The 57,671-nt window shown below is 37.0% G+C and carries 55 protein-coding genes, 2 pseudogenes and 3 riboswitches (1 of these 60 cut by a window edge); of the genes and pseudogenes, 27 read left to right on the top strand and 30 right to left on the bottom strand.

What is annotated here, in order from left to right:
* The 4 genes from MKY60_RS01445 to MKY60_RS01430 all read right to left on the bottom strand — a co-directional run.
* A protein-coding gene (locus MKY60_RS01445; RefSeq protein WP_340928314.1) for a quaternary amine ABC transporter ATP-binding protein crosses the window boundary here: on the bottom strand, positions 1–651 show its 5' portion. The gene continues 561 nt to the left of window position 1, outside the view; the window shows 651 of its 1,212 coding nt (coding positions 1–651); the start codon lies at positions 649–651; its stop codon lies off the left edge, out of view.
* Positions 648–1,508: an ABC transporter permease gene (locus MKY60_RS01440; protein WP_241597854.1), complete on the bottom strand. Its 861-nt coding sequence runs from the start codon at positions 1,506–1,508 to the stop codon at positions 648–650. The genes MKY60_RS01445 and MKY60_RS01440 overlap by 4 nt, the downstream gene beginning before the upstream one ends.
* Positions 1,509–1,584: 76 nt before the next feature.
* Positions 1,585–2,580: an ABC transporter substrate-binding protein gene (locus tag MKY60_RS01435; protein ID WP_241597857.1), complete on the bottom strand. Its 996-nt coding sequence runs from the start codon at positions 2,578–2,580 to the stop codon at positions 1,585–1,587.
* 449 nt (positions 2,581–3,029) lie between these two features.
* A complete protein-coding gene (locus MKY60_RS01430) occupies positions 3,030–3,989 on the bottom strand; it encodes a 2-hydroxyacid dehydrogenase (RefSeq protein ID WP_340928310.1) in 960 nt (319 codons plus the stop codon).
* Between the two features lie 309 nt (positions 3,990–4,298).
* Positions 4,299–4,406: riboswitch (TPP riboswitch) on the top strand.
* 79 nt (positions 4,407–4,485) lie between these two features.
* Between MKY60_RS01430 and MKY60_RS01425 the strand changes: the two genes are divergently transcribed.
* From MKY60_RS01425 to MKY60_RS01400, 6 genes are all read left to right on the top strand, one after another.
* Positions 4,486–5,067: a Ykof family thiamine-binding protein gene (locus tag MKY60_RS01425; protein ID WP_241597863.1), complete on the top strand. Its 582-nt coding sequence runs from the start codon at positions 4,486–4,488 to the stop codon at positions 5,065–5,067.
* 1 nt (position 5,068) lies between these two features.
* Complete coding sequence (locus tag MKY60_RS01420) at positions 5,069–5,650, top strand: ECF transporter S component (RefSeq protein ID WP_090569861.1); 582 nt, start codon at positions 5,069–5,071, stop codon at positions 5,648–5,650.
* Positions 5,643–7,013, top strand: coding sequence for an ABC transporter ATP-binding protein (locus tag MKY60_RS01415; protein ID WP_340928306.1), 1,371 nt, complete (start codon positions 5,643–5,645; stop codon positions 7,011–7,013). Before MKY60_RS01420 ends, MKY60_RS01415 begins: the two co-directional genes overlap by 8 nt.
* On the top strand, positions 6,994–7,752 hold the full coding sequence (locus MKY60_RS01410; protein ID WP_340928302.1) for an energy-coupling factor transporter transmembrane component T family protein: 759 nt from the start codon (positions 6,994–6,996) through the stop codon (positions 7,750–7,752). The genes MKY60_RS01415 and MKY60_RS01410 overlap by 20 nt, the downstream gene beginning before the upstream one ends.
* A gap of 61 nt (positions 7,753–7,813) precedes the next feature.
* Positions 7,814–8,314 (top strand): DUF1697 domain-containing protein, encoded by a 501-nt coding sequence (locus MKY60_RS01405; RefSeq protein WP_269915764.1) that lies wholly within the window; start codon positions 7,814–7,816, stop codon positions 8,312–8,314.
* A 142-nt stretch (positions 8,315–8,456) separates the two neighbouring features.
* Entirely contained in the window at positions 8,457–8,825 is a 369-nt protein-coding gene (locus MKY60_RS01400) for a VOC family protein (RefSeq protein ID WP_093495300.1), read from the top strand.
* Between the two features lie 38 nt (positions 8,826–8,863).
* Here MKY60_RS01400 and MKY60_RS01395 read toward each other — a convergent pair whose 3' ends face one another.
* Positions 8,864–10,066, bottom strand: a complete 1,203-nt coding sequence (locus tag MKY60_RS01395; RefSeq protein ID WP_340931057.1) for a DUF418 domain-containing protein — start codon at positions 10,064–10,066, stop codon at positions 8,864–8,866.
* 115 nt (positions 10,067–10,181) lie between these two features.
* Here MKY60_RS01395 and MKY60_RS01390 point away from each other — a divergent pair, with 115 nt between their 5' ends.
* Together MKY60_RS01390 and MKY60_RS01385 are read left to right on the top strand one after the other, a co-directional pair.
* Positions 10,182–10,886, top strand: a complete 705-nt coding sequence (locus MKY60_RS01390; RefSeq protein WP_420877789.1) for a response regulator transcription factor — start codon at positions 10,182–10,184, stop codon at positions 10,884–10,886.
* 1 nt (position 10,887) lies between these two features.
* Positions 10,888–12,558 (top strand): sensor histidine kinase, encoded by a 1,671-nt coding sequence (locus MKY60_RS01385; protein ID WP_340928299.1) that lies wholly within the window; start codon positions 10,888–10,890, stop codon positions 12,556–12,558.
* A 58-nt stretch (positions 12,559–12,616) separates the two neighbouring features.
* On the opposite strand, the gene MKY60_RS01380 is transcribed toward MKY60_RS01385, so the two are convergent.
* From MKY60_RS01380 to MKY60_RS01350, 7 genes are all read right to left on the bottom strand, one after another.
* Positions 12,617–13,648 carry a ribonucleotide-diphosphate reductase subunit beta gene (locus MKY60_RS01380; RefSeq protein WP_090569883.1) on the bottom strand — a complete coding sequence of 344 codons (1,032 nt, stop codon included), beginning with the start codon at positions 13,646–13,648 and terminating at the stop codon, positions 12,617–12,619.
* Positions 13,620–14,063, bottom strand: coding sequence for a flavodoxin (locus MKY60_RS01375; protein WP_269922816.1), 444 nt, complete (start codon positions 14,061–14,063; stop codon positions 13,620–13,622). Before MKY60_RS01375 ends, MKY60_RS01380 begins: the two co-directional genes overlap by 29 nt.
* Entirely contained in the window at positions 14,063–16,288 is a 2,226-nt protein-coding gene (locus MKY60_RS01370) for a ribonucleoside-diphosphate reductase subunit alpha (RefSeq protein WP_340928297.1), read from the bottom strand. The genes MKY60_RS01375 and MKY60_RS01370 overlap by 1 nt, the downstream gene beginning before the upstream one ends.
* Before the next feature lie 192 nt (positions 16,289–16,480).
* Positions 16,481–16,659, bottom strand: a riboswitch (cobalamin riboswitch).
* Positions 16,660–16,989: 330 nt separating this feature from the next.
* Positions 16,990–18,323, bottom strand: a protein-coding gene (locus MKY60_RS01365) for an IS3 family transposase (RefSeq protein WP_340928296.1) whose coding sequence is annotated in 2 segments (ribosomal slippage) — positions 16,990–17,936 and positions 17,936–18,323 — 1,335 coding nt in all. Because the reading frame shifts where the segments join, the coding sequence is not laid out codon by codon here.
* Between the two features lie 314 nt (positions 18,324–18,637).
* Complete coding sequence (locus tag MKY60_RS01360) at positions 18,638–19,465, bottom strand: undecaprenyl-diphosphate phosphatase (RefSeq protein ID WP_090569912.1); 828 nt, start codon at positions 19,463–19,465, stop codon at positions 18,638–18,640.
* A 9-nt stretch (positions 19,466–19,474) separates the two neighbouring features.
* A complete protein-coding gene (locus tag MKY60_RS01355) occupies positions 19,475–20,077 on the bottom strand; it encodes a DedA family protein (RefSeq protein ID WP_090569914.1) in 603 nt (200 codons plus the stop codon).
* Complete coding sequence (locus MKY60_RS01350) at positions 20,077–21,165, bottom strand: metallophosphoesterase (RefSeq protein WP_093495317.1); 1,089 nt, start codon at positions 21,163–21,165, stop codon at positions 20,077–20,079. The genes MKY60_RS01355 and MKY60_RS01350 overlap by 1 nt, the downstream gene beginning before the upstream one ends.
* A 204-nt stretch (positions 21,166–21,369) precedes the next feature.
* Between MKY60_RS01350 and MKY60_RS01345 the strand changes: the two genes are divergently transcribed.
* The 6 genes from MKY60_RS01345 to MKY60_RS01320 all read left to right on the top strand — a co-directional run bounded on the left by MKY60_RS01345 (position 21,370) and on the right by MKY60_RS01320 (position 25,587).
* A complete protein-coding gene (locus MKY60_RS01345) occupies positions 21,370–21,723 on the top strand; it encodes a lmo0954 family membrane protein (RefSeq protein ID WP_093495318.1) in 354 nt (117 codons plus the stop codon).
* A 13-nt stretch (positions 21,724–21,736) separates the two neighbouring features.
* Entirely contained in the window at positions 21,737–22,375 is a 639-nt protein-coding gene (locus MKY60_RS01340; RefSeq protein ID WP_241600533.1) for a PspA/IM30 family protein, read from the top strand.
* A gap of 339 nt (positions 22,376–22,714) precedes the next feature.
* Positions 22,715–23,416 (top strand): cell wall-active antibiotics response protein LiaF, encoded by a 702-nt coding sequence (gene liaF / locus MKY60_RS01335; RefSeq protein ID WP_093495320.1) that lies wholly within the window; start codon positions 22,715–22,717, stop codon positions 23,414–23,416.
* The gene (locus tag MKY60_RS01330) at positions 23,413–24,501 is read left to right on the top strand and encodes a sensor histidine kinase (protein ID WP_093495321.1); all 1,089 of its coding nucleotides are present in this window, start codon (positions 23,413–23,415) and stop codon (positions 24,499–24,501) included. The genes liaF and MKY60_RS01330 overlap by 4 nt, the downstream gene beginning before the upstream one ends.
* Entirely contained in the window at positions 24,476–25,117 is a 642-nt protein-coding gene (locus tag MKY60_RS01325) for a response regulator transcription factor (RefSeq protein WP_090569931.1), read from the top strand. The genes MKY60_RS01330 and MKY60_RS01325 overlap by 26 nt, the downstream gene beginning before the upstream one ends.
* A gap of 188 nt (positions 25,118–25,305) precedes the next feature.
* On the top strand, positions 25,306–25,587 hold the full coding sequence (locus MKY60_RS01320; protein ID WP_090569933.1) for a hypothetical protein: 282 nt from the start codon (positions 25,306–25,308) through the stop codon (positions 25,585–25,587).
* A 21-nt stretch (positions 25,588–25,608) separates the two neighbouring features.
* On the opposite strand, the gene MKY60_RS01315 is transcribed toward MKY60_RS01320, so the two are convergent.
* The 3 genes from MKY60_RS01315 to helD all read right to left on the bottom strand — a co-directional run bounded on the left by MKY60_RS01315 (position 25,609) and on the right by helD (position 29,222).
* Complete coding sequence (locus MKY60_RS01315) at positions 25,609–26,130, bottom strand: AAA family ATPase (RefSeq protein ID WP_093495322.1); 522 nt, start codon at positions 26,128–26,130, stop codon at positions 25,609–25,611.
* A gap of 2 nt (positions 26,131–26,132) precedes the next feature.
* Positions 26,133–26,594, bottom strand: coding sequence for a DinB family protein (locus MKY60_RS01310; RefSeq protein WP_093495323.1), 462 nt, complete (start codon positions 26,592–26,594; stop codon positions 26,133–26,135).
* Positions 26,595–26,885: 291 nt separating this feature from the next.
* Entirely contained in the window at positions 26,886–29,222 is a 2,337-nt protein-coding gene (gene helD / locus MKY60_RS01305) for an RNA polymerase recycling motor HelD (RefSeq protein WP_340928294.1), read from the bottom strand.
* Between the two features lie 502 nt (positions 29,223–29,724).
* Between helD and MKY60_RS21155 the strand changes: the two are divergent.
* Positions 29,725–30,086: pseudogene (locus MKY60_RS21155) on the top strand (transposase); the annotation flags it as partial.
* Positions 30,087–30,267: 181 nt separating this feature from the next.
* Here the strand turns inward: MKY60_RS21155 and MKY60_RS01290 are convergent.
* Positions 30,268–32,379 (bottom strand): sensor histidine kinase, encoded by a 2,112-nt coding sequence (locus MKY60_RS01290; RefSeq protein WP_340928290.1) that lies wholly within the window; start codon positions 32,377–32,379, stop codon positions 30,268–30,270.
* Between the two features lie 141 nt (positions 32,380–32,520).
* Positions 32,521–33,213 (bottom strand): response regulator transcription factor, encoded by a 693-nt coding sequence (locus tag MKY60_RS01285; RefSeq protein WP_093495326.1) that lies wholly within the window; start codon positions 33,211–33,213, stop codon positions 32,521–32,523.
* A 215-nt stretch (positions 33,214–33,428) separates the two neighbouring features.
* Here MKY60_RS01285 and MKY60_RS01280 point away from each other — a divergent pair, with 215 nt between their 5' ends.
* From MKY60_RS01280 to MKY60_RS01270, 3 genes are all read left to right on the top strand, one after another.
* Complete coding sequence (locus MKY60_RS01280) at positions 33,429–34,295, top strand: BsuPI-related putative proteinase inhibitor (RefSeq protein ID WP_241600529.1); 867 nt, start codon at positions 33,429–33,431, stop codon at positions 34,293–34,295.
* 84 nt (positions 34,296–34,379) lie between these two features.
* The gene (locus MKY60_RS01275) at positions 34,380–34,727 is read left to right on the top strand and encodes an ASCH domain-containing protein (protein ID WP_090569951.1); all 348 of its coding nucleotides are present in this window, start codon (positions 34,380–34,382) and stop codon (positions 34,725–34,727) included.
* 342 nt (positions 34,728–35,069) lie between these two features.
* On the top strand, positions 35,070–35,753 hold the full coding sequence (locus tag MKY60_RS01270) for a BsuPI-related putative proteinase inhibitor (RefSeq protein ID WP_340928288.1): 684 nt from the start codon (positions 35,070–35,072) through the stop codon (positions 35,751–35,753).
* Positions 35,754–35,937: 184 nt separating this feature from the next.
* Here MKY60_RS01270 and MKY60_RS01265 read toward each other — a convergent pair whose 3' ends face one another.
* From MKY60_RS01265 to aceA, 5 genes are all read right to left on the bottom strand, one after another.
* Positions 35,938–36,231: an RNA polymerase alpha subunit C-terminal domain-containing protein gene (locus tag MKY60_RS01265; RefSeq protein ID WP_093495329.1), complete on the bottom strand. Its 294-nt coding sequence runs from the start codon at positions 36,229–36,231 to the stop codon at positions 35,938–35,940.
* Positions 36,232–36,350: 119 nt separating this feature from the next.
* Entirely contained in the window at positions 36,351–38,096 is a 1,746-nt protein-coding gene (locus MKY60_RS01260) for a methyl-accepting chemotaxis protein (protein WP_340928287.1), read from the bottom strand.
* A gap of 399 nt (positions 38,097–38,495) precedes the next feature.
* On the bottom strand, positions 38,496–38,618 hold the full coding sequence (gene yhfH / locus MKY60_RS01255; RefSeq protein ID WP_139219695.1) for a protein YhfH: 123 nt from the start codon (positions 38,616–38,618) through the stop codon (positions 38,496–38,498).
* A gap of 30 nt (positions 38,619–38,648) precedes the next feature.
* Entirely contained in the window at positions 38,649–40,247 is a 1,599-nt protein-coding gene (gene aceB, locus MKY60_RS01250; protein ID WP_340928285.1) for a malate synthase A, read from the bottom strand.
* Between the two features lie 31 nt (positions 40,248–40,278).
* Positions 40,279–41,562, bottom strand: a complete 1,284-nt coding sequence (gene aceA / locus MKY60_RS01245; protein ID WP_340928284.1) for an isocitrate lyase — start codon at positions 41,560–41,562, stop codon at positions 40,279–40,281.
* A gap of 205 nt (positions 41,563–41,767) precedes the next feature.
* Between aceA and MKY60_RS01240 the strand changes: the two genes are divergently transcribed.
* Together MKY60_RS01240 and MKY60_RS01235 are read left to right on the top strand one after the other, a co-directional pair.
* Positions 41,768–42,424 (top strand): LytR/AlgR family response regulator transcription factor, encoded by a 657-nt coding sequence (locus tag MKY60_RS01240; protein WP_340928283.1) that lies wholly within the window; start codon positions 41,768–41,770, stop codon positions 42,422–42,424.
* Positions 42,425–42,538: 114 nt separating this feature from the next.
* A complete protein-coding gene (locus tag MKY60_RS01235; RefSeq protein WP_241600522.1) occupies positions 42,539–42,706 on the top strand; it encodes a hypothetical protein in 168 nt (55 codons plus the stop codon).
* Positions 42,707–43,385: 679 nt separating this feature from the next.
* Here MKY60_RS01235 and MKY60_RS01230 read toward each other — a convergent pair.
* Positions 43,386–44,246, bottom strand: a complete 861-nt coding sequence (locus MKY60_RS01230; RefSeq protein ID WP_340928281.1) for a DMT family transporter — start codon at positions 44,244–44,246, stop codon at positions 43,386–43,388.
* A 98-nt stretch (positions 44,247–44,344) separates the two neighbouring features.
* On the opposite strand from MKY60_RS01230, the gene MKY60_RS01225 reads away from it, so the two are divergent.
* Positions 44,345–44,575 (top strand): excisionase family DNA-binding protein, encoded by a 231-nt coding sequence (locus tag MKY60_RS01225; RefSeq protein WP_090569977.1) that lies wholly within the window; start codon positions 44,345–44,347, stop codon positions 44,573–44,575.
* A gap of 395 nt (positions 44,576–44,970) precedes the next feature.
* Here the strand turns inward: MKY60_RS01225 and MKY60_RS01220 are convergent, their stop codons facing one another.
* Both MKY60_RS01220 and MKY60_RS01215 read right to left on the bottom strand, forming a co-directional pair.
* Positions 44,971–45,957: a homoserine dehydrogenase gene (locus tag MKY60_RS01220; protein ID WP_340928280.1), complete on the bottom strand. Its 987-nt coding sequence runs from the start codon at positions 45,955–45,957 to the stop codon at positions 44,971–44,973.
* Between the two features lie 130 nt (positions 45,958–46,087).
* The gene (locus MKY60_RS01215; protein ID WP_340928279.1) at positions 46,088–47,380 is read right to left on the bottom strand and encodes an O-acetylhomoserine aminocarboxypropyltransferase/cysteine synthase family protein; all 1,293 of its coding nucleotides are present in this window, start codon (positions 47,378–47,380) and stop codon (positions 46,088–46,090) included.
* Between the two features lie 113 nt (positions 47,381–47,493).
* A riboswitch (SAM riboswitch) is annotated at positions 47,494–47,608 on the bottom strand.
* 273 nt (positions 47,609–47,881) lie between these two features.
* Between MKY60_RS01215 and MKY60_RS01210 the strand changes: the two genes are divergently transcribed.
* Complete coding sequence (locus tag MKY60_RS01210; RefSeq protein ID WP_093495339.1) at positions 47,882–49,525, top strand: pyridoxal phosphate-dependent decarboxylase family protein; 1,644 nt, start codon at positions 47,882–47,884, stop codon at positions 49,523–49,525.
* Positions 49,509–51,206, top strand: a complete 1,698-nt coding sequence (locus tag MKY60_RS01205; protein ID WP_340928277.1) for a methyl-accepting chemotaxis protein — start codon at positions 49,509–49,511, stop codon at positions 51,204–51,206. Before MKY60_RS01210 ends, MKY60_RS01205 begins: the two co-directional genes overlap by 17 nt.
* Positions 51,207–51,285: 79 nt before the next feature.
* On the opposite strand, the gene MKY60_RS01200 is transcribed toward MKY60_RS01205, so the two are convergent.
* Complete coding sequence (locus tag MKY60_RS01200; RefSeq protein WP_340928275.1) at positions 51,286–51,861, bottom strand: GNAT family N-acetyltransferase; 576 nt, start codon at positions 51,859–51,861, stop codon at positions 51,286–51,288.
* A 250-nt stretch (positions 51,862–52,111) separates the two neighbouring features.
* On the opposite strand from MKY60_RS01200, the gene MKY60_RS01195 reads away from it, so the two are divergent.
* Positions 52,112–52,753 (top strand): glycerol-3-phosphate acyltransferase, encoded by a 642-nt coding sequence (locus MKY60_RS01195; protein WP_093495342.1) that lies wholly within the window; start codon positions 52,112–52,114, stop codon positions 52,751–52,753.
* Between the two features lie 13 nt (positions 52,754–52,766).
* Positions 52,767–53,354 (top strand): YdcF family protein, encoded by a 588-nt coding sequence (locus MKY60_RS01190; RefSeq protein WP_340928273.1) that lies wholly within the window; start codon positions 52,767–52,769, stop codon positions 53,352–53,354.
* Positions 53,355–53,465: 111 nt separating this feature from the next.
* Here the strand turns inward: MKY60_RS01190 and MKY60_RS01185 are convergent, their stop codons facing one another.
* Genes MKY60_RS01185 through MKY60_RS01175 form a run of 3 tightly spaced genes read right to left on the bottom strand, consistent with a single transcriptional unit; the run spans position 53,466 to position 54,916 of the window.
* Positions 53,466–53,762 (bottom strand): DUF6176 family protein, encoded by a 297-nt coding sequence (locus tag MKY60_RS01185; RefSeq protein WP_340928271.1) that lies wholly within the window; start codon positions 53,760–53,762, stop codon positions 53,466–53,468.
* A 29-nt stretch (positions 53,763–53,791) separates the two neighbouring features.
* Positions 53,792–54,139, bottom strand: a complete 348-nt coding sequence (locus tag MKY60_RS01180) for a GIY-YIG nuclease family protein (protein ID WP_241600506.1) — start codon at positions 54,137–54,139, stop codon at positions 53,792–53,794.
* A 21-nt stretch (positions 54,140–54,160) separates the two neighbouring features.
* Positions 54,161–54,916, bottom strand: coding sequence for a DUF2087 domain-containing protein (locus MKY60_RS01175; protein ID WP_340928269.1), 756 nt, complete (start codon positions 54,914–54,916; stop codon positions 54,161–54,163).
* 159 nt (positions 54,917–55,075) lie between these two features.
* On the opposite strand from MKY60_RS01175, the gene MKY60_RS01170 reads away from it, so the two are divergent.
* On the top strand, positions 55,076–56,773 hold the full coding sequence (locus MKY60_RS01170; protein ID WP_093495346.1) for a M3 family oligoendopeptidase: 1,698 nt from the start codon (positions 55,076–55,078) through the stop codon (positions 56,771–56,773).
* 22 nt (positions 56,774–56,795) lie between these two features.
* Positions 56,796–57,200 (top strand): RDD family protein, encoded by a 405-nt coding sequence (locus MKY60_RS01165; RefSeq protein ID WP_340928267.1) that lies wholly within the window; start codon positions 56,796–56,798, stop codon positions 57,198–57,200.
* A gap of 128 nt (positions 57,201–57,328) precedes the next feature.
* Here MKY60_RS01165 and MKY60_RS01160 read toward each other — a convergent pair.
* A pseudogene (locus MKY60_RS01160) lies at positions 57,329–57,559 on the bottom strand (methyl-accepting chemotaxis protein); the annotation flags it as partial.
* Between the last annotated feature and the right edge of the window lie 112 nt (positions 57,560–57,671).

Here is a 57,671-nt window from a genome sequence, read left to right as displayed (position 1 = left end):
TGTCTTTTGTAATTTATTTTGAATATCAAGCAGCTCTAATTGCATTTCGCGTCGAATTAAAGGATCCAACGCACTAAATGGCTCATCCATCAGTAAAATATCCGGATCATTAGCGAGTGCTCTGGCAATTCCTACTCGCTGGCGCATTCCACCAGATAATTCATCAGGATACTGATTTTCATATCCTTTTAGGCCAACCGTCTCTAAATGCTTTTGGGCAATTTCTCGACGTTCTGTTTTTGACATTCCTCGTATTTCCAAGCCATATTCAATATTTTCCAATACAGTTCTATGGCTAAATAATCCAAAGTGTTGAAATACCATGGCAATTTTTTTCTGACGAAAATATTTTAATTGGTTTTTATTATATCCGACTATATTTTCTCCATCGACATAAATAGCTCCATAGGTTGGTTTGTTCAACAAATTTAGGCAACGAATTAACGTTGACTTTCCGCTTCCCGAAAGTCCCATGATGACAAAGGTCTCACCCTCCATAATTTCCATGGAGGCATTATAGACACCTACAGTGTGCCCCGTTTTTGCTAGAATTTCATCCTTTGGAACACCCTTTTCAATCATAGTGATGACTTTTTTAGTTCTTGGTCCAAAGATTTTAGATACATTTTCAACCTTAAGTTTTACTGTCATGCTCCATCCCTCCTATGTTTCTGAAGGCGGTTTGCAATTCCTCCTGTAATTCGGTCAATAATAATTGCTAGGAATACAATACTAATCCCTGCTTCAAACCCTAGCGAAATATCAATTCGATTTATGGCGTATAGTACACGTTCACCAAGACCTTGGGCACCAACCATGGATCCGACAACTGCCATCGATAGTGCCATCATTGTCGTTTGGTTTACACCAGCCATAATAGTAGGCAAAGCTTGGGGCAATTGTACTTTCATTAACATTTGGGACGTAGAAGAACCAAAGGATTGTGCAGATTCTACTACTTCTTTATCTACATTACGAATTCCTAGCTCAGTCAATCGAATAACTGGTGGAAGTGCATAAATAATAGTAGCAATAACCGCTGGAACATTTCCTAGAGGGAAAAAGAATATTACTGGTATTAAATAGACAAAGCTAGGCATTGTTTGCATTGCATCCAAAACAGGTCTCATTATTGTCGACATTGTTTTACTAAATGCAGTCCCAACTCCTAATGGAATCCCAATTACAAGAGAAAGTATAACTGAGATTAATACAATGGATATAGTGGTCATTGTTTCGGGCCACAAATCGAATGTACCTATTAGGAATATAAAGAGGCCAAAAAGAAGTCCTCCATATAAATTTGTAAAGTACCACCCTAAAAGAAAGATAATTATGATAAAAATCCACCATGGGATTGCTAGAAGACCTGCTTCTAGCCCCTTAATCATGGAAGAAGATATAACAAAGACAAAATCAAAGAATGCTTCAAAATTCATCGCTAAAAAGTCAATGAAATTTTCTACTACATCTCCAATTGGAATTCTTACTTCAGGAAATTCTGTCATACATTTTGGACTGTATCAAAAAGAACAGTCGCATACACCTCACTTTTTATGGTTAAATTACTATGATCATGAACCATTACTTCAAAGCTGCTTTCACTTTTTCTGCAACTTCTTCAGACACCCAAGTAGTCCAAATATCTTCATGCTCATTCATCCACCACTGTGCGGCTTCATCTGCTTCTACTTCGTTTTCATTCATATATTTTAATGCTTCTTCTGTTAGAGCATTACTAGTTTCATATTTGCTTAAGAAATCAGTTACGTCTTTTGCTTGCGTTGGAAAATCTTTGTGTACTGCGATTACAACATCATTCGGAGGAAATTCAGTTCCTTTAGATTCTTCCCAAGTCGCTGCATCATAAGGAGTATCCTCAAGTAATGTTAAGTCATAACTAGCTGTTACCCATGTTGGCGACCAGTAATACCCTACCCATGGTTCACCCTTTTTATATGCTCCCGCTAAATCTGCTACTATTGCAGAGTCAGATCCAGGTGCTAAGTAATTGTAGTTCGCGTCAAGGCCATATGTTTCAAGTTTCGTCTCCAAGTGTTCACTTACAGCCCAGCTAGAAGGCGCACCAATTATTCTACCTTTGGTGTTGTCTTCAGGGTCTTGGAAAATATCTGGATATTTCTCTAGGTCTTGGACAGTTTTCAAATCAGGTGCAACTGCTTCAATCCCTCTTTCTTTATCCCCTTTTATCACGTAAGTTGGAACATATAGTCCTTGCGTATTATCATTGAAATTAGTTGCTAACTTCACAATGTTTCCACTATCAATTGCTTTTTCATAAATCTCCTTTGTATTATCTGTCCATATCTCCATATAAACATTGATGTCCCCTTGTTCAAGTGATTGCAACGTAGCTGCGGTAGTTCCACTTGTAACCTCGGTTTCATAGCCATAACCTTCTTCGACGATTAATTGGGCTATACTATTGTGAACACGTATACTATCCCAACCGGCATCTGCAAATTTAATCACTTCAATACTGTCTGTGCTAGATTCACTACTACATGCACCAAGTACTAAAAATGCACACAAAGAAATAAACAACATAATTTTCCTCATTATTTTTCCCCTTTTCTCTATTTATTAAAATAGACACATAGTCCTACCCTCCAATACATACCCTTTTTTCTCAAGTTTAATCATTTGAATTTTGAATATTATTATAGAACTATGCTCCCAAATTTCCAAAATTCTGGTACGTCTATTTTATGAGTTCCCATGTTACTAGAGTTTATGAAGTGAAGCAAATAAGATATGGTTAAAAACGGTATATTATTCAATAATTTCGAATAATAAGAATCGGATTTACAGACTATTAGTTATAGAGTTATGGTATTTATTGTGTAATTTAAGATATTTTTTGTAGGTATTATGAATCAATCTGGGGTTTATTGAATTTTCTACTTTTAGGAAGGGATATTAAATGTAATTTCTATAAATGAGAGATAATTGGTTTGATAAATTAATAAAAAAAGTGGTCACTAAATTATAGGACCACCGCTTAAGTATTATACAATTCTATTCTGAGGCTCTCTGTTTTCTAACACTGCTTCTATATCTTTTGCGTTCAATTCCATCATTGCTTGACGAGTTCGAATACTAGCACTGCCAATATGAGGCAATACAGTTACGTTAGGTAATGTCAACAAAGGATGATCTAACGGCACAGGTTCTTGTTCAAATACATCAAGCCCAGCAGCCCATATTTTTTTAGAAGTTAATGCGTTAAATAGAGCTTGTTCATCTACAATGCCACCTCGTGCGACATTAATAATTGTTGCAGTATTCTTCATCAGATTGAGTTCACGTTCACTTATAAGTCCTTTTGTTTCTGGAGTTAGTGGAGTTAGCAATATAACAAAATCAGATTGCTTTAGTAAGTCGTCTAATTCAGCATAAGTAAAACCATACGTTTCTTCCGCTTCTAGTTTTCTAGAACGATTATGATATAACACATTCATGTCAAAGCCTTTTGCACGCCTTGCAACTGCTTCTCCTATGCGACCCATCCCAACAATACCAAGCGTTGCACCGAAAATATCCATGCCTGTATATTGCATTGGCGACCAGGACGTCCAATTACCTGAACGAATTTCTTGTTCTACTTCTGTTATTCTTCGAGCCGTCGCTAACAATAAAGCAAATGTTAAGTCTGCTGTTGTCTCTGTTAATACACCCGGCGTATTAGTTACGATAATACCGTGTTCTTTTGCAGCTTCCACATCTATATTGTTATAGCCAACAGCAAAATTACTGATTACTTTTAAATTTGACAGACTTTCAATTAGTGCACGATCGATATTATCAGATAGCATCGTCCATAAAGCATGTGCACCTTTAGCATTTATTTTTATTTCTTCATATGTCATCGCAATACTTTCGCTATGCCACATATGTACATCAAATTTCGCCCTTAAAGGCTCGACGATTTCTTCAGGTAGTTTACGTGTAATGTATATATTGTCCATAACTTCTTCCCCCTTTGTTGTATTAACCAAATCATGGACGAAAGTACGAAATTTTGCAAACATATTTACATCTTTTAATAGCTACGTTATACTTTGGGCACATAAGAAAAGTGCGAGCACCTATGTTAGCTTCAACAATGTTCTTTTGCGATAAGCTTTGCGCAGAAGCAGGCTCTGGATAGAAATTCACGTAAAGACGTCCTTATGGCTTGGTGAAATTCTGAAGTGTCTCAAGCGATTTAGGTGCTGAACTAGATAGATATGCGTAACAGCACATATTTTCTAGTCTTTTAAAAAACTACATACCGTTTTCTGCACTAGGGGTGCCCACTTTGGCTGTGATGAGAGCTTTTTAGCTCCGATCCCTTATTACTCGATCAGGATAATACCTGCGTGAGGAAGTGCGGTGACTTTCCTAATATTTTTGTATTGGATTAGTGACTGCATCTTCACGGATGTGGCCTTTTTTTATGAAAAAATTTAGGAGGTTTTACAAATGGAATGTGGATTAAGCCCAATCATCGGATTTCGTTTTTCGTTACATCCGATGAACAATGATTTTATTAAGGTAATTAAAGAAGCTTTGAAGGAGACGGATACGTCGAATGTGTGGATGCATACGGATGATGTGTCGACAGTCATTCGCGGGAAACAAGTGCACGTGTTTAATGTAGCAAAAGCTCTAACTTTACATGCAGCTAAAACAGGTGTACATGTTGCTTTATCTGGCACTTTCTCTGCTGGTTGCCCAGGTGACTCTTCTGGAGATGCCTATCTAGATAAGGGTGATATAATCGCCAACACAGATATTACAAAACAATATGTTTCCTCTCAATTTGCGCTATATCCGATGAATAATCCCAATTACATGGACGTTATTTATCGTGAAGTAGATCGTGCTAAAGAACAAGGTGTATTCAATGAATCGATGCACTATGCAAGTGGTATTCATGGTGATATACACGATGTGTTTGCATTTTATGAAGAAGCATTCACGAATGCACGCTCAGAAAAACATAAGCATTTGGTCATGACAGTTTCTATGAGTCTTAATAGCCCTTCTCACGGAGGTCGCTGATATGCTGAAATCATGGAAGTTAAAAGAGATTGTACTAATGTCCTTGTTCGCGGTTGTCTTTGGTATTGTTTATCTATTGTTCTTGCATGTCGGCAATATTTGGGCTGGGTTCATCGGTCCAATTGCGTATGAATGGATTTTCGGAATTTGGTTTATAGTATCAATTATTTGTATGTATATTATCCGCAAACCTGGTGCAGCAGTCGTTTCCGAGACGATTGCTGCTGCGATTGAAGTATTATTAGGTAATGCTGTAGGACCCCGCTTAATACTTTCAGGAGTTATCCAAGGCCTAGGTGCTGAAGCAGTTTTCGCTGCTACACGATATAAACGCTTTGATTTATGGGTTCTAATGCTTGCTGGTGTTGGATCGTCAATCTTTAGTTTTGCTTATGGATACTTTCTAGGTGGATTTACAGTGTTCAGCACGGGTTATGTTGCATTAATGCTTGGAATTCGTATAGTAAGTGGTGCTTTGCTTGCCGGTGTCGGTGGAAAAGCAGTAGCAGATGGTCTACTAGCAACTGGTTCTCTTCGTGGATATGCCATTTCTCGATCGAAAAAAGGTGAAGTTCGTGCATGAAGTTATCGAATTTGAAAAAGTAAGTTTTCGTTATCCTGACGAGGAAAAATGGATACTGGAGGGTCTTTCGTTTACTGTTTTGCGAGGGGAACGTATAGTCATCACTGGTCCAAGTGGATGTGGGAAAACGACTTTACTGTATTTATGCAATCGATTGTATCCGGATAATTGCGATGGTATTTTGTCTGGTTCAATAAAACTTTTTGGGAAAGATAGCCTTTCCTTTATTCCCGGGGAAATAAACCATCGCATAGCGACAGTCTTTCAAGACCCTGATGCACAATTTTGCATGCAAACAGTTGAAGAAGAACTTGCTTTTACACTTGAAAATTTGCATACTAAACGCGATGAAATGGAGAAAAGAATTTCTGACGTACTGACTCTAACCGATTTAACTGAGTTTCGCCATGCAATCATACAAAAACTTTCTGGTGGTCAAAAGCAACGTATTGCCACTGCATGTGCACTTATAATGGAGCCAGAAATTCTGTTACTAGATGAACCACTCTCCCATTTAGACCCTTTCACAGCCAAAAAGTATGTGGAGTGGTTAGATAATTTACAACAAAAAAGAACGATGACAATTATAGCTATTGAGCATCGATTGGATTTATGGGGGGACTTTTTCGAAAGAAATATTCCCTTGCATAATGGCAAAGTAACTTCTAAATTAGAAAAACGAGTAAGCAGTACACAAGAAAATAATTCGCTAGTCGTTAGTAAAGTACAGGCAATGCCTTTTTTGAAAGAAACTACTTTCACATTAAATCATGGAGAAGTAACTGTACTTGCCGGACCAAATGGTAGCGGAAAATCTACTTTGTTGAAAGCATTATGTCAGCTAATTCCTTCTACAGGGACTGTAGTACCTTTAAATTTAGGATATGTCCCTCAATCTCCTGAGTTTTTATTTCTCACACAAAATGTGTTAGATGAAGTTAGTTTTGGTGGTGGAAATAGTTCAATGGAAATGATGACTAGATTGCAGCTGTTACCTATTGCGGATTCCCATCCATTTTCAGTAAGTCATGGACAAAAGCGACGAGTGGCTATTGCAGCAATGCTTTGTGATGGCAGAGAAATTATTCTAATGGATGAACCAACTTCTGGCCAGGACTCAGCAGCTTTGTTCGAATTATTCCATTTAATCGATGAGCGTGCGCGTGAAGGTACCACATTTTTAATCGTTACGCATGATATGGAGTTTGCTCATTATTTAGCAGACTCGGTTTTATTGATGAAAGATGGCCAATTGACTGGAAAGTTTAACGCTGAAGCTGTATGGGAAGACAGGAAATTGTTAATGGATCATCACCTACTCCGCCCGAAAGGAGTGATAGGTCATGAAGAATGCTTTGCATAAGATGAATCCTTCGATTAAATTTTTGGCAATTACAATTTGTATGTTTACGATGGCATTCTTCTTCGATCCTTGGACGCCACTTGTTTTTTGGATCGGCGTACTAATGCTACAATTGTTGTTCACCCAGATCAACTGGAAAAAATGGTTGTTGTTTATGCTTCCTTTTTTTGTTACTGCTTTCGGTTATTTTTGGACTACACTTGTGTTCGCAGAAGATCAATCCGGTCCTGTTGTATGGTCCATTTGGAATTTGCACGTTACCCAAACACAATTGAATCATGCTCTATCTTTAAGTTTTCGGGTGATGGCATTTTCCAGCTTGTCCTTATTATTCGCTTTAACGACGAATCCAGTGACATTCATTTTAAGTCTTATGCAACAATTAAAGCTCTCACCCAAAATTGCTTACGGAGTGATGGTTGGATACCAATTTTTGCCCGTCTTGAAAGATGAATTTGTGCAAATTAGGCAGGCCCATCGAATAAGAGGTGCTACCAAGGAAAAAAATGCGTTGCAAAGATTATTTGGCATACGACGTATTTTGATTCCTATGCTTGCAGGAGCTGTACGAAAAGCAGAGCGTGCAGCGTTTGCAATGGAAGCGAGAGGTTTCACTGGTGATCGAAGAAGTAGTTATTTTCATGTGATTACCATCGGGAAAGTAGACTTTGCATTAGTTAGCTTATTTTTAGTTGTGTTAGTTTTAAGCTGTTCGAATATGTTGTGGCTCCGTTTATAGATTTTGTTTCTCTTACTCTTACGATAATATAAAAGTATGTGAAATTTGGGGAGTGAGGATATTGTCATTTGTTGCTTTACTGCGTGGTATTAATCTCGGTGCTAAAAATAAAGTGGACATGAAGTCATTGAAGCTACTTTTTGAAGAGATGGGTTATGAAAATGTACGGACTTATATACAAACTGGGAATGTTATATTTGATAATAAAACTTATGACGTGCTTCAGTTGCAGAATACTCTTCGAGAAACATATGGCTTTGACATACCAGTTGTTGTCCGTTCGAAGGACGCGTTTGAAGAGATTCAGCAGCATCCCATTTTCTTAAAAGAACAGGTATATGTAATGTTCTTAGAAAAAGATGTGTCGGATGAACAGCTTGCTGTCCTCGAAAACCTTGTGGATGATGAATTTATCGTATGGAATCGCCGCAATATCATTATTAATCTATCGAAAACCTATCATCAAACTAAATTTACAAATACTTTCTTTGAGAGAAAACTTGGTATAACATCCACGGCACGCAATCAGAATACAGTGAATAAAATATTGAAGAAAATGTGAATGAGTTCCCACCTTGTTAAGAGGTGGGAGCTTTTTTACAGTTATATAAGTAATTTTTATACTTCTGTATAAAAATTATAAATTTTCCAAATGACCTAGCCTCACGTATGATTACAATAGAATATAACAAGGGGGATTTATGATGTCATTTGCTTTTAAATCAATAGACCATGTACAGCTAGCTGCTCCAAAAGGTTCCGAAGATATCGCCAAACGTTTCTTTGGAGAGATTTTAGGATTTCAGGAAGTAGAAAAGCCTGAAGTCTTGAAAAAAAGAGGCGGAGTTTGGTTTCAATTTGGCAATTATCAAATTCATATTGGTATTGAAGAGCCATTCGCACCAGCTAAAAAAGCCCACCCAGCATTTCAAGTCGAGAACTTAGAGGCATTGAAAACTCATTTGATGAAACATGAAGTCAACTTCATAGTGGATACCGATTTACCTGGAGCAAATAGAATTTATGTAAGCGATCCTTTTGGTAACCGCATTGAAATTTTAGAATGGACTTAATACGATAAATTTTTGCAGAAAAAACACCTTAGTTTACATTAAACCAAGGTGTTTTCCATCTCTATTTTCTTTGATTTTTTCGAACGTTTTTTTCTTTTCTTCACTGCACCATTCCATGAGAAGTTCGTACCCATTCTTAATATAACCTCGAGTGGACCACGTTGAAATTTCTTTAAATACAAGGAACTGCATACACACTGCAAAACGAATATAACAAGTCCAAGAATAATACTATTTAACATTCCAAGGTTTCCAAACAATCCTAAGCCGTAGCCGTAAAAAATAGTCGTACATATAACGCTTTGCATAATATAGTTTGTAAGGGACAGCTTTCCAACACTTTCAAAACCATGAAATACGTTTGAATTAGAATAGCTTACAAATAAAAGTGCAAATAAAGAAATATAGCCAAGAGAAAGGAACTGTGCACCGACATTTAATAATATTGCAGACCAATCATTTTGTAGAAGAAGTATACTACTTGCCTTTAACGCTAATCCGATTGGCAAAAAAACTACGCCTATTTTATACCATTTTTGTTCCAAACTAGGTCTAGTAAAAAGTTTCCCTTTTGCTGCTGCCATCCCAAACAAAAATAAGGGAGCCGTCATAAAAGGTGCTAAAATCATAACGAACAAGAGGAAAAATTCATCGTCAAAAAATAGTGGACTTTCATTATTTCTATGATCCATTATTTCTGTATAGTTGCCATTTGTATATACATCATTTGTTTTTACAATATAAGAGGATAACTCTTTTACCTCTTCATTTGTTTCTTCCACTACTCCATAGCCCATTGCACTTGTCAAAAGAAGTAAAATAATTCCCCAAATAATAAGAGTCTTTTTCTTTCTGTTTATAAAGAGGAATAAGAAGAATCCCATAAATCCATAAAAAGCTAAAATATCTCCTTCCCATAAGTATGTTCCATGCAAAGTACCAAAAATTATAAGTAAAATAAACCGTCTAACTAAATGCCACCTAGCCTTTACTTCTTTTTTCCTCAAAGATTCCACCAATTTGATAAGTGAGTACCCAAATAAGAATGTAAAGATCGGCATAAAACTGCCTTCTACTACAATTTTTATAAACTTGTATGCTCCTGTGTCAAGATCTGACAAAGAGAAGTAAGAAATCTCATCTTTCCCCCACATTCCATATTGGAATATAAGCATATTTGCCAATAGTATTCCGAACAGACTAAGACCCCTTAGGCTGTCTATCAATCTTACTCTTTCCATTTTCACTAGAAATCCTCCTAGAGTTTTATATCGCTCATTTGTTAGTATAAAATAAGTAGCTTATATCAGTATGAAACGTACCTTAAAGAAATCTTAAATTTTGGAGTGGATATTGGTGTTAAAGGTAAAAATTTTAGTTGTGGATGACGAACAAGCAATTGGTGACATGGTAGATATCATTTTAAGAAAAGAAGGATTTAATCAGATAGATGTATGCACGAGTTTTATCGCTGCCGAAACACTTATCGCACAATATAACTATGACCTATTTATATTCGACATTATGTTACCAGATGGTACTGGACTTGACCTAGCAGAAAAGGTACGTACTAAATCAGATGCACCTATCTTTTTCCTAACAGCAAAAGCAAGTGATGCAGACAAGCTTCGCGGCTTTATGTACGGTGCGGATGATTATATTACAAAACCATTTAACCCTATGGAACTAGCTGCTCGTGTCAAAGTGCAGATGAAACGATATAAATCCCCTTCATCTGCCCCTACATGTAAACAAGTATTTGACTTCGGTCGTTTCCAATTAGATGTCGCTGCAGCTGAATTAACTGTTGCTGGGGATAAAATGAATTTAGCAGGGAAGCTCTTTTACTTACTGCAACTTTTTTGCGAACATCCAGGACAGGTTCTATCCAAGGAACAAATTTATGCTCACGTTTGGGGTGAAGAACATTTTATAGATGATAATACGATAATGGTTCATATCCGAAAACTTCGCGAAAAGATTGAGGTGCAACCTGGTAATCCAAAACTTCTTTTAACTATTCGCGGTATAGGATATAAACTTATAAGCGAGGAACATTAAAATGCGCTTATCTACAAAAATGACTACACGTTTTTTAGCTTATTTTGTTGTTTTTTATGCAGTATTGCTCATTGTATCGATTGGACTTATCGTATATTTTGTTTATGATGTAATGAATAGTAATAGCTATACAGATATTCGTGAACTAGATGCGTTTGAGCTTGAGTCAGATTTTACAAAGGATTCAAATGGGACCTATCATTTGTCCCAAGACTTAATTGATTCAGCACATGAAAACAAAGGACTAGTTCAGTTAGTCAATAAAAACGGCAAGGTACTTGCTAGCTCGGAGAAGAGTAGTGATTGTTGCAGCAGTTACACTCTTTCTCAGTTCGTTGCCATGACAAAAACGAAGGAAGCATTTGTATGGGAGCAGGGTAACGGCCTGTATATTGTGTTTATCGAAAAACATCCTGCGACACAGTTACTTTCTATGATTGTTCAAGAAAACGGGACTGAATTGTCGAATAACATACAAAAGAAACTAAAAGAAGCAGATGCCAGTTTTGAAATTTATACGCCAGATGGCAATCGGGGAAAAGTTGTTTTCGGGCCCTCCAATCCTGCTCTTAGTGGGATCGAAATACTAACCAGTTCACATAATTACTCTGAAAGAAAAGAAGTAATTGCCTCTGAGGTATTAGAAGATGGAAACGTTGCTGTTGTCAGAGTCAATAATTCAAACTATAACCCTTTCGAACCTGCATTTGAAGATGGGATGAAAAAGTTTGGGATAGGTCTTCTATTATTTCATCTTATTCTTTTTTTCTTTACTATATTGTTTTCTTTTTGGATCGGAAGTCGATTTGGTCGTCCTGTTTTATACTTTCTTAAGCGTATCGAGAAATTAGCCAAACAAGACTATGAAGTTTTAGATGATCGGAAATTAAGGAATCATAAAACCGGGCGATTAAAACGAAAATATCGTGTGTACGAAGATATTGATCAATCACTCTCCCATTTAGCGTTTACACAGGAAGCAAATGAGCGAAAAATTATGCAAACCGAAAAGTTAAGAGAGGATTGGATTACTGGTCTATCACATGATTTGAAAACACCACTTAGTTCGATCTATGGTTATTCAACCATGCTATCATCTGATAACTACGCTTGGTCAAATGAAGAGGTAAAATCCTTTGCTAAGATAATGCAAGAAAAGTCGACCTATATGAATGCTTTAATAGAAGATTTAACTTACACTTATCAACTAAAAAACAATGCTATATCTATAGAAAAGATTAATGTTAACTTATTTGAATTCGTAAAAGCCTATTCGTCTAAATCTGTTTGGAAGGATATCCAAGATCCCATAGGAGACGAAGGTGCACAAGTTTATATTGATCCAAAGCTATTTGAACGAGTGCTCGATAATTTAGTAGGAAATGCCATTAAACATACACCGGAAGGAACAAAAGTACTTTTAATAATTGAACAAAATAAAGATAATGTGTTGTTAACTATTCATGATGAAGGAAAAGGAATTCCGATAGAGGAATTAGAAAATCTATTCAATCGTTACTATCGTGGAACAAATACAACTACGGAAGTTTCGGGGACCGGCCTTGGTCTTGCAATAGCAAAACAACTTGTAGAAGCACATAACGGAGACATTCAGGTAGAATCGAGTGAGTTTGGCACAATTGTAACCATAACATTACCCTCTACAACATAAGAGTATTTTTTAAAAAAAGCGTCTATAAGTCAAAAGTGACTCATAGACGCTTGTTTACTTATAGGTCATCAAATCCGTTATCAATGGCATTTACTTTTACGTATTGGCGAGACTTTTGTTCAAAGAAATCTGTTTTTGTTCCATCAATATTGTCTGCATACGCACGTATCCATTTCATCGGATTATCCACATATTCGGGATAGATTTCATTAAGCCCAATTAGTCTCAGCATTTTGTTGGCACGGTATTTAATATACCCATGCATTTCTTCTAAATTGATTCCCTCAATATCCGCTAGTACATATTGCGACCACTCTATTTCTAATTCTACGGATTCTTTATATTGCTCGTATACCCATTCAATCATTTCTTCGTTATTCAGTTCTGGGTTTTCAGATAGTGTCGCTCTAAATAGTTCGGATATAAATCGACCATGCTCTAGTTCGTCTCGGTTAATATAGCTGATCATTGTAGAAGTCCCTACCATCTTGTTATATCTGGCAAGATTATAGAAGTAGGCAAAGCCTGAATAGAAAAATAAACCTTCTAGCAGAGTTGTGTACGTTAGTGTTTTTAATATATTTTCTGTAGTCGGGTTTTCTACGAAGTCATTATAATACTTCGCGATATTTTGATTACGCTTGAGTAAAATTTTGTCTGTTCTTCCAAATTCGAATGCCTTATTTTGTTGATCCAGCGATACTATAGAAGATAAAACATAGGAATAGCTTTCATTATGTACCGCTTCCTGTTGCGCTATGACTGCCATAATCGATTGAACCGACGAATCGGTTGCGTATAACGACAATAGCAGAGCAGTGCGTGTTTGAGGTGCATCCAATGTTGCAAGCAAGCCAATAATCTTCAAATAAGCATCTTGTTCTGATGTACTAAGGCTCGCGAACTGCTTAATATCGTTTGACATATTGATCTCATCTGCCTGCCAGTAGTTACCTAACAAACGCTTGTACATCTTATGCCAGTGGGGATATGCAATATCGTTCCAATTTAATATTCCACTTGACCTACCATTGAAAATTCCTGTCGATTTATTTGGATTTCTAGGATCTAATGTTTTTGCCTTCTGCATGTTCCAAAACTCCTTCTAACCATTTACTTACCAGCTGCTCCTGGCTACCTCTTGGTGATTGCTCAATTTTTAAACCTGGATAACCACTGTTATAGAAATTAACTAATTTTTCTACAGCATTACAAAACAGTTCATCTCCGCCAAACTGTGTGTCGCCAGAGCCGAATACATAGACATTATTTGGCTTACCTCCAACTTCTTTTGCAAAGTCCTTCATTTCCTCTGGTGTACTTCCCCTATCCCAAGTAAAAGTTCCAATAAAAATAAGATCATATTCAAACAAATTCGGTACCACTCCATAGCCAATGCTATGCATATCTATATCGATATCGCTAGCTTTTAATTGCTCTTTCAATAGTTCCGCGACTTCCTCAGTATTTCCGCTATAGCTTAGATAACAAATGATAGCTTTCATTAGCTTGAACAAGACTCACAATCTATTAATTCTACAGATGTAGAACGAACGTAATAAGTTGTTTTCAGTCGACTATTCCAGGCATCTAAGTGTAAATCTAATAATTCTTTTGCTTTGATCGTATTTTGCACGTATAGGTTTAACGAAACGCCTTGGTCTATATGGCGTCCGCGTGCAGCATTTTGTTTAAGTGTCCAATGCTGATCGATGAAATAGGCTGATTTGTAATACCATGTAGTTTCAGAATTCAAATCTGGTACAGTAACCGGAATTTTATAATCCTTCTTCTCTTCCGAGTAAGACTTTTGGAAAATAGGATCGATACTTGCAGTACTTCCAGCTATGATGGATGTCGACGAATTCGGAGCAACTGCCATTAAATAACCATTGCGTAATCCATTATTACTCACTTGCTCTCGTAGTTCATTCCATGATTCGCTCTCGTACCCGCGCTTGTCAAAATAGACTCCCGTTTGCCAATCTGATCCTTCAAATAATGGATATGCCCCTTTTTCTACTGCAAGCTCCGCAGATGCTTTAATCGTTAAGTATGCAATTTTTTCGTATAATGCATCTGCAAGCTCTACAGCTTCATCTGATTCCCAGCGAATATTCTTAAGTGCGAGTAAATGATGCCATCCAAACGTTCCTAAACCGATTCCTCTATATCTAGAATTCGTCCGTTCTGCTTGAGGAACTGGTATCATGTTTAGGTCAATCACGTTATCAAGCATTCGAACCTGAATTTTTATAAGCTTTTCCAAAACATCAGCTGGAACTGCTCGTCCTAAATTTATAGAAGATAAATTACATACGACAAAGTCCCCTGGCTTACGACGAGTGACAATTATATCGTCCTCTATTTGAATGGACTCGAATGTTGTTGCGCTTTGATTTTGAAAAATTTCTGTACAAAGATTACTACTATAAATCATCCCGGCATGTTTATTTGGATTGCTACGATTGACCTCATCGCGGTAAAACATAAACGGAACACCCGTCTCTAGCTGAGAGCGCATAATTCGCTTCATCAAATCGATAGCAGGAACTGTTTCTCGAGACAAACGATGATCGATTACACATTCCTCATATTTTTGGCGGAAGGAACCATCTCCACGTTTCTCATCATAAAAATCTTCTAACGAATAGCCCTTTAGCTGACGAACTTCTTGCGGGTCAAATAAATGCCATTCCTCTCTAGCATCCACTTTTTCCATAAATAAATCTGGCAAGCACACCCCAGTAAAAATATCGTGAGCTCTCAAGCGTTCATCCCCGTTATTTAAGCGTAAATCTAAAAATGTAAAAATATCTTTATGCCAAACATCTAAATAAACAGCCACCGCACCTTGACGCTGACCAAGCTGATCTACACTTACTGCAGTGTTATTGAGTTGTTTAATCCAAGGAAGTACACCGCTTGAAGCACCAACAAAACCTCTAATGGAAGACCCTCGGCTACGCACCTTACCCATATAAACACCAATGCCGCCACCAAATTTCGAAAGAGTCGCTACATCCGTATTGCTATCGTAGATACCTTGAAGACTATCGTCTACCGTGTCGATAAAACAACTAGAAAGCTGACCATGAGGTTTACCGGCATTTGAAAGTGTTGGTGTTGCTACTGTCATATATAAATTACTCATTGCCCAATATGATTCTTTTATTTTTTCTAAACGATTTTCTTGCTCGTCTTTCATAAGTGTCATAGCAATAATAAGCCAACGTTCCTGAGGCAGTTCTACAATTGTTTTATCAAAGTCCTTCGCTACATACCGATCCAATAGTGTTTTGACGCCGATATAAGTAAATAAATAATCTCTTTCCTGTACGAGAACTTCAGATAGCTGCTCTAATTCTTGCTGGGAGTATGCTTGTTTAAGATGTTTGTCATAAATTCCTTTTTCACTTAACAGTTGAACATTACTAGCAAATTTTGTATACACTGCATCCGCAGTTGTGCTTCTTCTCTCAGCTACTTGTTCATAAACCTCTGCTAAATGCACTCTTGCTGCTACAAAGGTCCAATAAGTTTCTTGTTCATCTAGAAAGCTTAATGCTTCCAGTGACATTGTCTTCGACCAAGCAGCTATTGTACCGTCCGGGTGCTTTTGCATCCATCTTTCATGTGTTTTTATAAGAGGAGCAATTTTTTCCTCCCCAAATTCTTTGATTAGATTATGTAATACTTCTTGTTTAGTTGTGTTTGAGATGATTGTCATTTTGAATTCCTCCTATTTTTTAATTGAATCATTTATGTGATACTCCCCTTTGAAATAGAGCACAAAAAAGCGATGTCACAGCCATCTTCGGCTGAGACATCGCTCAAAATTAAAAGTGTAGGATACAACAAGACATATCAAGCATTCGAGATATTGGCCTTCGCTCCCACCTCTCAACCCCCGAAGAAAGTGTTGCTTACCGATGAAAAGGCAGGTCTACTGGCTCGTGTTTCACTCTCCTGTTGGCCTTCCCACGATTGCTCGCAGTGGCTATTCCAACAGTCGTCCACACTTACAGTTGCGGGGACAGCTTCGGCATTTTACCGAATTCCCTTTTAAACCATAAAGGTACCTTCTCATCGTTAACATACTATATATTGTGTTTAGTTCATTTATATAATCTAACATATTGTGTTTATAGGAGCAATAGATAATATATTATTAAACAAGAAATCTATAAAAAGTCCCATATGTATAAAAATTTCTTCACTATTTTCAAGTGACTAAAATAATATAATATAGCTCCAACATCATATTTCTCATTGTTAATCTACCCACCCTTCCTCTCAGGAGTTTTAAGTATCAAATAATAGATTCTATACAATTCTGACTTCACTTTATACTTCCTTAAAATTAAGTTAATAAGAAAAGGGGAACCTAGGTTTAAACTGTACCCTTTGTAAAGGACATTTTGAAAAAGGTTAGGCAACTTGTTGAAGCTGCTGTCTGTATTTTGCAGGCGGCAGCTTTTTTAAATTCCATTGGCCTCTATAATAATTGTAATATATCATATAACACTTCACTTCTTGTTTTACTTCTTCTAATGTTTCGCATTCTTTTATATTTGTTTCATCTTTAAAATGCCCAAAGAATGATTCTTGTGGAGCATTGTCCCAACAGTTTCCACGGCGTGACATTGACTGTCCAAGATTCATCTTTTTCACTAATTTTTGATAGGTCGGATTTGTGTAATGAAATCCCTGATCCGAATGAATAAAGGCATCATTTCGAATATGTGAATGACGACGTCTTAATTGGTGAAGTGTATCTAATGCGATGTCTAATGTAATTTTATCTGAGACTTCATACGCTAAAATTTCATTCGTCTCTGCGTCTTTAATCGTGGATAAATAAGCACGCTTTCCGCTTCTGTAGTTTAAATATGTGATATCCGTTAATAACACTTTTCCAGCCAACCCTTGTTTAAAGTTGCGCTGCAATTCGTTCGGGCATGTGCGATGTTCTTTTGTTGCTTTCGCCATGCGGCGATAGGGATTCGCTTTTCGAATTGGACAAACAATCTCAAATTTCTTCATAATGCGGCGAATACGTTTTAAGTTATATGTAATCTGGTACTGGTTTTGGAGTGTCATTTTAATTTGGCGTGCTCCTTTTTTGCGTCCTCGGAAATGATACGCCTTTAAAATGATGTTTTTCACCACCTCGTCCGAACCGCCTTTAATTGCACGTTTTTGAATGGATTTTTCATCAAAGTAATTGTAGAAACCTGATCGAGATACATCCATTACCTCGCAAAGATAACTTACCATACGCTTTAACTCATACTTTTTAATAATCTGGTTAATGAGTTCGAATTTTAATTCTGGCGCAATTTTTATTTCTTCTTCACCATCTGCCTTTCGAGTAAATCGAGCTTTTTTAGGAGTTCGTTCTCTGCCTCAAGTAATCGAGTCTTCGCTTCTAATCGTGCATACTTTTCCTCGAGACTTAGTTCTCGTTCAAGTGGGCGACCAGAACTATATTTCCGAGAATCTTCTAACCCAGTAATTCCTTGGTTTTGGTATGCTGTTTTCCATCGAGCTGCCGCTTTATGAATGCGTGTCATCCCCATCATTTCGATATCAAATCCTGCATCTTCAAAAATTTCACGCGGAAACTTCCCAAATTCATTTTCAGTAATAAATAATCGTTTAAATTCATCTGTGTACGTAATCGCTTTATTGCTTACAGCTTTTACATATGGATTCTTTTTTAGTTCTTTTTGTTGGTTAGGTGTTAAATAATTTTTAGTCATAATTTATCGCTCCGAATACTGTTTTTTTCATTATAAACAAAAATACCCTATAAGATGACCTTTTTTAAAGTGTCTATCTTATAGGGTACAGTTTAGAGACAGCAATGCTTTTTTAAAAAAATATATTCCAAGCGATTTAGATTTCCCTTGTTCAACTAAATGCACCGTTAGTTTAAGTGTAATGTTTCACAAACTTTCTCCCTACGCTCCATATTAAAATTTGATCACTTTGAAAAAAGCACTGCCAGCGGCAATGCTTTTTTCTATATTTTGTATCGCTCCTCGGAAACGGAGCACTTTATCAAATTTATTATTTAAAGAAATACAATAACTGCTAGAATCGCCGCTAAAATAATGCGATAAATTGCAAATGGCATTAATTTAACACGCGAGATTAATTTCAGGAAGAACTTAATAGAAATAAGGGCGAACACAAACGCACTAATAAATCCTACAACGTAAAAACTTAAATGGTTCATATCAATGTCTTCCCAGTTTTTAACAACAGATATTAGACTTGCTCCAGCCATTATCGGCACAGCCATTATAAATGTAAAATCTGCGGCTGTTTTATGGCTCATTCCAAATAATACCCCGCCAGAAATAGTTGCTCCTGAACGAGAGAAGCCAGGCCATAAAGAAAGACATTGCACTAACCCTACCTTAAAAGCCTTTGCATATGTAATTTGGTCCAAGCTTACGATAGAAGGTTTTTTAGGTCCAAACTTATCTGCAACAATCATTAAAATAGAGCCCGCTACAAGACTAAATATTACTGTTTCTACTCCAAATAAATTTTTATCTATAAAGTCTTCTAATAAAACTCCTAATACTCCTGCTGGAATAATACCAACAATAACGTGTAGTAAATTGAACTGCTTACTCGACTCTTCTGTATCTATTTTGTATAACCCGACTAAACTAAATAATCGTTTCCACATAACCACTACTACAGCTAAAATTGATCCTAATTGGACTACAATTTTAAACGTATTAGCAGAATACTTCCCTAAAAACTCCTCCGTTTTCAACCACATATCATCGACAATAATCATATGCCCTGTAGATGAAACCGGTGCAAACTCTGTCATTCCCTCAACAAACCCTAGTATAAGTGCTTTTAATAGCTCTAAAAATTCCATATAATCTCCTTAATCTCGTTTTTTAAAATACCAAATAAGAAATGCAATACCACAAATAGCTATAAGTGCGTACACAATGTTAGAGTAAATATCCATATACCCAACAATTTCATCCCAATTATCGCCTACCGCTGCTCCTACCGAAACTAATACCGTATTCCATATTAATGTTCCAAGTGTCGTAAATAGAAGAAATAATCCAAACTTCATATTCGACATCCCCGCAGGTATCGATATAAGACTTCTTACAAGTGGTATCAATCTTCCAAAAAACACTGCCCAGACTCCGTATTTATCGAACCAAGCATCAGCTTTGTGAATGTCCTTGATAGTTAATCTTAAGAATTTACCGTACTTCCCAATGATTTTCTCCAAACGCTCAACATCTAACAGTGTCCCGATACAGTACAAAATAGCTGCACCAATGACAGAACCTGCCGTGGAAGCAATAATAATACCAAGCTTCGTCATGCTAGTAGTCGTCGTCATAAATCCTCCAAGTGTTAAAATCACTTCAGATGGAATTGGGGGAAACATATTTTCTGCCAAAATTAATAAAAATACTCCTAGATAACCAAACTGATTCATCCAGTCTGTAATCCATGCTTCCATTATACTTCCACATCCTCTAACCTAATGTTTACTGACCATAGCTCTGATTGACTACCTAACCTTATAGGCGGTCCCCAAAAGCCAAACCCAGAAGATACAATGGCATGTAAACTTCCTTTACATCTGTACCCATAATCTAATTCAAATATCCTTCTCGTAAATAAATGATTTGGCCACATTTGTCCTAAATGCGTATGACCAGACACATGGAAATCTACTTTTTCCTTCTCAGGTATCAGTAAATTAGATGGTGTATGATCCATAACAAACCAAGGTAGATCTCTTTCTTCTGGAGATAATTCAGATAATTGCTTTCTGTTTTTATTCGTCAAGTCTTCACGACCTGTCAAATAGAACGAATCTGCCACTAAAATAGTTTCATCTAATAACATACGGACATTCGATGCTTCCATCTCTTCTACTAATAGAGGAATCTTTTTTCCATAATACTCATGATTTCCAAGCACCCCATATATACCATACGTAGACTCAAGTTGTTTCATCACTTCGGACATGCCATTTTGAACAAACCAAATAGGATCATCGTCGACTAAATCCCCTGCTAATAATATTAAATCCGGCTTCTCTGCATTTGCTTTTTTCACAAAGCGACTTAAATGCGCCTTATTGGATAATAAACCAAGGTGGAAATCAGATGCAACCACTACTTTAATAGATTCTAGCTTAGAACCTTTTTTCGGCATTACAATAGAAAGTTCTCGAACAACAGGTGTATATGCATTATAAGTTCCAAATATTAATATAAAGAGGAAAATCAAGAAAACCGTCCACCCTATCAATTTCAAAGAAGATGGGAAAATCCACAGTAGTAAGGTAGCGATTGGAAATAGGATAATCCCATACTGCATGACAATAAACCAGTAGGATCCTATTACACTAAATAGCCGTAGCTTATGACTGAATCTCCCAATGACAAAGCCAAAAGCAATTAGTCCCCAGGCAATACCAAATAACCATCTATTTATAGGAAAGTAAAGTTCTAACCACTTGGAAATGCCCCAGCCAAAGTAAAAGACAATGGCAGAATATAAGAGGATCGCTACTATTGCTCCAATAATTCTTTTCATGTATCAGTTCTCCAATGTATGTATTTTTAACTCAACAAAGTATCAGATACTACACTAATTCATGACTACTTTTCCATAAGTATAGCAGATTTTGTCTTAGTACTCCTAAGCCTCTAGACTGATAGGAAAATCAATTCTAAGCCCGTTTGGATTAGTTTCTAGAATTGGTAAGCTTGTAATACAAACGAGAGGAGGAACAAATATATGAAAAAATTTGGTTTATTAACACTAGGAATTATCGCAGGGATTGTAGCATTAGCTAACTTAGGTTCACTTTTAGCTCTTGGAGTTTCCGCTGCAGTTGTCTTTGCAGGGGTACATTTTTACTTGAAGAGTGATTCAACCTTTTTGAAAATCTTTTGGGCAAGCGTGGGTATCGTTGGTTTAATCACTGCAGTTGTAAACGTACCTGCATTTTTCGCTATCTTAGCAATTCTAGCAGTTTGGTATGTAATGAAAAAATGGAACAACGAAACACTAAACTTTTCATCACCAATCGTTAAAACAGACGACCCATTTGTTAACTTTGAAAAACAATGGAATGAGCTTTCAAAATAAGGAGGAAACTAACATGACATCATTATTAAACAGATTAAAATATTCAATAGAAGCAGACTTACACAAGTTATTTGATAAAAAAGAAGAAAAAAACCCAATTGCAATGCTAAACCAATACATTCGGGAAGCAGAAAAACAAACTGAACAAACTGGGAAATGGTTAGAGCGACAAGGAAACCTAAAGCAAGAATTAGAAAAAGAACTAACTGAAACTATGCAAATGGTTGAAAAACGTAAAAATCAAGTAGACCTTGCAACTAACAGCGGTGAGGAAGACCTAGCTGCATTCGCTTTAGCGGAAGTAAACGCATACGAGGAACGTGCGGCTGTATTACAAAATAGCATTCATCAAACAACAGAAGAGCTTTTCGGATTAGAACGTAAATACGAAGAGATGAAACATAAAATCAAAGACATGAAAGTTCGCCAATTGCAATTGATGGGAAAAGAGAATGTAACTCGTGCTCACCATCAAATGGATCGTATTTTACAGCCTGAACAAAAAGAAAAGAATTTCGGCACATTCGAAGACATGGAACAATACATCGAACGTCTTGGAACAAAGATCGAAAAAGAGCATGAAATCACTTCAATGGAACAACGTTTAGAAATATTAGAAAAAAACGCACAAACTAAAGCGGAAATTGTGTAAACTAGAAGAAAGGCGCAAGACGCGTTCTGCTGCGAAAAGCACTGGAAGACTTGAAGTAAAGGCTCCCTTTACTTTTCAGTAAGTCTGAAGTGTTCGAACAGCTGGCGTCTGGAGCTAGACAGATAGAAAGATTAGCAGGTTATAGAGGAGAAGGCACTCGCCTTCTCCTTACTAATCTTTATCCCAGTTAAACATCCTGGTCAACAGATCAGTGATCAATTAGGCATTGCCGCACGATGCGGCATTATTTTACTTAGATCAATTTTTCAATCAGCGGGAGGTGAAGAAACCCCCACTGATGGAAGCTTCACCTTATGCGAAGAAGGAGGAATACTCGTTATGAAAGAAAACCAGACAAACAGATTAGCTTTTATACTCATTTGTTTTGTTTTCCTTATGTTCATAGAGGCTACAATTTTTGGAAACGGCAGTATTGTATTAGTTCTTCTTGGCATTGGGATGATGTATTTTAGCATGCGAAAACGAACTCGTTTTTTATTTTGGACCGGATTTATCTTTTTGATCATTGCTGTTTTTTCTATGTGGAGCTTGAGAGTCCTACTATTAGCTGTAATGAGTTATATTTTGTTCAAATTATGGAAAAATGAACCCATTCAAAAAATGGTACGTCCATTTGACACCGTATATAAAGAAACTCCAAATAGTATTATTCAAAATAAGTTATTTTCTTCTCAAACGACTCCTTTTAATGCTTACGAGTGGCAAGATGTCCACGTGCAAAGCTTTTATGGAGAACAAGTAATTGATGTAACACAAACAGTTTTGCCAAAGGGTACATCCTTCGTTTCTATTCGTCAGTCCCTTGGGAAAGTGACCATCTATGTACCATATGAAATTCCAGTAAGGATACATTATGCAACCGTTATTGGAGAAGCAGATATTTTTGGTCGCGGTGTACAACGATTATGGAACCAATCTGTCCTAGTGAAAGATGGTTATTTAGAGGATGTCACATACGCTTCTGAATTAGTTATTACCGTATCTACATGGATTGGGGATATTGAGGTGATCCGTAAATGAAGATTGTTTTTGGGCAAGGTCTCTCTATTTTTACCATTTTACTTACACTGGCAGCACTTCTACTCTATGCACTATGGGGATGGCCAAATGAAGATGCCTGGTGGTCCCTACTAGAAATAAAGTATGCAGAGGTTCCTTTTGGAGCCTGGATTATTATCATTCTTGCAATTATGAGTTTTAGTTTTTCAATGAACACACTACAAAAGGTTCGAGATCAGGAAAAAAAGATTGATACTAGCCTACGCCCTTTGCTGGAGGCAGAAACATTTACACCAGCGAAGAAAAAGTATACCTATTCAAAGCGATTACATGTTACAACAACTCAACTAGAGCAACTTATCGTAACACAGCGTAAGACACTGCAGCGTATTACGAATGAAAAAGCGGAGGCTCAAGATAAACTTATTCAGGAACGGATCGTGCAAGAAAGGCAACGATTAGCTAGAGAGCTACATGATTCCGTGTCTCAGCAATTGTTTGCTGCATCCATGCTATTATCCGCTATGGTGGAAGTTGAAGAAACTCAGCATGAAAAAGCTCCAAAAACATTGCTACAAACTGAAAAAATTGTACAGCAGGCTCAATTAGAAATGCGTGCATTATTACTGCATCTCCGACCTGCAGCCTTACATGATAAAACGTTAAAAGAAGGTTTAGAAGAGTTACTTATGGAATTACAGGAAAAGGTATTTTTCACGATTCGTTACCGCTTGGAAGACGTTCCTTTATCAAAAGGTGCTGAGGATCATTTGTTCCGCATTGCACAGGAAACGTTATCCAATACACTGCGGCATGCAAACGCTACTGAAGTCGATATATTATTCGTTGAACGAGATAATCTTGCTATCTTCCGCGTTCAAGACAACGGTGTTGGATTTGAACATGTAGATTCCAAAAACGGCTCTTATGGATTGCAAAGTGTACAGGAACGGGCTGTTGAAATCGGCGCAATAAGTAAAATTGTTTCTGTTCCTTCTCAAGGCACAATTGTTGAAGTGAAGCTGCCAATTGAAAAAACAGATATTGAAAAAATCCAGTTAGAGAAAGGAGTGCGAGAGAATGATTCGAATCTTATTAGCGGATGATCATGAAATGGTGCGCATCGGCGTTTCCGCATACTTGCAGGCACAGCCGGATATGGAAGTAGTAGCAGAGGCTATTAATGGAAAAGAAGCAGTGAACATGGCTCTTGAGCATAGACCAGATATAATTTTAATGGATATGGTTATGCCGATAATGAGTGGGGCAGAAGCTACACGCGAAATTGTTCAACAATGGCCTGAAGCAAAAGTAATGATTGTCACGAGCTTTATTGATGATGACAAAGTATACCCTGCACTCGAAGCTGGTGCTATCAGTTATTTATTAAAAACTTCGAAAGCCTCTCATATTGCCGACTCTATTCGTAAAACATTAAACGGAGATGCGGTGTTAGAGCCCGAAGTAACCAATAAAATGATGAAGCGTATGCGCCAAGGCTCGGACCATGCTCTTCATGATGATCTAACGGACCGAGAACATGAGGTACTGCTACTCATGGCTGAGGGCAAAACAAATCAAGACATAGCCGACACTCTCTTTATAGCATTGAAAACAGCCAAAACACATGTCAGCAATATTTTGTCGAAGCTCGAGGTAAGCGACCGTACACAAGCCGTTATCTATGCATTTGAACATAAACTGGTTCCCACAAAAAAATAACTTATTCGTTCGCGTCATCATATGCTATTAAGAAAAGCGCAAGCGCCTATGGCAGCCCTGACAAGCGCTGGAAGAATTTCACGTAAAGGCGTCCTTTGCCTTTGCTGAAATTCTGAAGCGACTCGAGGGGCTAGGCGCTGGAGCTGGACAATAAAGCTAAAAAGACAGCATAAAGGATGTTAGTGCGCATGAATCCACCACTAGACCCTATTGAGCCGGAGAACGAGGAAACGACTAACCTAGCTGCAAAGGTTGGATTTTTAGGGACTGTTATTGTAACAATTGGGTACATTATTGAAACCATTGGCGAAGGCATCGCCCTCTCCGAACTAGCACAGGAAGAAAAGAATATTGAACAAAAAAAGCAAGTAAATCAGCAGCAATTATCAGACATACAAAGTAAATTGGATTATTTAATAAAAGAAATAGATACGATGAAAAAAAAGGATGACCATTTCAGAAGATGGTGATCCTTTTTTACATTGACTTGTTTAGCTGGATTTTTCCCCTGAAATCTCTCGCAACCAATTTTTTACTTCTTCATTTGTTCGAAGATAATGCACTTTTGTGCCATAAACTTCAAATTTTTGTATGAACTCCGGTTTCATTTGTTCTTCGAAGTATCTATTCCACCGAAACATCTTCCAGAATATAGTTAGGGTCGGTTTATAATTTACCTTTTCTATTTTTAGAAGCTGACGGATGTATCGTCTTATAATGCGCCATGTTCTTTTGTTCACGGGGATGTCTAAAAAAATAATTTGATTGGCTACTAGTAATGCCTCGTCAGTCCAATCGATATGAACGCCCTCTATTACCCATTTACTTTGCTGTACTGCATCACTAAATAATTCATTTCTGACATCCATTTCATTTCTAACGTCACCCGTTGGCTGATGATTCCATACAAAATTATCGGTTTCGAAGTGCGGAACTTGAAGCTCAGCAGCAACTTTACGAGCTAGTGTAGTTTTACCACTCCCCACTGACCCTACAATGTAAATTTTCATCATTACTAACTTGTAGCACGGTTCAATGCGTGGATTATCCCTGCATGAACTCCCTCATGCCAAACTATGAATTGCACTAGTGCCTCTACTGTATTCATTTCATGTAGGTTCCCGATTGACATGGACTCTATTAGAACATTAGATAGATTGTTGTCTAGCACTGCTTTTATCCGCTCCGTTTGTTCCTGTAAAGCATTGACTAATTCATTTGAAGTAGGAGGCTCGACACCCCATTCACTTGGTTTTGTTCCAGGGACGAATAGAGTTAGCCATTCTGGATGAACAATTTCATACGAAGGAATTGCCTTTTTCGTTAGCATCTCTGAATTTACAAAAATATGACCTACATTCCAACGAATAGTGTTATTGAAACCAGGTGGTTGTATATCCCATGCGACATCTTTCACCTGTTTAATCCTACCTAATGTATATATTCGTGCAAAATTAAATTGACCCAACGTTTCCATTTTCTCATCCCCATTCTTCATTTCAATATGTATATAACAGATTAGTACCTATCTAAAATATACCATAGATATCATGGGTTTCGATTTTAAACAATGTCTGAACCCCAGCAACACAGGAACACCTAACAGTGGATGTTCGGTTAATATTGCTTCAGTCGGTTGGAAGTATAGGACTGCATTTTTATAAAAAAACCAAAAACATGTAAGCAGTGAACTTTACATATTTTTGGCTGATTAATTATTCTATATTAGATAATCGCTCATGTGTTTATCGTTAAAATTTCAACAATGTCAAGATTGGATTAAACTCTCCTGCAATACGTTTCCCAATAATCGGGTTGGTTCACCTACGCTGTAAAGTTGTAAATAATGCATAGCTCTAGTACAGGAAGTATAGAAAACTCTACGAAGGCTCTCATCGCTGTATACTAGCTCTGATGCATCATAAATGATGACAGCATCGAATTCGATGCCTTTGGATAAGTATGACGGTATGACAACAACACCTTCTTCATATTCACTAGAGCTGTTCTTCACGAGCTTAATATCATCGATATGAGACAGGGATTCGTATGCACTCTTACTCTCCTCACCTGATTTACATATTATAGCAATACTCTTATAACGAAGATTTCGCAAAGCCGCGACTTTGGAAGTGATGCAGCGGTGTAGTTCTGTGTGATTCAGCAATTGTGTCAAAACGGGTTGCTCCCCGTCGCGATCGAATGGGATAATCCGTTCGCCGTTAGGTACTAGCTTGCGTGTAAACTCGATAATCGGCTTTGTGGATCGATAGCTACGTGTCATGTTAATCACTTCCGTTTCAGGCTGTCCGTATAAGCTCATCAGTGCGTCAAAGTTATCCTTTTCGCTTGCATGGGCGAATATCGCCTGATTAAAGTCACCTAACACAGTCATTTTTGCTGAAGGAAATAAACGCTTTAGAAACTCGAATTGAAACGGAGAATAATCCTGAGCCTCGTCAACAAGTATGTGCTTAATAGAACCGTTCGTTTGAAATCCTTGAATCAGCTCTTTCATAAGTAAGAATGGAGTAGCATCCTCGTAAGATAGTTTCCCCTCATTTAGCATCTCCATCGTCGCTTGGCAAATCTCCGTCCATTCCGAGGGCACTTCCCCTTTTATCCACTGTTTAATTTGCAGTGAATCAGAAAAAAGTTGCTCGTATATCCCCTTAATGTCGATGAAACTAAATGTTTTTACTCTTTTACGCAACGGCTTTAGTTTCTGTTGAACAATTAATCGCGCAAGCGCTTCATGCTCGGGCTCATAATCTGCAATCGATTCTGCTTTATAACCGTGTTTTTTCGCCAAGTAGGTCTGGGCCTTATGATAATCCTCGTTGCTAAGCAGTTCGATTTTCTCCTGTAACCATTGTTTAGTTAATTCAACCTTTTGGGTTTCATTTATTTTCTTTGTTAGCCAATCCTTTAACTTTTCAAGTCTATTATGGAAGCGGAGTGATGTGTCGTTACTATAAAATCTATCTGCTATTTGGCCAGCTGTAACAATAGGCTTTCCTCTGAAAATTATATCCTTGAATAACATTCCAGATAACTCTAACGACTTCCTATATGCTTCGATAGCTTCAAAAAAGAGTGGAGATGCTTTGAATCGAATGCTTTCAACTCTTGACCTGTAGGAAGGGGTATTCGCAGCAGTTAAAACATACTCCAATTGCTCGTAGGGATTTTCAACTTGAAACTCTCCACTTAGCCGACGGTCTAAATATTCCTGAAATGTGACCTGTTGCATATTCTCTTCTCCAAGTTCTGGTAAAACATTGGACACATAACTGTTAAACATCGAATTAGGTGAAAATAGAATAATTTGATCGGCATTTATACTATCTCGATATTTGTAGAGCAAAAAAGCAATCCGCTGCAGCGCTGCCGATGTTTTTCCACTGCCGGCTGCACCATGTACAATGAGCAATCTTCCTCGATCGTGGCGGATAATTCTGTTTTGCTCCTCTTGAATGGTAGCTACTATATTGTGCATATGTTTGTCTGTACCTTTGCCCAGCACCTGTTGTAAAATCTCATCTCCAATGGTTAGACTTGTATCGAACATGGATTGGAGAACACCGCCTCGGATAAGATATTGCCATTTTTTCTCTAATATGCCTCGGACTTCGCCCGCAGGAGTTGCATACTTAGCCGATCCATTCTGGTACTCATAGTAGACGCTTGAGACAGGTGCCCTCCAGTCATAGACAAGAAACTCTTCACCACTTGCATCTCTAAGTGTGGAGATTCCAATATAAATTTGTTCATGAGTAGAATCTCCTTCTTCAATGAAATCGATTCTGCCGAAGTAGGGAACCTCTTGCATACGTTTAAGCGTGGATAATTTCTTAGTTACATGTCTATCGGTACTTTGAATAATTGATAGAGCTTGAGTCTCTTGTCTCAAGCCAATGATGGTCTCAAGATAATCGTCGAAGGTATCAACATTCACCTTGACTTCATCCCAAAAGTGTTTGCGTATATTAACCAGTTCGTTCCGACTCCGAGAAGTTTCTTCTTCTAATCTGATGACTTGCGCTGTTATTGTCTCAATTACACTATCCACTCGTTTTTGCTCCAGCTGAAATTCAGAATCCATAGCAACCACTCCTTAAAAAGTTTGGGTTTGACAAACGAAAAAGTATAATGTATAATTTAAAATAGGGATATAATGCTGCTTTATATTTTTAGCATATATCTATATAAATTTAACACAAATTCTCGTCTTTTACAATGTATTTGACGTGTTTTTTTATATATGAAGGCTTATATGCAAATGACACACCCATTTGATAAAAGGGTGTTTTTTTGACCGCAATTCTTCTACATGACAAACTAAAGATAGTAATGAAGCTGGGACAAAACCCACCTCAAAATTAAAAGCAGTTCAAATTTTACTATGGAGTAAAATTTGAACTGCTTTATTTTTCTATATACTTCGTAGCCGTTGTTTTCCGTTATGGCGAACAATTTCCTGGGGGCACGGGTCGAGCCTGTAGTCTCTCGCACACGCTTGTCCCCTGGGAGTCGCCGCCTTCACTCCATACAACTAATATCCCGTCTATATCAAGTAAACCCTACATAATTTCAAGTATAAAAAATACAATGCCACACGTACCGATAAAACATCATTCCAGTGCAAATTCAAAATGTATGAATGTGAAAATTGTACAGGTTGTCCGCTGCGAACGTTATGTACAAAGTCACAAGAAGGTACGAATCGTAGGCTCATGGTCAATGTGAAATGAGAACAACAAAAAGAATATGTACGAACAAAGCCTTCAGAAGAAAAACAGGTGCCATTTACCGTCAACGTAAGATTGATGTGGAAACAGTTTTTGGATTCTCAAAGGCTAATTTTGGTTTTACCCGATTTTCTGTTCATGGAAAATCTAAGGTCGAAAACGAAATCGGTCTTGCATTAATGGCTGTGAATATCCCGAAATATGCGGCAAGCGTATAAGATCTTGTCCATATAATCTTAAAGTAAAGTGAAAAAAGTGAAATCGCGCTTGCGATTTCACTTTTTTCATACATAGAGGCCACTTCTGTCCCAGTCTCATTGCTATTTTTAGATTTATATAACAAGTTAAATTTTAGTTTTTCGAGGTAACAGAACCCTTCACTCGTTTGGATTTCTTTTTTTAAATTACAGCTATTATTACAGTGACTTTGAACAAATCTCCGTCAACATCCATTCGCAGACTGCCCCCATGTAAATCCACTATAGACTGCGCGATAGCAAGGCCAAGTCCGGAGCCTTCTGTATGACGAGATGTGTCTGCTCTCTTGAATCGCTCGGTTAATTCATTCACGTCGTTACCTAGCTCATATTTCGCTATATTTTTGATAACAAAAACTGCTTCTCCGTCGATTTGATCTAAATTAATATACACCCGAGTATTAGGCATTGCGTACTTCAGCGTATTGATGATTAGGTTATCAAGAACCCTCCACCACTTTTGTCCATCTACATATGACATGATTGGCTTTGTGCCAATGGCTACACGATACTCTAGCCCCGATTTATTAATATCTTCCTGATGCTCAGCGATTGCTTGCTGCAGGAGTTGGGTTAAATCCACTTTTCGTTTGTCTAATTCGATATTTCCTGTCGTCATTTTAGATACTTCAAATAAATCTTCAATTAGTGTTTTCAAACGCATTGACTTTTTATCCAAAATCGCAATATAGGATGCTCGCTCTTCATCCGTAATGCTTGGATTTTTCAACAAATCAGTATATGTGATAATAGATGTTAACGGTGTACGCAAATCATGACTAACATTTGTGATGAGCTCTGTTTTCAAGCGTTCACTTTTTGCTTGCTCGGAATGCGAGGATTTTATTCGTTCACGAAGTCCGTTTAAGTTAGCCGCATGCTCAGCAATCGGTGACTTCCCTCTCACTTCGATTTCATTGCCAATAACGCCTCTTGCCATTTCTTCTGTTTTCACAATAATTCGGTTCAGGTATGACATTCTGGACAATAAAAACACAAGTACTGGTATACCAATAAACATCGTTGCAGGTACCCAAACGATAAAAGCAATTGGCATAACAACTGACAGTAATGTGCCAAACCCCCAGAAGAAAATGACCACAAGCATGATCAAAGTTTGTACACCAATCGTGCGTTTTAGGAAAAAGCCTTCTAATGACTTAAACCAACTGTACACGAGACTTTTCTTCCACTCTATATTTCCATACACTTTTTCTATCCACATCCATTGATAAAATGCGAATGCTGTTGATAGTAGTGCAATGATAAGCGTAAAGATAGGGATATCATAACCACCATAATGTATAATACCGTTTCTTAACTCATTTGTTGCAGTAAAAACAATATAAATAGTGATAAAAAATAATACCCATTGAACATCTACCGGTAAGCTACGATACCTATACTTTCCATCCTCATTCTGAAAATGACTCTTGTTTTTTCTCCATATAAAAATAAATGCAATAGCTGCTAGAGTACCTAGGATAAGTATTCCGAAAAATAATCTCTCTTCTTTTTTAAAATACTGATAGCTCTCTGCTCGATCACCATTCATAATACTCGCTTCTGATATAGCAATAGTTCCTTCAAATTGAGGGAAACTGTAAGCAATTAACTCTTCCACATACCCAGAGTTTTCTATATATTCATTTACAACATTTTCTCTTAAAAAATTTGACTTACTAGAGTATTCCTTTTTGTAAGCAAGTTTAGAGTCCATGTCTCCGTTTGAAAATTCTTCACCTGTTTCTTTATTTATTAAGCTATAAATAAATCCACCATTAAAGTTTAGAAACTCATTTTTACTCCGCTCTAATCCTCGAAAATACTCATCCACTTGTTTTTCTTTCTCTATTATTACCTTGTCTCTCACATAGACATTATCCTCAAAGTTTTTCGTAATGTCTTCCATTTTTTTATTGCGTTCTGCAATGGATTCATCGTCCGTTCTTGCTTCATACTGATATATGATGGAGTCAAGTTGCTCTTGTAGACTACCAAAACGGTAACGATATTCTTCTATTTCTTCCTCAGTAACGGTAATATTTTTCTTAACTTCTTCAATCTCAGGAACAGCTAAAACAAGTGAAACAACAGACGACTCAAAGTTACTCACTTCTTCATTAAAACCATCGCTGTCAAAATAGGTTTTACCTATATAATTTCCACCGTCTCTAATTAGCGTAAAGAATGCTAAAATTATCATTACCGCTAACAAAGATACTAGTAAATCCTTTATAATTGGTTTTTTCACCCCACTATCCCCTCTTTCATGTTTTGAATAATTTCAACAAAGCTCTCTCTAATTTCTACCACTGGCAATAGGTTGGTTAGACAATAAAACAAACAGAGTAACCCACAGACAATTGCAACTATAGATAAAAGAAAACTCATTTTACTTGTCGATTTTATAGCCAACGCCCCACACCACCTTTAAATATCTAGGATTTTTAGGATCTGCTTCTATTTTTTCTCGAATTTTTCGGATATGAACTGCTACTATATTTTCAGCGTTATATGCAGGTTCCTTCCAAACACGTTCATATATTTCATTGATGGAAAAAACGCGTCCCGCATTTGTCATCAGCAGCTCTGTAATTTTAAATTCAATCGGCGTTAATTTAACGGACTCACCTTCTATAGAAAGATCCTTCGCCTCTTTATTCAAAATCAGACCATCTATTTCAATCACTTGCTGCTGCCCTTGGTAATTTCCTAATTTTGTATATCTTCTTAACTGAGACTTCACACGTGCCACCAATTCCATCGGATGAAAAGGCTTCGTCACATAATCATCTGCACCAATAGAGAGCCCATGAATCTTATCCGAATCCTCTGCTTTTGCACTCAGCATAATAATTGGAATATTTTTTTGCTCTCTAATTTTAAATGTCGCTGCAATTCCATCCATTTTCGGCATCATTATATCTAATATGATGACATGAACTTCGTTTTCTTCTATTAACTGCAATGCTTCTAAACCATTCGCAGCTTTTAAAACTCTGTAGCCTTCATTTTTTAAATAAATTTCAATACCATCTCGAATATCTTGGTCATCATCTGTTACTAATACCGTAAACTGTGTCATATTTATTTACCTCCTTTGCCCGTTATACATCCATAGCACAGGGATGTGTTTTAACTTCGATTCCATTCCTTATCGTTCTATGTTACTTATTGTACCCCTCATTCCTTAACATTCCAGTAGGGAAAATATGAAGAAATTCTTAAGAAAAAAAGACTATTTAATAAAATGTAACTTTCTACGTGTGAAACTGTCTAATTTGTAAAGGAGTGAATAGAGTGAATAGAATAATTGGAAGTGTATTTACCATTTTTCTCATATTAATCCTAACTAGCTGCGGAACAGATAATTCAGGTATTACAACCGTAAATGAACCTGAGCAACAGGAAGATAAAAGTGTCACCACAAAAATAGAAGTTGAAGAGGATGGTAATGCTACTTTTACGATTAAAAATGAAACAGATGAAGAAGTGACATTAACGTATCCTAGTGGTCAAGATTTAGAATACCAACTTTTAGACAATGAAAAGAATACTGTATTTACTTATTCTGCTAATAAAGTATTTGTCCTTATGATTTCTGAAAAAGTGCTGAAACCAAGTGAAGAAATAGTCATTCCGCTTGATTTGAAAACAGAATTAGCAGAAGTGTCGGCTGGGTCATACACTCTTGTGGCTTGGGCAACCGCTGAAGAATTAAGTGAGCAGAAACAAGAGATAGCGTACGAATGGGCTGGACATGAAGCAGGGAATGTAGTGCCTTCAGATACTTCAGAAACACTTGTAGTCTTTAAAGGAGATGAAAATGCGGAAAACGTGGTGCCATACGAGGCCACTTTTGAATTCTCAGAAGACCTATTCCATCAAATTTTTGAAGAAATTATGGTGATTGATGTCGAGCTGATTGATTATCGAATTGAAAACGATAATAAGAAACTAGTTTTAAATATGAAGGGATTAGATAATGTACAAGGAAGTGCTGGGGAGAATATTTTTATTGGAACAATTGTTCATTCCTATTTTGAAAACTTTTCGGATTTAGAGGAAATATATTTTGAAGAAGAAGGCAAGACTCCTGTTGAGCTCGCTCATACAGTTGTATCGGAGCCATTTACACGAGATCAGAACTATACAAATAAAAAATAGTCTTTTTATCCTCATAGTAAGAAACCCAATTAAAGTGTACACTTAGTTTTAAATAGCAAAATTTTTATACAAGGTGGGCTAATTATGACAAATCACGAAGAAACGAATTTACCTGCAAAGACGTGTTCCGTTGAAAGATTAGTAACTATGGAATCCGATGTTGCTTTAGTATTACAAGGAAAAAAAACTGCCACACGACGTAATGGCCGCTATGCTGATGTAGGCGAAATAATGGAGCTTCAAGGTCAGTCTTTCGTTGTAGACCGTGTATATATACAAACACTAGGCGATTTGACAGATGAACATGCAAAACAAGAAGGATTTGAATCAGTAGAGGACTATAAACAATCTATCCTGGCTTACCATCCCGGTATGCCTTGGTTGCCCCATATGACTGTGTGGGTTCATGAATTTAGCCCAGTAAAAGCGTAGTAACTACTTCCCTGTGTCTCACACAGGGAAGTTTTTTTAATGATATAGGTTATATAATTTTTAAGAATTAACAATTCCACTAAATTACATTTCAGCCGGAAGCTTGCCTTTTGAGATCGGACTTTCTCGCTTACCCCTGTTGGAGTCGACACTTTGTATTTCTCTTAGTATAAGATTTTCTTTTAAACACATTGAACGTACTATATACAGGTTTTAGTTTCAGCTGACGCATCACTTTATCTTTGATGGTACTTTCGCTTTTCTCGCAAAAAATTATTGTTCTCATCGAGTGTAACTTTTTATCCAGGAAGCGGTCTAATTCTTAAACAGGAGGTGTACAACATGAGAAGAGGTAAAAAAGTAAGTTGGTTCTTACTATTCTTAATCCCTCTCTTTATCTTGGCTAGCTGTGGATCCGGTACAACTGAATCCAAAACAGGAACTGACGCTATAGAGGAACATATATCCACACAGCTTGATCTAACAGGTGATGGAGAGGGCACTTTTACGATTACAAATGAATCATCAGAAGAGGCTGTTTTGGAAATGTCGAGTGGGCAACAAATCGAATTCCAGTTATTGAATAAAGCAAATGCAGTCATTTACACTTATTCAACAAACAAATCATTCACAAATGAAATGCAAGAAAAGAAACTACGGCCTAGTGAAGAATGGACAGTTCCACTCAATCTAGAAGAAGAACTTGCAGGATTACCTGCGGGGTCTTATACATTAATTGTTTGGTCAACGGCAAGTGGGTTAAACGAGCAAAAAGAAAAAGTAGCGTATGAATTATTGACGTCACCTGGAAAACTTGTCGTTCAAACACAGGAAGTCACCTTTATCGGCCTAGTAGATCCTCACTCCATTGAAGTGAAAAATGTAGATGGCGGTACAGAAGTAATGCAATTATCAGAAGTGGCAATATCTCAGTTTGAAAACCTGGCGGAAGGCACACAACTAATCATTGAATATGTAGAGGAAAGTGGGCAAAAGACCGTTCAAACAACATTTCTTGCTGAATAGGTTTTAAAAATATGCATCGTGATTTAGCGATGCATTTTTTAATCTTTGAGGAATTATAAAATCTTTATGCGTAGGGATAACTTTTCACAAGTGATTATTCTTCCAAACTTGTGTGCGAGCTAGTCGAAAATAATTACTTTTGTAGGGGCTGTGGAACTACCTACTCACTTTTATTTCGATGATTTTAATTTCTAAAGGACAAACTCTCTCTCTCCAAACTAGATTTAAGTGTCGGTATGGAGGCTGGTCCTATACCGTGAAATTTCAAAATTTCTTTTTCACTGAATTTAGAGAGTTCCTCCAAAGAAGTCACACCGTTGTGGACTAATGCACGTCTTGCTGGTGCAGAGAGCAGCGAAAGAAATCCACTGTCTGGTTTGTTTTCTAACTCACAAGTTGGACATGTTCGACAGTTACTACTTTTATAAAACTTGTGCCCTTTGTTGCAAATCCTTAAATCTTTTTTAGCAGACGACATATTAACACCTCACTTGTTTTCCCGGTATCATTGAATCACTACTATTATGACACAATCACTCACTAAAATTATAAATCCCCCTAACAAAATCCAAATGATTGATGTCAGGGGGTTCTATTTTATATTTTAAACTTACTTACAAGTTCTTGTAGATTCATAGCCATTTCAGATAGATTGTTAGAAGCTGACGAAATTTCCTCCATAGAAGCAAGCTGTTCTTCTGTAGCTGCCGCAACTGTTTGGGAGTTCGCGGACGAATCTCTTGACATCGAAGTGCTACTAGCCACATTGGCAGAAACCTCTTGGGCACTGGCAGACATTTGTTCAGCTGTCGCAGCCATATCATCTATCTGCATACCTACTTGATCCAAGGAAACCAAGATTACTTCAAAGCTTTCTTCCGTTTTTCCAACTATCGTCAATCCTTCTTCCACATCCGATTTAACTTGATTAATTGATTCGTTAGACCGAGTCATTTCTACTTGAATTTCATTTATTAACTCAGAAATTTGTTGAGATGATTGTTGAGATTGTTCTGCCAACTTACGAACTTCATCTGCTACTACTGCAAATCCTTTTCCATGTTCTCCAGCTCTTGCTGCTTCGATTGCAGCATTTAATGCCAATAAGTTGGTTTGATTTGCAATTTCCGTAATAACCTTTGTAATCTCCCCAATTTCCTGTGATCGTTTACCTAAAGACCTAATGGCTTCGCTACTCTCATTTACCGATTCATTGATCGCATGCATTTGTTGAGTCGTTTTACCAACATACTCCCCTCCCATTTTCGCTTGAGAAGTTGCATTTGAGCTAGCTTCTGAGATACTATTCGAGCTTTCTGCAATGTTCTGGATCCCTAGTGTCACTTCTTCTAGACCTGTTGAACTTTCTTCTAGGCTAGCTGTAGAAGTTTCTGCCCCTAAGGCTATTCCTTGGATTGAATTTGTTATTTCCTCTGTTGCACGACTAGTATGTTCAGCACTTGCCGTTAACTCCTCAGATGATGCGGCTACTTGTTGAGATGTATTCATTACGTCTTGCATCAACTTACGCAAACTTATTACCATTGCATTCATCGATGTAGCTAGAACTCCCACCTCGTCTTTTGTATCAATATTTGTTGAGTGTGTTAAATCACCATTTGCTACTTGACCAACTAAAGTTACTACCTTTTTCAATGGTCTTGAAATCATTTGAGCAATACCGTACCCTATAGCAATACTTAATAACACAGCAATTAGAATAACTATTATAGTCATAGTTTGTGCTTGATAATACTGTGCATTAGAATCTTCATTTGATTTTTTTGCTAAATCAATGTTCAGACTAATGAGATCACTAATAATACCTTCTACTGTATCTCCTGATACCTTAAATTCTGGAGCAATACCTAAATATCCCTCCTGATCGTTTGCGTATGCATACGCAACAGCTCGATCTAATATAGAGTAATATCCTTCTAAAGCAGGATATAAATCATTGAGAATTGCCTGTTCAGAATCAAGCATAATAGAACCAGTTTCATATGACTTTAGTTCAGCATCAATCTCTTCTTTTATTGTGTTAATAACATTTTCAAACTCTTGCTTTTTAGAAGTTGTCTCTGCCACGAATACCATATCACGAATACTTACACGAATTCGCTGATATGAAGTCTCAACCTCCCCAAGATTACTTATCGGAACAACCCGTTCATCAAACATAAATTGTAATTGTCCATTGGATTTCCCTAAATTCTTCACTCCGTATGACCCTACAGCACCAATAATGATGCCCATGAATACAAATGCAGCTATCAACTTTACTGATGTTTTTAAATTAAAAAACAATTTCACGACGAATCCCTCAATTCTCTTATTTCCCATTTCAAATTTCCATTTAAATTAGGTATTTTATGATACTGGATTTACAATTATTTAAAATTTAGAAATTAACAATTATTTACTTTCATTATCTATTCAAATTAGAATATTATTATCTTCCTATAACATATAGTACTTAATAATTATTTTATCCAGAAAAGGATTATACCATAAGACCCAATAATTTTGTTGGGTTAGCTTGATGAAGTGTGTCTTTTTTGTGGATTTTTAGCGGTATTTGATTTAATTACTACTAAAATTTTATACTTGAAAAATAAACAAAAAATATCAATTAATGTGCATAGAACATTCACTGATACCCAACTTCCATATATATAATTGTAAAAAGCACGCAAAAAAACAGTGACGGCGATCTAACTCCTTCACTGTTTTTTATGTTCGTTATTCCTCATTCAAGCCGATACAACGTTCGCACTCGTAAAGGGATGATTCTACTTGCTCATTAATAACACATCCACATTCACGACAAACCTTTGTGTTTAGTTCTTGAGTAGTTGTTTTCACACAAATCACCTCCTTGAATGGTTTCATTATTCAGCTAATTTTTTCATAGCCTGGTAATGTTAGAAATTCGATAAATTCATCTTCTCTTATTAACAATAGGAATAGCTCCGCTGCCTCTGTATAGCTACCGTTTCCGAATACTTCATTACCAAATGCGGCTTTTAGTTTTCCTAACTCCTCTGTTAACACTTGTTCTACTAAAGGTATGGTAATTTTTCGACCATCCTCTAATTTTCCTTCCGGATGTCTAATCCATTGCCATACTTGTGTACGAGAAATTTCTGCTGTTGCAGCATCTTCCATTAAGTTATTAATCGGAGCTGCTCCGTTCCCACGTAGCCAAGATGCTATATATTGAACCCCTACGCTACAATTCATGCGAAGACCCTCTTCGGTAATAGTCCCAATAGGTACCTCTAATAAATCTGCTGCCGTTATATGAACATCCTCTCGTTTACGATGTATCTGGTTTGGTGTAGGCATATGCTCTTGGAATTCTTCCAAAGCGACTGATACAAGACCCGGATGTGCTACCCATGTTCCATCATGCCCCTCCATTGCTTCTCTTCGTTTGTCTTCACTTACTTTCGCAAAAGCTGCTGCGTTTGCTGCATCGTCCCCTTTAATCGGAATTTGTGCAGCCATTCCACCGATAGCAGATGCATTTCGTCGATGACAGGTTTGGATACATAATTGCGAATAAGCACGCATAAATGGGGATGTCATGGTCACTTGACTTCGGTCTGGCAAAATCATCTGAGACTGGTTGCGGAGTCGTTTAATATAACTAAAGATATAGTCCCAACGCCCACAGTTTAGACCTGCAGAATGATCACGAAGCTCATATAAAATTTCGTCCATTTCGAATGCAGCCATAATCGTTTCGATTAATACAGTTGCCTTAATCGTCCCGTTAGGAACTCCCAATTGTTGTTGAGAATATATGAAAATATCATTCCATAACCGTGCTTCTAAATGACTTTCTAACTTCGGCAAGTAAAAATAAGGGCCAGTTCCTTGAGAAATTGCTTCCTTTGCATTATGGAAGAAATAAATTCCAAAGTCGAAGAAGCTACCCGCGATTGCCTCACCATCAATTTGGATATTTTTCTCCAAAAGGTGGAGCCCCCTAGGTCTTACTATAAGTACAGCCGGCTGTTCTTGCAGACTATATACTTTACCGGTGTCAGGCTGTGTATAGGAGATTGTCTTGCGAACAGCATCACGCATATTTAGCTGACCTTCAATCATATTTTCCCAAGTTGGTGAAGTAGCGTCTTCAAAACAAGCCATAAATGTCTTTGCACCTGAATTTAATGCATTGATGACCATTTTACGATTAACCGGACCGGTAATTTCGACCCGACGATCCTTTAAATGCTCTGGGAGTGGAGCTATTGTCCAATCCCCTTCTCGAATCACTTTTGTTTCTGGTAAAAAGTCTAATGTTCCACCGTTATCTAGCTTTCCCTGACGAACTTGCCTTTCTTCTAGCAATTTTTTTCTTCTATTATCAAAGAGATAATGAAGGGAAGCTACAAAATCTAATGCTTCTGGCGTTAAGATTCCGTGAATCCCTTCAACCTCTTTCCCTAAAATTTCAATTCTTCTAGTCGTTATTTGTTCCATTTTTCGCTAACCTCCCATCCCCATATTTGGTTTAAGCAAATTGTGCTACTTCAGTAGAGCCTTTCATCGCTGTTGTAGAAGAAGTTCCCCCTGAAACGATTTGTGAAATTTCATCAAAGTATCCAGTTCCTACTTCACGCTGATGTTTAGTAGCGGTATACCCTTTTGCCTCGTTTGCGAATTCTGCTTGTTGAAGCTTAGAGTACGCAGCCATGCCACTTGTTTTATAGTCATGCGCTAGTTCGAACATACTATGATTTAATGCGTGGAAACCGGCAAGCGTTACGAACTGGAATTTGTACCCCATTTTGCCCAGCTCTACTTGATATTTTGCAATTGTTTCTTGGTCCAGGTTTGCTTTCCAGTTGAACGATGGTGAACAGTTGTACGCTAGTAATTTGTCTGGGAATTCTGCATGAATAGCATCAGCGAATTGTTTTGCTTCCTCTAAACTTGGGTGTGACGTTTCACACCAAATCAGATCTGCATATGGTGCATACGCTAAACCACGCGCAATTGCTTGTTCTATTCCTGATTTTGTTTTGAAGAATCCCTCAGGTGTTCGGGCACCGGTTAAGAAATTTGCATCACGCGGATCAATATCACTTGTAATCATATCTGCAGCGTCTGCATCTGTACGTGCAATGAGTACAGTTGGTACACCCATTACATCTGCTGCTAGTCTAGCTGAAACTAAATTACGAATAGCATTTTGAGTAGGTAGAAGAACCTTTCCACCAAGGTGACCACATTTCTTTTCTGATGCAAGCTGATCTTCTAAATGTACACCCGCTGCTCCAGCTTCAATCATACCTTTCATTAATTCAAAAACATTTAATGGCCCTCCAAATCCGGCTTCTGCATCTGCAATAATTGGTGCGAACCAGTCAAAATCATCTTCTCTACCTTCTGCCAGATCAATCTGATCTGCACGTTGTAATGCTTGGTTAATACGCTTAACTACCGCCGGGACACTGTTAGCAGGGTATAAGCTTTGGTCTGGATACATATGACCCGAAAGGTTTGCATCTGCTGCAACTTGCCAACCACTTAAATAGATTGCTTGGAGTCCGGCTTTTACTTGCTGAACTGCCTGGTTTCCAGTTAAAGCTCCAAGTGCATTGATGAAATCTTCTTGATGAAGCGATCTCCATAAACGCTCTGAGCCTTTGCGAGCTAATGTTTGTTCAATCATTACAGATCCCCGTAATTTCACTACATCCTCTGCGGAATATGGACGTTCAATCCCTATCCAACGACTTTCTTCTTTCCATTGTTTCTGAAGTTCTTCTACCTGTTGTTTTCTTTTGGACATTTCCAAACACCCCTTAATAGTTTGTCGAGGAACATTATTTAAAAATACGACTTTTTTACTGTATCATAACAGTTCCTTTACTTGTAATCTAATATATAACACGATGACTATTATTGTATTGGTTTTTGGATGAAATATCCTTTAATAAGGATGAATGAAGAATTGGAAAGACGAATGTTAAATATATGATTTCGGGGGTGTACTAGTGAATTTTAGAAAGGAACAATTAAAACAGTACAGTTTAATAATGGAGGAATGGATACCGAAAGGGGCATCTATTGCTATAGCAGCATGGGATCGGTATATATACTATCTTGCAGGGGGACATGATCTTCATTTGAACGAGGGACAAAAAATCCAGACTAATAGTTTAGCGGATTTGGTACTAAAAAAAGGATGTAGAACAGAAGCTGTACTAGAGGATGCATTATTCCAGGTTCCTTATTACGGAATCGGTTATCCAATTGAGATTAATGGAGAGAAGGCTGCATTAGTTGTTTTCCTCCCCCTTCATCATGCTGTACCCATTACTTCTCCGTATAAGTATTTAACTGGGAAGCAAGAGGATGAGTGGAAGCCTATACCAATTGAAAAAGTGTCCCATATAGAAAGTCTTCAAAAAAAGACATGGTTCTATGCCAATAAAGAACCATATAAAACAAGTATCACTTTGAAAGACTTGCAGCCACGTCTACCAGATAGCTTTTTACGAATTCACCGCTCTTATATAGTAAATATTTTATTTATTGACCGAATTGTACGCGATTTTTCTTCCAATTTATTAATACAGTTGCAGGATGGGACCGAATTGCCTGTAAGTCAGTCTCATATGACGGAAGTTCGAGGAACGTTGGGATTTTAAACACGGAGATAGATGTATGCCCTTTTAATACAAAAACACTTAATCACTTACCTAAATTTATTTAACAGTATTTTCTAGTTATGCTATAGTTTTAAAAAAGGAGGATAGCACTCTATGAATACTCTTATTGCACTGATTCCCTTACTTATTTTCTTGGCTTTTTGGATTTTTATTATTTGGTTTGTTATTACACTTGTTAAATCTAGCAATGAACGCACTATGCTTTTAAAAGAGATTTCTAGAAAGTTAGACGGTTTACAGAATAACAACAAGATTGGTTAAGCAAGATATATTTAAGGAGGGCATGACTCACGTCACACCTTCCTTTTTTTGAAGTAATTTGGTTGTCACTTAACTTAACTTAAGTTGCCGATTAATTACATTAGCTTTTCTATGACGTAAATTACTATTGAAATAAGAAAAATTAAAGCTATCACGATCAAACTAATTAAAGAGGTAACTTTTGTGTATCGAATAGCGCCTTCCGATAACTCTGGGTCTTCCTTGTACATCCAACGTTTACCGAATAACAAACTTTCCTCAGGGTAGAAATAACTCCAAATTAGTACCGCATTTAACGGCATAAAAAATAAAAAGCAAAAGATTATCTCAGCGATGATAATCCCCCCTCCATATTAATTTGCTCTATACACTCGTCTTTCAATATCACTTTTTAAATATCAACAAAAAAGACATAATAAGGACTACACTGAGTATAATTAGCTCATTTGCTAAACGTTTTATATTTGATTGCTTTGTAACCAGAAAATGAAAGAAGTATTACTTTAAGACTAAAAGAATACGACAACAATTTGAATTTTTGAGTTATTAATATTCAATGTTCTGAAATCTGTAAGGAAAAATTAAAAACAAAAGACCGCTCCGATAATCATCCTCTTCGAAACAGCCTTTTGTTTTACTATTTGATTGGAATGATCCTTTTACCTTTAATCCCTTTGCACTAAATGGATTTACTCCCTAACGTTAAAATAACGATACTCCCGAGTAATAAACCAATCCCTACCCAAGACGTTGTACTAAGAACTTCACCCACCACAACAACCCCCAGTAAGGCGGCAGTTGTCGGTTCCGCCAGGGACAAAGTTAACGCTGAGGAAGCTGGGATTTTGCGAAGCCCCCAGCCGTATAATACATAAGCAATACTAGTGGTAGCTATTCCTAAATAAAAAATGATTCCTACGTTTCCAGCATCTCGCAACCAACTTACGTCAAGTATAAAATAGAAAGGTGTTAACAATAGGGCACTAAGCGAGAAGGTCATCGCAACAACCGATATGGCATCTTCTTTTTGCAGCAAAGATTTGCTATTCATTGTATACAATGCAAAAATAAGACCAGCGACCAATGAATACAAAACCCCTATTGGATTAATGCTCACTTCACCTTTTGTAATAAATAAAAACATACATCCAGTAATCGCTAAACCAGTTGATATTCCCCAAACTTTTGTAGGACGCATCTTTAAAAATATCCACTCAATCAATCCTGAAAATATCGGAGCACTTCCGATAGCAACCACACTCGCTATAGCTACTCCTGTTAAACGAACTGATGAAAAGAATAAGAGCTGAAACAATGAAATACAAATAGCGGCGTATAATGTTTGTTTCCAAGGCCATGAACGGAATTTAATTTTTTTTAATAGAATCATAATGATTAGAAGGAATAATCCTCCTGTTGCAGAACGTCCAGCACTAATTATAAATGGGTGTGCATTGTCTGGTAAAAATGTTTGTGCAGTTCCTGTTGTCCCCCATAGAATAGCACCTAATAGTACGAATATGTATGGTAATACGGTCAAATTTTCCCCCACCTTCCCACATTTTCTAACTTCCAATATAGCACATATTGAGTTACTGCCAATCGTATCTTATACTAATACGATAGGAGGCATTTTACATGTATATGACAGTAGAAGAAACTGCGAATTATTTATCAATGCCTATTGATCAAGTAAAACGATATATTTCAGAAAAGAAAATTCGTGCTATTTTTGATGGTGAAGAGTATTACGTAAATAGCGCCCAATTTGAAACACACTTACAGCAGATTGAGGATTTGAAGAGACAAATCGACGAATGGCGAAATACTCCTATTCCAGATGATATTGATGTAAAGGACGAAGATTAATACAAAGGAAAAGGACGTTCTCCGAATGAGGAGAATGTCCTTTTGTATTAATTGGTCATCCATACTACTGTTGATTTCCGCTCCAGGCGGACGCTTTCCGTGGGCACAGCTTCAATCTCCTCGTCACTGCAAAAACATATGCTCCTGAGGTTACTCGTCGCAAAGACATTGGTCAAACAAAGTTTGACTAATGTCTTTCCTGCAGGGCTTTCAGCTCGTGCACCTGTCGCTTCGCTATCGGTGCAGAAAACATTTGCTATTCCCACTGGAGTCGCCGACTTGCGCTCCAATCAACAAAGTCCACTTTAAATAAACCGATAATATCACATAAATATAAGTATTTTCTATGGTAATAAATAATTATGAAATTGACTCTGGTACCACTAAAATTAAACTTAGATCGTAATGAAAAAACCTGCTCTTTTACCGATTATCTCCGCGTAATCCTCTACCATTACACTTGCCGTTGGATACATTCCTGCTCCTGGACCGACTAATGTTAATGTTCCAATATAGTTTGTATCTAATGCCACCGCGTTGTTTACTCCTTCAATCGAGTATAAAGGATGATCTGGTCCTACGAGCTGAGGTCCTACGGAAGCGTATAGTTCTCCATTTTCGTCTTGCTCTATTTCTGCCACGTGACGGTATCGTAGTCCCTGTTCTTTCGCTTTACGGACGTCCTCTAATGAGATTTCGTCTATACCTACTACTCGAACATCATTCCAATTGGGCTGTTTTTTAAACGCAAGTGCACTTAGAATCATCAGTTTACGGAATGCATCTTGCCCGGACACATCGTTAAATGGATCTGCTTCTGCATAGCCAAGGTCCTGCGCTTCTTTTAATGAATCATCAAATTGACATTCATCTTGTCTCATTTGTGTCAAAATGTAATTTGATGTGCCATTTAAGATACCTTGAATTCTTTTTACTGAGTTAACTTGTAGTAAGTTTTTCAATGTCTTAATAACCGGAACTCCGCCTGCTGTTGTTGCCTCATATCCGATAAATACTCCACGAGACTTTGCACGCTCATGCAATGGGATACTATACTTGGAAAACATCACTTTATTAGCTGTTACAACGTGACACCCTTTATCAATCGCTCTACATAGATAGTTATATGCAGGTTCCTCATTTACGATTGCCTCGAAGACTATTTGAAGACCAGGAATATTGATAATATCCTCAAAGTTATCAGTAACTAGGACACCGGGTGTAGCTATTCTCTCTTTTCCAACATTGTTTACGAGAACCGCACTAATTTCTAAATCTAAGCCTAAAGACTTTTTAAGATCTTCTCTTTTTTCATTTACAATGTGGTAAATACCCTGCCCCACTGTTCCGAAACCTAGGATTGCTGCTTTTATCGTCGCCATGCTATCTCCTCCAAATGAATCCGCACAATTGAGTTCCAATTTGCTTTTATTAGTAAAATTTATTCGCAGTTATATTAGAAGAACTATTTTACATATTGTAGCCTATTTTCACTCAATTATCAATAAAATTCTACCTAGAGAGGACATTTGTTTTTCCTAGGAGTACCTTATCGAGTGCAGTCTGTAAATCTTCGACTGCCTCTAGCCCTACAGACAAGCGGATTAAGTCTTCTGAAACTCCCGATTTCACTAAGTCCTCTGGAGTTAACTGCTGATGTGTTGTAGATGCTGGGTGGATTATTAGTGATTTGGCATCGCCAACGTTAGCTACATGCGACCAAATTTCTATATTATCGATAATATTGCGTCCTGCTTCTTTACCACCTTTAACCCCAAAAGTTAGGATCGAGCCAAAACCATTCTGCAAGTATTTTTTAGCAAGCTCATGTGAAGGATGACTTTCTAAACCTAAGTAATTAACCCAAGTCACTTGTTCATTGTTTTCTAAGTACTCCGCAATTTTCTGCGCATTTTCATTGTGCTTTGGTACGCGTAAATGAAGTGTTTCTAATCCCTGTAGAAAGGAGAAAGCGGCTTCAGGACTTAGAGTTGGACCAAAATCACGAAGCAATTGAACACGTAATTTCACTGCAAACGCTACGCTCGGAACATCTATTCCGTATCTTAAACCATGGTAGGTTACATCCGGCTGTGTGAATCCAGGGAACTTATCAGAGTCCCAATTGAAGTTTCCTCCATCTATGACAACCCCACCTATAGTTGTTCCATGACCGCCAATCCATTTAGTTGCCGAGTGAATCACTACATGTGCACCATGCTTAATAGGATTCGATCCATATGGAGTAGCAAAAGTACTGTCTACCAACAATGGAACTCCTACTTCGTTAGCAATAGCTGCTACGTTTTCAACATCTAATACATTTAAGCTAGGGTTTCCAATGATTTCTGCAAAAAACGCTTTTGTCTTATCCGTAACTGCTGCTCGGAAATTTTCTGGATTAGTTGAATCTACAAACTTCACTGTAATTCCATATCTCGGCAATGTATGAGCGAATAAATTAAATGTGCCACCATACAAATTTTCGGCAGCAATAATTTCATCTCCCGCTCCTGCAATATTTAAAATAGAAAATGCAATAGCTGCCATTCCAGAAGAAAGTGCAACTGCTGCTGTCCCTCCTTCTAATAATGCAATTCTTTGTTCAAAAACATCCACCGTTGGATTCGTAATACGAGAATAGATATTACCAGTTTCCGCAAGAGCAAATAGGTTTTGCGCATGTTCTGTATTTTTGAATACGAATGATGTAGTCTTGTGAATAGGTACTGCTCGTGAGCCTGTCACTGGATCTGGTTGTTGGCCACCATGTAAAAGTAGTGTTTCTTTTTGAAGATTTGTCATTTGAATTCCTCCTAAAATGTAGTTTAGATGGACGCTTATGGAGGCGAAGGAGGATTAGAACAAACAAAAAACCCTCTTCAATTAAGAAGAGGGTGCAAATTCGCATGTTCCTCCTCTTATCTTCCAAATTCGTATTAGAATTTGTAGGATTTAGCACCTTTCCAAGTTAAGAACTTGTTGGTTGCCGGGCATCGTAGGGCCTATTCCCTCCGCCACTCTTGATAAGAGTATTTAAATTTAGTTTTCCATCTTGTTACACAGTATAGATTTCTATCAAACTATTTGTCAACACTTTTTCAAAAAGTTAAAAAATATTTTGCTTATCCCCTTCAAAAGCTTCCATTTGCATAAATATTACAAATATTCTAAAGTATTCTTTATTTTCAATTTGTGACGAAATTTCTAGTCTTTTATAGTCTAATAAGTATATACTATACGGGAGTATAACGAACTATAAGATATATCTAACGATAGTAAATATTGACCAAGAAGGGTGAAAAAATGAAGAATATACAACAGCTTTTCCAAAGTGAAGATGGTAATGGAAAACAGAGAGAACAGCTATTAGGCTACGTAGAAACAATATTAACATCCATGGATGCTTTGAAAGACCCAAATAAAACGATGCTTGGACCGATACAAGAACGTTCCGCAAACTTTTATAAAGAGTTAATGGAAGATTACGAAGTACCGCTAAATAGCAAAGGAATGGACGAAGTAGTTGGAGAATTGACTGATTTAATGAAGGGTCATCCATATCATACACGAAACTTCGTAACAAATGTTTTGCCAATGGCAAGTATTCCCGGCGTCCTTGGACTATTAACTAACTCATTATTAAATGGTAATAACTTATGGGATGTTTACGGACCAGCTGCAGCTGAATGTGAAGTAAAAGTGGTCTCCATGATGTCGAAGCTAGTTGGATATGATTTTACTGAAAGCTTTGGTTATACAACTTGGGGCGGTCAAGGCGCTGTGTTCAGTGGCTTGCGTATGGCAATAGCAAAACAGTTCCCTAACGCAAAAGAAGAAGGCGTTCCAAATAACTTATACTGTTTTGCATCTGAAAATGCACATTATAGTTTATTGAAGTCTGTAGAGGCTGTTGGTATTGGAAGCAATCATCTTGTTCGTGTCAAAGCTGGGGCGGATCATTCTATGGACATGGAAGATCTGGAAATGCGATTAACGGAAGTTATTGAAAAAGGCGGCATTCCTGTGTATATAGTTGCAACTACTGGTGCAACAGATAACTTTGCTATTGACGATGTAAAAGCAATTAAAGAAATGGCCACAGCTTTCGAAGGTAAATATAATTTGAAACCTATCCATATTCATGCGGATTCTGCACTTGGTGGATTTTATGCGTTCTTTAATGATTATGATTTCGAAAATAACCCTCTACATTTTGAACAAGAAGTGCTAGTAAGTCTTCAACATATTCGTGAACGAATGCAGTATATTTCATTGGCTGATAGTTTATGTTTTGATTTCCAAAAGCTTGGACAAACTCCTTACTTAACGAGTCTGTTTTTAGTGAAGGAAGGTAAATATCTAGGTTTATTGGACTTAGAAGATTTTGATACGCCATATGTTGGAAATAGAGGGTATGGATCGTATCACACTGGTTATACGTTAGAATGCTCACGTATGGGTAGTTCGATTGCCATTTATGCTGCATTGTTGGCGTTTGGTAAGACGGGATACCAACAGCTCCTAGCAAATTATGTTCGTGTGAATTTAGCATTCCAGGAGCAATTAGCTATAAAGATTCCTTCATTATATGTGGTAAATGAATCGAATATCGGACCTATTACTGCTTATCGCTATTATGAAAAAGGATTGAATTGGAGAGATGAACAAGCTGGCCGTTATTCACTGGCACAAGTAAAAGAAATCAATGCTTTAAATTCATCGCTATTTGAAGTGTTAGGGAAACATCGTGATGATGTCTTTTTCGGTGATACAACTCGTGTATGCACTGTAGCAGTTTGTGATTCAGATGAACTGGTTCCTGTTGCAGCAGCGAAATTCTTTTCTATTTCACCGTATACCGAAGTGGAGCACATCTCAGCAATGGTAGATTCCCTTCATCATTCCATCACTACAATGGAGGCTGTAAAAGATGAAGTTATTTTCTAAATTAAAAAGTTCTATGTTATATAAATATATTCTAAGTTTTATAGTACCGATCGCGCTATTCTCTATCATTTTTAGTTTAATATTGTTCATCTTCTCTAAAGCAATTATAGACGATTACGTTATCGATCAATTCGAAACTACACTACAATTAGTATCTGATGATGTTTTTGACGATCTAGATTCTGATCTAGTTGTGCGTGCCGATAGTGATAATGACGAACAATACAGTACATTACTAGACAAATTAAATGAAGCAAAAGCAAACCACGATGTGGAAAATGTGTATGTTCTTTCACGTTCAAATGGAACTGAGCATATCGTTGCATTGAGTGATACGGATGACCGTAATGCCTCATATACATTTGATGAAAAAATGAATGAAGCTATTGACAAAGGGGAAGTCAAAATTAGTGACATCTATACAGATGAGTATGGAACTCACAAATCTATTTTCATTCCCTTCAAGAATACAGATATTATTCTAGGATTAGATATGGATGCGTCATTCATTACTTTACTAGAAAGCCAAATTATTAGGTTGTCCATATCGATTACATTGATCTTTATTGTATTAGGTACGATAATTGCTTATTTCGTAAGTAAACGCATTATAAATCCTATTAAAGCTGTTACCGACTTTGTAGAAGAAGTAGCGAAAGGAAATCTAACAGTAGAGCATTTACATATTAAAGGCAATGATGAGATTGCTCAGCTCTCCCATGGTATTAATAATATGACTGGGGATTTACGTTCCTTAATTACTCATATTGGCGAAAACGCTGAGCAAGTAGCAGCAACGTCGGAGGAGTTATCAGCGAGTTCTGAAGAAACAAGCGCGTCAATTCAGCAAATCACTTCCTCCATGCAAGAAGTTTCCGTTGGTTCAGAAAAACAAACAGCGGCTATAGAAGAAGTGGAGAAAAATGTTTCTACTATTTCTGAAGCTATGAGTAAAGTGGCATTAGAAGTTAATAGCGTGTCTGGCAAGGCTTTAAACGCATCTGAAATTGCCTCAAAAGGTAATGATACCATCCACATGGCCGTTCAAAAAATGGACACCACATCCGATGCTATTAATGCTACTTCAGATGTTGTAAAACGTTTAAGCGATTATACGCAAGAAATTGGGGATATTGTTTCATTAATTACAGAAATAACTGATCAAACAAACTTACTTGCTTTAAATGCTTCAATTGAAGCAGCACGTGCAGGAGAGCATGGTAAAGGATTCGCAGTTGTTGCAGAAGAAGTACGAAAATTGGCAGATCAATCGCGTGAAGCTGCCAATAGTATTAGTACTCGTATTGATACGATTAAATCAGAATCTTCTCATGCGGTTAAATCGATGGCAATAAGCTATGATAATTTAAGAGATAGCGTTACTACATTTGATGAGGCGGGTAATGCCTTTAAAGATATCTATACAGCTGTGAGCGAGTTAACCAAACAAATGAATGATGTTAACAGCGTCGTTGAAGGTATGAACAAGGGTGTACTTAATATTGCTGGTTCCATGGAACAAGTAAGTGCTATATCTATTCAAGCATCTGGGAATATCCAGAATGTAGCGGCAGCATCTGAAGAACAAGCAGCGAGTATGGAAGAGATTACAAATTCCTCTAATAACTTGGCTGGTATGTCAGAACAATTACGTAACGCTGTTCATAGATTTGATATTTAATGTTAAGAGAGTCTCAATTCCATGTAAATGGTATTGGGGCTTTTTTATTTTCAGATTTAATTTGTTTTAAAACCCAGCACTATAAAATACTTGTATAGTCCCCTTTAAGAATGCCGTATATTTCTAAATCTATTACTCCTTTACCAGACCATATAAAAGCTTGCCTTAATAATCCTTCTTTCATAAAACCGTTTGTTAAGAGGACTTTCTTTGATACCTCGTTTGCAGGCATAACCTCAGCTTGAATTCTGTTTACATTAACTTCTTCAAATAAAAACTTTACTACCATCCTAACCGATTCAGTTGCAATTCCCTTACCCCAATTATCCTCTGCCAAAAAGTATCCAATAGAGACAGTGTTCACTTTTTGGTTAAAATCCATAGCTTCTATAATTCCCACCAATTTATCACTTTGATGTTTCTGAAAGATTCCCCACTTCACTCTACTTTTTTTGTGATAATCTCTATCAAAATGCCCAATCATCTTCCTTACCGTTTGTACATTATGCTTTGGAATGATTCCACAATACTCAAATACATTTTCGTTATCGTAAATTTTATATACTTCCTCTAAGTGCACATCATCAATTTTTTTTAATACTAGATTAGCAGATTCCAATACTGGGAAATTTCCAAAAACTATTTCAACATTCATATTTTCCTCTCCTTAAGTTAAGCAAAATAGACAGTCATTTTCTTTTCAATTGTTTTTTTATAATTTGGAAGCCCAAATTAATTAGACCATAATGTTATCCACTTGGCTGAATTCCCATTAAGTCTTATTTCTTCTAAAAAAATAGCTGATATAGGACTTCACAAAATACATAGAACACTTCCACTTTAAAATTCTGAAACTTCTTATCTTTTCATTCGTTTAATATATTGAAGTTAGTGGGAGGTGAAAAATGGTTGTTTCAATGATTAGTATCCTCGTTATTAGTTATCTGATTGGATCGATTCATGGTTCTAAATTAGCACAATATCTAAGTGGTGTGAATATTAAAAAAGAAGGTTTAAAGAACTCGGGCGCATCAAATGCAGCTATTGTTTTGGGTGCAAAATATGGTGTTTTAGTTGCAATTATTGATATTTTAAAAGGAGTTATAGTCGTAATTGGGACGCGTTTCTTGGTGTTAAAGTACACAGATTTCACGTTAGTTGAGCAGGACATACTGCTATATAGTGTAGGTGCCGCGGTAATACTCGGGCATAACTTTCCTATTTACACTAAATTTAAAGGTGGAAAAGGCACTGCCACCCTTATCGGAGTGCTCTTAGCTCTTAGCTGGCCACTTGGCTTAATCGGACTTATATTATTGATAGGAACTACATTTTTAACGGATTACTTATTAATAGGTGTTTTTGTTTTTTACTTTGTCTTTATCGGTGCATCTATTTGGTTTGCAGAGGGAATTGGACCAATGGCTATTGCCGGATTTCTATTTTTGATGGCAGTTGTTTTACATATCGAGAATTTTCGTCGCTTAATGCGAAAGGAAGAGATGAAAATTTCCACCTTTTTAAGTAAGAAGAAGCCGTCTGTATGAAATGAGGATAATTATGAAGAAAAAAATGAGGTGGATAGTGCTTGTCTCATTAGTCGTTGTTGCTTCTAGTGGAATTGGTATCTGGTTACTGACAAGTAAATGGTTAGAGGATGGTCTAGAACCAAAAGCAGACGGTACAAATGAGTATGCTATTGTTCTTGGTGCCAAAGTGAAAAAAGGTAATATCCCTTCTCTCGCCTTACAGTATAGATTGGATGCCGCTCTTATCTATGCCAAAGAGTATCCACATGTAAAATTAGTTCTTTCAGGTGGGCGAGGTCCCGATGAAGATATTGAAGAGGCTGTTGTTATGAAAGATTTTCTATTGGAAAATGGAATTGATGAAGACAGGCTCCTCTTAGAAGATAAAGCGACTTCTACGTATGAAAATCTTTTGTTTTCACAAGAAATGTTACCAAGTGATATTAATTCCGTTACACTCATTACAAGCGACTACCATTTGCACCGTGCCAAAATACTAGCAAATAAGCTAGGTTGGGATTCGGATGTAGTGGCCGCTAAAACTCCAAAAGTTGTCGAACTTAAGGTTCGTACACGAGAACGTGCAGCATTGTTAAAGGCATATATATTCGGAAAATGATCACATTAATAAGACGGGTGTAGGAAAGTAGCGCGTCTACTTTCCTTTCACCCATCTTATAAGTTATTTCATAGAATTACGTATTCGATTGGGAATCATTACTACCTCTGCTTATAATTCTACTGCTGGATAAGACTTATCTATGCATTTTTCCCAATAGGCAAGGTGTTTTATATCAATCCAATGGTTTGACTCTTCAACAGCTTGTCCACCTTTTCCTTGTACAGAATACCAATAAAGATATTCCTGTTCGTTTATAAACTCTCTAAAAATTGTTTCTATATACATTTTTTCACCTTCAAGAGTAACTAATACTTCCTCCATGTGTTCATTCAAAAAAGCTAACCATTCATTTACTTTGTCTGTTTTACCTTCATTCACTCTAAACCTTGTGCATTCAATATTCATGGTTAAACCATCCAGTCTTCGTTAGCTTGTTAACACGAATGATACCCCTCTTCCCCATAGGGCTGCAGCTTTTGCAACCATTTCTCCAGTAACTTTTGTAATTCTTTCTTTTCATCCGTGTATTGATTTTCTGATTTCTTTAAAACTTCCACTTGCTCAATGGTGAAATTATCTTTGCCATATTCAAACCATTCTTTTTGTAGCTCTTTATTTGTATGTGTCCCGCTTTCTAGCGTAAATCTAGTTCCGTTCAGTGTCTTAAAATTAGGTGTTGATGACACAAATTTTTTACCGTTTTGTTTATTTGTGATGACGTAAATCCCTCCTTCTATTTTTATTTCTTTATATTCTTGTTTTAGTTCTTTCTTACGATCCATTTGTATTCCATCCTTTTTAGTTTATTTTTTTACCCAATATTCGCTACCATCATCTTTCCTATCTAAAAACCCATATTCTATTAAGTAACGTCTTAATGTTACGAAGTCTTCGTATGCTTTCTTTAAGACATGATTTATTTCTTTTTCTGTGTATGTTTTTTCTTTTTCAAATCTTTGTATAAGAACCCTCAAAGTTGCTAGTTTTTGCTTTTCTTTCTTCGGGAATTTCATAAGAGGGCCATCTATTCCATTAGGAAAAAAATTCGCTTCTACATCTTCCTGTTCTTCTTGGGTAATGTTATAGCGATCGTCCACCATCGTTGCTGTTTTATGAAGAGGCAAAAATGTGGGAGCGTGATCGTCTTTTTCCTTTAACAATTCCATCATTGCAAGAAATACTTTTGCTTGTCGCTCTTTTTCTTTTAGCACAAAACGATGATTACGAATCGTCGATGAGCTTCCAATATCTAATTCTTTCTGTACTTCTGCATCACTTCTACCCTCATAAAATAGACGTAATAAGCTATTTTGATGATCAGTTAACCCAGTCAACTTTTTGTTTAATCCTATTAAATAATGAAAAACAGATTCATGCTCCGCTTCAATATGGAATTTCATGAATTTTTCTGCTTCATATAACATATTATTCTTTGGATAAATGAATCCTTTTTCTACTTTATTTCCACATAAAAGACACACATACATGTCTTCCTTTTCGATATAACCCTTCTTTAACTGTTCTGAAGATGCATTCCACAATAATTCCGATAACTCCATATATAAACACAACCAATCTTTGTTTATTATTTTACAAACATTATATAATAACGTTTGCTTTTTATCAACCTGTAAAAATGTGGTTGCAATTTATCTGAAAATAATAAACAATATGAATAAGACGTTTCGTAAAGCGAAACGATAGAGAGGGGAATTTAAATGGTCACATTCAAGGACTACGAATACAAACGTCCAAATTTAGAACAAGATAAGGCTACGTTCCAAGAGTTATTAACAAAGTTTAAGGAAGCCACAACAGTTGAAGAACAAAATACTGCGATAGAGAATATCAATTCATTTCGCAATGATTACTCTACACATGCAAACTTAGTTTATATTCGTGCATCTATCGATACTAATGATGAGTTCTATCAAAAAGAGCGTGATTATTTTGATGAGACCAACCCTGAAATAGAAGAGATGGTTACGGAATATTACAAGGAGTTAGTTGCATCACCGTTCCGAAATGAACTGGAAGCGAAATGGGGCAATCAGCTTTTTGACTTGGCGGATTATCAAATCAAGGCATTTTCTCCGGAAATCATTTCTCTTATGCAAAAAGAAAATAAGCTTTCTTCCGACTACTCAAAGCTTGTTGCTTCTGCACAGGTAGAATTTAATGGTGAGACATTAACACTTGCACAGCTAGGACCATATGCAGAATCAACAGATCGTGATACTCGTAAGAAGGCTAAGGAAGCAAGTAGTGGATTTTTTCATGAAAATGAAGCGAAATTTGATGACCTTTATGATCAACTGGTAAAAGTACGTCATGAAATAGCTACGACGCTTGGATACAAGAACTTTGTAGAGCTCGGTTATATTCGTATGAACCGAATCGATTACAATGCGGAAATGGTTAAAAAGTTCCGGGACCAGGTGCGTGATTTTATTGTTCCTGTTGCGACTAAGCTTTATGAACGCCAAGCAAAACGTATTGGGGTAGACAGTCTGAAATATTACGATGAACCTTTTAACTTCCTCAGTGGGAACGCTACGCCACAAGGTTCTCCTGAATGGATTGTGGAAAATGGAAAGAAAATGTATGAGGAGTTATCTCCTGAAACCGCTGAATTCTTCCAATTTATGATTGACCGCGATCTTATGGATTTAGTTGCGAAAAAAGGGAAAGAGGCTGGTGGTTATTGTACATTTATCGATAATTACGAATCTCCTTATATATTCTCTAATTTCAATGGAACTTCCGGAGATATAGATGTACTAACTCATGAAGCAGGTCACGCTTTCCAAGTGTACACAAGTCGCAATATAGGGATCCCAGAATATGTATGGCCAACATTTGAATCCTGTGAGATTCATTCTATGAGTATGGAATTCTTTACATGGCCTTGGATGGAGTTATTCTTTAAGGATCAAACCGACAAATATAAGTTTGCCCATTTAAGTAGCGGACTTCTCTTCCTCCCATATGGAGTTGCAGTTGACGAATACCAGCATGTTGTATATGAAAATCCGGAGATGACTCCTACTGAACGCAAGGATGCTTGGAAGAAAATTGAGGAGATTTATTTACCTCACCTCGATTATGACGGAAATAGTTATTATGAGTCTGGTGGGTTCTGGCAACGTCAAGGACATATTTATGCTAGTCCGTTCTATTATATCGACTACACACTTGCTCAAATTTGTGCATTTCAATTTTGGAAACGCTCAAGAGAGGATCACGAAGCTGCTTGGAAAGATTATTTACACCTTTGTCAGCTAGGTGGCTCGAAATCTTTCACTAAACTAGTAGCTGAAGCTAATTTGATCTCACCATTTGAGGATGGTTGTGTAGAATCAGTTATTGGTTCGATTGAGGAATATTTAAATAGTGTGGATGACTCTGTACTATAGTTAGTTGAAGGGAGTTGGAGCATTGAATCCAGCTGGTTTTTGGATTAGGCTTGGTGCCAATCTTTTAGATGGCATTATTATGAGCCTGCCGCTTGCCATTATTAGTTACCTTATTCTTGGAGAAAGTGATACGTGGTTTACTACTTTAGGAACGTATTTATATTTCATATTACTCCCTGTATTTTGGGTAGGGTATACTGTAGGAAAGAAAATTCTTGGTATCCGCATCGTGAATTTGGATGAGACCGATGTCAGTTTATGGACAATGATTAAACGACAATTAATTGCTAATATTTTTTACATTTTAACCTTAGGAATTGGTGTTATTATTAGTGCAGTTATGGTGGGGATTCGCGAGGATAAACGAGCAATTCATGATTTTATAGCGGGTACTTATGTAACTTTCCATCCTCCATGGCAAAAATGAATTTTAAAAAAAGCATTCAGCAGGATGCTTGTTCTTTTTCACATTGAGTTGAAGAATGTACTGTTAATAAAAACATATCCGCTTCTTACTCCAAAATGGAATAAGAAGCGGATATGTTATTTTGTTTATTAATATTTAAATTGCGAGATTACATCTTTTAGTTCCTGAGCCATGGAAGAAAGAGATTGAGCAGATGCTGAAATCTCTTCCATTGAAGCTAGTTGTTCCTCTGCAGAGGCTGCTACTTCTTCTGAAGTTGCCGCATTTCCTTGCGCAAGGATAGCTATATCATTGGCGATATGAGAAGTTTCCTGAACAGATGCAGATACCTGTTGTGCTGTTGCAGAAACGTCTTCCATTTATGGTGTGTACAATACATGAAATAATAATAATGTTATTATTATTTTTTATTAAAAGCTGTAGTAAATAAAACTTTAACCATTAGCAATAGTATTATTGGTGAAAAAAGAC

Origin of the sequence: Psychrobacillus sp. FSL K6-1415 (genome assembly GCF_038003185.1) — a bacterium.
GTDB lineage: Bacteria > Bacillota > Bacilli > Bacillales_A > Planococcaceae > Psychrobacillus > Psychrobacillus psychrodurans.
The sequence above is the reverse complement of the archived record's forward strand: the minus strand, read 5'-3'. Positions and strand labels throughout refer to the sequence as shown.

Coding starts and splice junctions, on each gene's coding strand:
- MKY60_RS01440 (WP_241597854.1), bottom strand. CDS start 1,508: ATGACAGAATTTCCTGAAGTAAGAATTCCAATTGGAGATGTAGTAGAA.
- MKY60_RS01435 (WP_241597857.1), bottom strand. CDS start 2,580: ATGAGGAAAATTATGTTGTTTATTTCTTTGTGTGCATTTTTAGTACTT.
- MKY60_RS01430 (WP_340928310.1), bottom strand. CDS start 3,989: ATGGACAATATATACATTACACGTAAACTACCTGAAGAAATCGTCGAG.
- MKY60_RS01425 (WP_241597863.1), top strand. CDS start 4,486: ATGGAATGTGGATTAAGCCCAATCATCGGATTTCGTTTTTCGTTACAT.
- MKY60_RS01420 (WP_090569861.1), top strand. CDS start 5,069: ATGCTGAAATCATGGAAGTTAAAAGAGATTGTACTAATGTCCTTGTTC.
- MKY60_RS01410 (WP_340928302.1), top strand. CDS start 6,994: ATGAAGAATGCTTTGCATAAGATGAATCCTTCGATTAAATTTTTGGCA.
- MKY60_RS01400 (WP_093495300.1), top strand. CDS start 8,457: ATGTCATTTGCTTTTAAATCAATAGACCATGTACAGCTAGCTGCTCCA.
- MKY60_RS01395 (WP_340931057.1), bottom strand. CDS start 10,066: ATGGAAAGAGTAAGATTGATAGACAGCCTAAGGGGTCTTAGTCTGTTC.
- MKY60_RS01385 (WP_340928299.1), top strand. CDS start 10,888: ATGCGCTTATCTACAAAAATGACTACACGTTTTTTAGCTTATTTTGTT.
- MKY60_RS01380 (WP_090569883.1), bottom strand. CDS start 13,648: ATGCAGAAGGCAAAAACATTAGATCCTAGAAATCCAAATAAATCGACA.
- MKY60_RS01375 (WP_269922816.1), bottom strand. CDS start 14,063: ATGAAAGCTATCATTTGTTATCTAAGCTATAGCGGAAATACTGAGGAA.
- MKY60_RS01370 (WP_340928297.1), bottom strand. CDS start 16,288: ATGACAATCATCTCAAACACAACTAAACAAGAAGTATTACATAATCTA.
- MKY60_RS01360 (WP_090569912.1), bottom strand. CDS start 19,465: ATGGAATTTTTAGAGCTATTAAAAGCACTTATACTAGGGTTTGTTGAG.
- MKY60_RS01355 (WP_090569914.1), bottom strand. CDS start 20,077: ATGGAAGCATGGATTACAGACTGGATGAATCAGTTTGGTTATCTAGGA.
- MKY60_RS01350 (WP_093495317.1), bottom strand. CDS start 21,165: ATGAAAAGAATTATTGGAGCAATAGTAGCGATCCTCTTATATTCTGCC.
- MKY60_RS01345 (WP_093495318.1), top strand. CDS start 21,370: ATGAAAAAATTTGGTTTATTAACACTAGGAATTATCGCAGGGATTGTA.
- MKY60_RS01340 (WP_241600533.1), top strand. CDS start 21,737: ATGACATCATTATTAAACAGATTAAAATATTCAATAGAAGCAGACTTA.
- liaF (WP_093495320.1), top strand. CDS start 22,715: ATGAAAGAAAACCAGACAAACAGATTAGCTTTTATACTCATTTGTTTT.
- MKY60_RS01330 (WP_093495321.1), top strand. CDS start 23,413: ATGAAGATTGTTTTTGGGCAAGGTCTCTCTATTTTTACCATTTTACTT.
- MKY60_RS01325 (WP_090569931.1), top strand. CDS start 24,476: ATGATTCGAATCTTATTAGCGGATGATCATGAAATGGTGCGCATCGGC.
- MKY60_RS01320 (WP_090569933.1), top strand. CDS start 25,306: ATGAATCCACCACTAGACCCTATTGAGCCGGAGAACGAGGAAACGACT.
- MKY60_RS01315 (WP_093495322.1), bottom strand. CDS start 26,130: ATGATGAAAATTTACATTGTAGGGTCAGTGGGGAGTGGTAAAACTACA.
- MKY60_RS01310 (WP_093495323.1), bottom strand. CDS start 26,594: ATGGAAACGTTGGGTCAATTTAATTTTGCACGAATATATACATTAGGT.
- helD (WP_340928294.1), bottom strand. CDS start 29,222: ATGGATTCTGAATTTCAGCTGGAGCAAAAACGAGTGGATAGTGTAATT.
- MKY60_RS01285 (WP_093495326.1), bottom strand. CDS start 33,213: ATGACACAGTTTACGGTATTAGTAACAGATGATGACCAAGATATTCGA.
- MKY60_RS01275 (WP_090569951.1), top strand. CDS start 34,380: ATGACAAATCACGAAGAAACGAATTTACCTGCAAAGACGTGTTCCGTT.
- MKY60_RS01270 (WP_340928288.1), top strand. CDS start 35,070: ATGAGAAGAGGTAAAAAAGTAAGTTGGTTCTTACTATTCTTAATCCCT.
- MKY60_RS01265 (WP_093495329.1), bottom strand. CDS start 36,231: ATGTCGTCTGCTAAAAAAGATTTAAGGATTTGCAACAAAGGGCACAAG.
- MKY60_RS01260 (WP_340928287.1), bottom strand. CDS start 38,096: ATGGGAAATAAGAGAATTGAGGGATTCGTCGTGAAATTGTTTTTTAAT.
- aceB (WP_340928285.1), bottom strand. CDS start 40,247: ATGGAACAAATAACGACTAGAAGAATTGAAATTTTAGGGAAAGAGGTT.
- aceA (WP_340928284.1), bottom strand. CDS start 41,562: ATGTCCAAAAGAAAACAACAGGTAGAAGAACTTCAGAAACAATGGAAA.
- MKY60_RS01235 (WP_241600522.1), top strand. CDS start 42,539: ATGAATACTCTTATTGCACTGATTCCCTTACTTATTTTCTTGGCTTTT.
- MKY60_RS01225 (WP_090569977.1), top strand. CDS start 44,345: ATGTATATGACAGTAGAAGAAACTGCGAATTATTTATCAATGCCTATT.
- MKY60_RS01220 (WP_340928280.1), bottom strand. CDS start 45,957: ATGGCGACGATAAAAGCAGCAATCCTAGGTTTCGGAACAGTGGGGCAG.
- MKY60_RS01215 (WP_340928279.1), bottom strand. CDS start 47,380: ATGACAAATCTTCAAAAAGAAACACTACTTTTACATGGTGGCCAACAA.
- MKY60_RS01210 (WP_093495339.1), top strand. CDS start 47,882: ATGAAGAATATACAACAGCTTTTCCAAAGTGAAGATGGTAATGGAAAA.
- MKY60_RS01205 (WP_340928277.1), top strand. CDS start 49,509: ATGAAGTTATTTTCTAAATTAAAAAGTTCTATGTTATATAAATATATT.
- MKY60_RS01200 (WP_340928275.1), bottom strand. CDS start 51,861: ATGAATGTTGAAATAGTTTTTGGAAATTTCCCAGTATTGGAATCTGCT.
- MKY60_RS01195 (WP_093495342.1), top strand. CDS start 52,112: ATGGTTGTTTCAATGATTAGTATCCTCGTTATTAGTTATCTGATTGGA.
- MKY60_RS01190 (WP_340928273.1), top strand. CDS start 52,767: ATGAAGAAAAAAATGAGGTGGATAGTGCTTGTCTCATTAGTCGTTGTT.
- MKY60_RS01185 (WP_340928271.1), bottom strand. CDS start 53,762: ATGAATATTGAATGCACAAGGTTTAGAGTGAATGAAGGTAAAACAGAC.
- MKY60_RS01180 (WP_241600506.1), bottom strand. CDS start 54,139: ATGGATCGTAAGAAAGAACTAAAACAAGAATATAAAGAAATAAAAATA.
- MKY60_RS01175 (WP_340928269.1), bottom strand. CDS start 54,916: ATGGAGTTATCGGAATTATTGTGGAATGCATCTTCAGAACAGTTAAAG.
- MKY60_RS01170 (WP_093495346.1), top strand. CDS start 55,076: ATGGTCACATTCAAGGACTACGAATACAAACGTCCAAATTTAGAACAA.